This window comes from Vibrio sp. Scap24, from assembly GCF_013394185.1.
GTDB lineage: Bacteria > Pseudomonadota > Gammaproteobacteria > Enterobacterales > Vibrionaceae > Vibrio > Vibrio pomeroyi.
The window spans coordinates 1,902,732-1,951,823 of sequence record NZ_CP041333.1; the positions used below are offsets into that span (position 1 = coordinate 1,902,732).

A 49,092-nucleotide genomic window follows, 5' to 3' on the forward strand; every position below is an offset into this window, starting at 1 on the left:
ACGACGATGGCTAACAAGCACGCCACACGCCCCAAGTTACTCATCTTATAAACTTCTTGAGACTGCTCTTTGTTAGTCAATATTAGGATGACGGCAACCGCCAATATGGTCGCAGCAAATAATACGAAAGCCCATGTGTAGTAGTGCATCCCAAAGATAGGACTACCATAGCCGGGCGTACCTGGAATCACATGTAATGAGACCTGTCTTAGCGAAGTGGCAACACCGTATAAAGCGCCAATCAAAACAATGCCATAGCGCCGAGATTGAGGTCCGTAAACCACATTCAACATAAAACCAAACGCAACCATCACAAAGCCGATACGTTGCAATAAACACAGCGGACAAGGAAGCTCATTAAGCACAAACTGAAGGATAAAACCTATCAGCAGCACAGCTGTCATGCCGAGTAGACCAAGCGTATTTAGGAGCGTTAACTGATTTCGATTCATGTTAGCTCCTTACAATAAGATGGGTAATGAATCAGTCGCATGGTGATTAAACCAATACAACCCTAGGATCACGGAGCCCGCAAAAAAACCATAAGCTGCGGTCTTCTTTTCGAAAAAAGCGCATAACATCGCCACCAGTAATAATAGAAACAGTAAAGACATCATAAGAGGTATTCCCTCGCTATTTATCAAGTCCAGTCATATTGAACGTCAGAATGAATATCCACACCTACGCCCTAAAGCATTCAACATCGGCAAACCTATGGATTACGAGTTTAAAATCATCAACTTAATACTTGTTGGTAAGCTCTAAGCTGTCAAGTTACCGTAACTAACAGATCGCTACCCCTATTCAACGGAGCAAGTAACACGCCGTTTTACGTAGAATGAACACCGCTCGCATCTGGCATAACAGCAAGCAGAACATAGAGAATACGATTGACCACACTTAGAACGTTAGCTGACGCTCAAATAATAAATGACCACTCCATAAAACAAAAAACCTAGCGAATAGTCACTAGGTTTCAATAATAAAAACGAGATATTGTCGGCTTACTTTAGAGGGTCGTTATCGGGTAATGCATTGTGTATCCATAACGCTAGTCGCTTCTTGATATTGGCCCCATCAAGCTTACTCTCCGGGAGAGGGGTGATCTGATTGACTTCAACAAGGAACAAGTACACCGCTTTAACCTTTATCGGTTGAGATGAATTCGGCAAATCAAAACCTTGTAGTTTTGCCATCTTAAAACCGACTTCAACTGCTTTTTTTACCAGCTTATCTTCATTAATGATCTTCGCGGTTTTCGACATGTCATCTCCATCATCTTTATCGAGTGAATATTGAGTATATCAAACAGAATCTTAGACAAGATTACAGTGATCCCAATTCAGAAAAATCGCTCCGATAAATAAAGTAAACCGAATTACGATTCAAATCAAATACCAACCTAACTGACATTGAAAGCATGAATGGTAATACGCAAAAAGTCTCTTAATAGAAGACTCAATAAATGAGATCCTCAGTCAAGAAACCAAAAATCGAACAATTTTTGACTTATCATTTTCAAAGATACGGAATAGTATGAATAATCATATAGATAATACCAACTCTATCAACGAGCGATAACTTCATGTTATTTAATCAGTTTTATAACATGGGGACTTAGATCATGTTTACAGTCACCTGTAGCGAAAAAGTTATTTACAAAACACTCACTAGAGAAATAGAATAAACCCACTAATTTTATACTGGTGTTAAAAATGCGTTACCTATGGGCTTCATTCTGTCATAAAAACCCAATTCCCGGACGAATCGTTCATATCCTTGTTATGTTGATAGCGTTAGCTTCTATCGTCGTGCCACTGATTTCCAAAGATGCCACAACCATCATCGCCTCACTGTGTGTCGCGCTTGTATGCTTTGTATTATTTATGTTTTTTGCAATGGCCGATAAGATGCGTTCAGGTATGCATTAATCATCCAGATATTCGCCGAGCATTCTCTTTTTTAATTTCATTATAAAATGCTGGCTACCAGATACGGAAAAGCCCAAAGTTATTAGCTTTGGGCTTTTCTTCTAGCGACTGTGGTTGATTACAACCGGGTGATACGACAACCGAGTCTTACAGCGTCATATGCAGAATTGGAAATGGTTTTCCCATGTCATCAAGTGGAGAGCGTGATTCAATTTTGAACCCCATGTGCAGATAGAAACCTACCGCTTGTGGGTTTTGCTCATTTACGTCAACTTTGGTGGCTGCTAGCTGCTCAATCGCATGCTGCAACAACACCGTACCTACTCCTTGCCCTCGAACTTCATTCAAAACGAAAAGCATCTCGACTTTTGCATCATGGACACCCACAAAGCCAACAATCGAACCACTTTCATTTTTAACGCATTTCAGAGAAACCGCAGGGAACGCATGTTCCATGATGATAGGTTTAAAAAACTCAATATCTTCTTCTGTAATAAAGTCATGAGTTGCTCGGACTGAATTTTCCCAAACCTTAAGCATTTCTGCGTAATCTTCAGGAAGCACATTTTCTATAGTCATAATTTTCTCTGGATTGAACTGAATATAAACATGTGCAGCCGCGAGGCTATAGTGTAACAAGCGTTAGTCATACAAAACAACACTCTTCACTATTCGCTTTCCTAGCTCCACCCACTCTATTAATCGGGCATAACAACAATGCCCATAGTTTCAAGCAGTTGCTCTTGCTGCCAAGCCACAATTTTAATGCCAGATGTATCGACCTTACGAGGGTCTAAACCGTCTAATTCAGCATGGCACAAGTTTGCGCCTTGCATGCTGAACTGCCCCCACACATCTTCCGAGAATACACCGCGGCTGAGATCCGACTCTTTCAGTGATGCACCGACAAGATAGGTGCCTATCCAGCGATTTTCAAACAACTCACACTTTTCTAAGCAGGCCTGTTCAAAGTTGGCGTAAGACAGGTTACAACCCGTAATATACGCTGAGCAAAAATACATGCGATTGCTCACCTGATTAGCAAAGTTTGTTCGCGTAAAGTTGGCGCCTTTCAAATCACATTCGCGTAACTCAATACCGTAGCAATTGGCGTTACTGAAATTGGCCATGGCGAGCTGACAATTCTGAAAACTTGCATCACGCAAATCTGCAACATCGAAGTGACAGCCCTCGATATCACCTTGCTCGATGAACTTACAATTGATAAACGTTGCATCGCGTAAGTTTGAGCGCCTAAAGTCGCATCGAATAAAAGTGCATGCGGTAAATGTCATTTCAGACAGATCTTGATGAGCAAAACTGTGTTGATGATAAGTGCTGTTATTGGTGTCCATTTAGCCCCCTAAAGAAATTAAGCTAAGACTACCATTGTGATCTTCAGAAAACATCAAATTAAAAACCAATAAAAACAGCAAGTTAAAGCACCCCAATTTAGCCATTTTAAGACCCCAAACTGGCAGTTTAAGCAGGGTATTTCCTGTTATTAGAACGCGCCTGTTTTGAAAAAAGTTTTGTTGCTTAGAGGGCTAAATAGAAGATAAAGCCATTTTGACGAAACGGGCAATTATAGGCTAAACCCTAACGCTCTAGACTGGACGGTTGGTATGCATCTCGCTACACTAATCATCATTCTCGGCATAAAGAGTAAGACCAATGAAAGACATGCGACAAGCTATGCTCGATGCAGGGTTTAGCCTTATTAATGAACACGGATTTGCTGGCGTTGGTCTGATGAAAATCATCAACCAAGCCGAAGGGACCAAAGGTTCTTTTTACCACTACTTCAAATCCAAAGAGCACTTTGGCGAGATCCTTCTAGCCAACTACTTTGATGATCACCTAATTAAGCTTGATGACTTTTTGAGTGATGAGACTCTATCTCGTCGGGACCGCGTTAAAACGTACTTCGAATTCTGGTGTGCATCGAAATTAACTCAAGACTTCAATATCCAATGTCTTGTGGTCAAGCTAGCTGGTGAAGTGTCTGGGTCTGCTAATCCGTTACAATCGACCATGGCTGAGGGTGCAGAGAAGATCATTCTACGTATGGCTCAGCTATTCGAAGAAGGCAATGAAGCGGGTGATTTCAATATCGCAGAACCTGAAACACTATCTCGCACGCTTTATGGCTTATGGCTAGGCTCTACGCTAATGGCAGCGATGCAGCGCAACCGTTCGATTCTGAACAATGCCATGGAAGAGACATTGCTTGCGATGAGTTCAAAAGATTAACCAGTTCTTACAAACTAAGAGGCTCGCTTTATATGGCGAGCCTTTTGCTTTTCAGGCTCATTCGTTTTCTACCTAGGCTTTTACTTATCACGTGATCGATTCGCTTATCCCATCCGTGGCGCGATGTTATTGGCTTTTAGCAAAGCATTGAGCACAGGATCGATATGTTGAAAGAATTTGAGCCACCCTCCACATAGGTAATTTAGTCCGGCTTCGCCATCACGACTGTTGATAATTCGATTCTTGGGGCACTCACCATGACAAGCAAATTTAAACTCACAAGTTTGGCACTGTTTAGGTAGTGACTTTTGCTTCGCGAATCCAAAGGTTTGCTGAGCGGGTGAAAACGCCAGCATCGATAGCGGCTTCTCATGAATATTGCCCAACTGAAACTCAGGAAAGACGTAGTGATCGCATGAATACACATCACCATTAGGTTCAACCGCTAACCCCTTTCCGCAGATCTCACTCAAGGTGCACATGGTACTGTCTCTTCCCATCCAAACACCAACGAAGTTTTCAAAGTAAGGCACAAGTACTCGGCCAAAATCGTGTTCGAACCACTCGTCAAAAACCGTCGTAAGAAACTCTCCCCATTGCGTAGAACCCACGCTCCAAGGCTCAACTTCACCAGAAACAGGAATTATCGCTTGTTGGTTGCTCAACCATTGATTATTGGTATGAGCCTCGCGCTTATCCACCACAGGAATAAACTGCAACTGCTTTGAACCCACTTCGTCACGCAGAAAACGATAAACCTCTAACGGGTATTTTCCTGTCACATCATTCACACAGGTTAAGGTCGCAAACTCAACGTTATGTTTTTTTAAATAACCGATTCCGCGAATGGTTTGAGAAAAAGTGCCCTTGCCTGCGCGGTTGGTTCGATAATGATTGTGTAAGTATTCTGGGCCATCAATGCTCACACCGATGATAAAATCATTCTTCTTGAAGAACTCACACCAATCATCATTCAACAAGGTGCCATTGGTTTGAAGGTCATTGCTGATCTTGCTGTGGCTTGGGCAATATTTTTTCTGTAACGCCACGACCCTTTCAAAATACTCAATGCCGAGCAGAGTTGGCTCTCCACCATGCCAAGAAAAGATAATCTCTGGCGTATTCTGCCCCTCAATATACTGCTTGATATACAGCTCTAACAGCGCTTCATCCATCACGTACTGAGATCCTTTTGGGTATTCAAGCAACTGCTGTTTCTCTAAGTAATAACAGTAAGTACAACTGATATTGCACACGGCACCAATGGGTTTTGCCAACGCTTGAAGCTTGCTGTGCGCCTTGCCGTTAAATTGCGGAACCGAACTCAGGTTTGATAGTGATAAGGTCGTCATGAAGAATTCCTCGATGTAAAAGTTATTGTATTCGCCAAAACAATTCGTAATTCCTTTACACGGTGTTCATCGGCCAACTAAGCTTGATAGCACTAGGTTGGCCGAGTGGTTTGTTTCCTCTATTTCACGTTCTCAAACGGGTTCCACGCTTCATCAACTGGCACAATGTTTTGCGCTTTTTCGTACTCTTGATACTCAGCAACCATCTCTAGGAACAAGTCTGGCATTTGGTTTCTTAAGTCATGCTGCTCAGCCGGATCCTGTTTAGTGTTGTAAAGATGCCATTCACTGTCACCGCCCATGCCTGTAGAGATTCGGATGATCTTGTAATCCCCTTTGAGCAAAATGCCGCTACCAAACAACTCAAATGGAATCGTATTATCGGCATTGTGAACCTCTGTAGTTTCGCCCTTAAAGTAAGGCAGCAAGCTCACACCACTCATCGGTGCTACTTCTCGGCCTTGGTATTCCGTTCCTGGATGTTCTACATCGGCGATTTCAAGAATGGTGGCTGCGATGTCTTTTACTTGTGACAAGTCATCGGTTTGGGTTCCAGGTTGCAGTGCTTGATCGCCCTCTAAGAGCGCTTTCGCAGGCTTAACGATAAACGGCACTCGAATACCGCCTTCAGCCGTGTACGCTTTATACCAAGACAAACCGCCAGTTGATGCACTTGCCCACTCAGGGCCCAATGAAACGCTGGAGTTAGCTTTCCCTAAGTTTTCCGTCGAGTTGTCGAAATGATGCGCTGTCCACGTTCGGATCAAATCACTGATATTTTCACCGGTAATGTCCGCGGCTTCAGGGCCGTTGTCTGCCAGATACATGATGTAGGTATTGTCGTATTCCCCAATCTCTTTTAGGTAATCGACAACCTGACCGACTTGTTGGTCTTGCATCTCCATCATGCCCATCGCGACTGCCATCTTCTTGCCATACCACTCTTGTTCTTTATCAGACAAAGAGTCCCAAGGGCGACTTAGTGCATTACGACTTGAGATATCGGCGTCTTTAGGAATGACGCCCATCTCCTTCATGCGTTCAAAGCGGTCTTCGCGAATCGAATCCCAACCATGCTCGACGTAGTAGTCGACCTTATCTTGATACGCCGACTCTGGCGCTTGCAACGGAAGGTGTATGGCAGTGAAAGGAAGATAAGCGAAGAAAGGCTTACCGTCGTCTTTCTTACCATCGATCATCTTGATGAGTTCGTTGGTGTAAGCTTGGTCGGAGTACTCGCCTTTGTATTTGTCCTCAACCACTTCACCGTTTCTGTAGGTCGGCTCAACTTCAACGCCGGGAATGTCGCCTTTTTGAAGCGCTTCAGCGGTAGCCGCGTTTTTGGCTGGGAACATCATGTCGCGGTTAAAGTGATTTGAACCGCCCGCTAAAATACCGTAACTCTCCGAAAAACCTCGGTCATCAGGCAGGAACCCATCATCATGACCTAAATGCCATTTACCCGATAAATACGTGTTGTAGCCATTTTCTTTGAGCAATGTAGCCACGGTTACGCCCTTCTTGGTCAGGTAACCTTCATAACCCGGCTTACCAATCGCACCCGGATAGACAGCATAATCAAAGGTACCTAGCCCAACCTCGTGGCTGTTCGCTCCAGTTAACATCATTGACCGAGTGACTGATGAGGTCGGTGATGCATGAAAGTTGGTGAATTTCACCCCCTCTTCAGCCAACGCCATCAAGTTCGGTGTTTCGACTTCTGAACCATAAGGCTGGGTATCAGCAAAGCCAACATCATCACCGACAATAACAACGATGTTCGGCTTGTCTGATTCGGCGGCGAAGGCGGCGCTACTTGCGGCTGCCATCGCGGTGAATACTAGGGATTTCTTGAATGTCTGCATAAGACGTCTCCAATAGCTGTGAATAATTTTTCTATGATTAACTTTTTCTGTGACTAATCTGAGTTAGTGCGCGGCTTGGGACATCCAATGTAATAAGTCGAGCGCAGGGTCATAATCTTGAGCGGCTGCCAAACCGATCCAGGTGACAGCTTCCGCTTGGCTAACCTGGACGCCACTTCCAGAGAAGTACATTAGGCCAAGTTGTGTTTGAGCTTCAGGGCTACCGGCACTGGCTGCGGTTTCAAACCACTCCGCCGCTTTCTGGTCATTCTGCTCAACACCATCACCGCTCAAATACCGATAAGCGAGAGCAAGTTGTGCTTCAGAGTGTCCTTCATAGGCTTCATCCAACACCTGAACGACATCTCGGTGCTGTTCAGACAAAGCCGTGGAGCTTTCGCTTCCAACACTTGTCTTGGCAAAAAACACAGCAGCCAAAACACCAGTCAGAATCGCGGTAGTTAAACGTTTATTGAACATTTATTTCCTCCTCAGGAATAAAGGTCACAACGTCCCTGTCGCTTGAATTAGGTGAAAAGTAGGAATGGCGCGATGATGCACAAGCTCGATAGCAATACGTTTTCAATCTTCATAATTAGTCCTCGATTTACAGTGAGTTTTTGGATGCTTAATCAGACGACTAAATTGATTTTTCTATAATCTGTTCAATCGTTTGTTTTGAGATTGGGTAGAACTGGAAGCAGATATCTTTCTCAATCGCTTGAGCAATATTGCGCTTCTCCTGGTCATCAAATTCCCAGCTACTGAAACGCTTCATCGCACCAACTTGGGTTTGGAAGTTGTGTAAGAAATCCAACACTCGTTGGTAAATCATCTCGTCCGTTCCAGTGCTCTCTAGCGAGAATGCTTGAGCCAATTTAATTGCGTTCGGCATATAGAATTCCGGCAGGGCTTCAATCACAACCGGCATCAGTACCGTGTTGGCATCGCCATGCGGGATATGGCTAATCGCACCAAAGGCATGGGCGCAGTTATGGATAGGGATGCCACCTAGCGATGAATAAAATGCAGAAATCGCCATGGTGCTCGCCTGAAGAAGATTGCCACGTGCCGTTAGGTTTTCTGGTTCTCTAAGTGCCACGGGTAAGTTTTCAACAATCAGTTTTGCAGCCTGAATGCCATAAGCATCGGTAAAGGCATTGCTCATTGGAGAAACAATGGCCTCAACAGCGTGCGTTAATGCATCCATTGCGGTTGAGCGAGTAAGGTGAGCAGGCAGCTTGGTGGTGACAGTCGGATCAAGAATCGCAATGTCAGCCTCTAAACCAGACGCCACTAAGCTTGCCTTGATGTTTTCATGCTCGTTGTAAAAAACGGCAATCGGAGAAGCTTCAGCGCCCGTACCCGCTGTTGTTGGTACGGCAATATGAGGCACTCGAATGTCTTCATTGTTTGGCCACACTTCCATAAAGCCACCACCAGCAATCACAGTACGGATATCATCAATCTGCTTATGGAGTGCGTATTTCACGCCCTTAGAAGCATCAATCACACTGCCTCCACCGACAGACAAAATAGCGTCTGCATTCAAATTGTTAGCAAACTCAATCGCAGCGTTGATGTTGTCGCAAGTCGCGTCTGGCGCAATATCTGTGTACACACCAACGAGCTGAGTCGTTTGTTGATTTGCTTCTGGATTCACCGTCTGGTTTGCAAACAACGCTGAGAATTGCTCAACAAAGCCTAAAGACTCCAAACCTTTGTCAGAAAAAAGCACGACTCTTTTTGCACCTAAGCGAGCAAACAGAGAAGGGATATTTTCGATGCCGTTCTCTTGAGCGTGAACAATGGTTTTCAGTTGAAAGTTAAAGTTATTGGTAGTCATGGTGTTTACCTCGTTTATGTTTGATGACTAAACAATAACCAATACAAACCGGTCGGTCTAGACTGTAAATGTCAAAGATATGTCAATTAAGATCGTTGAGGATCATTTGTCGAAAACGAAAAAGCCCGCAAATGCGGGCTTAGGAATATTAGATTCAGCGAGCTGAACGACAGAGGTTAACGCAAGTGAGCGGGTACCTTTGTTTTGTCTCGGTTGAGATAGTAGTAGAGATAAACCAAAGAGTAGACGGTCACAAACGCATCGAGCGCAAACACACCACTCCAACCATAGAACCACTCATAGTCATTAATGCAAACGTTGTATAAGAAGATGCCAACAAACATCGACTTCTCAAATGCGCTGTAAATCATGGTCGAAGTGCGCAGCGATTTGTACTTGGCCGAAAACATCAGCAACACACCAATACAGCCAACCATCACACCCCAGTGCTGGTAAGTACCCAACAGATACTCTTTATTTTCCATCATCGTATCGTTGTAAGAAAACAGAGTCTGCATACTCCAATCCGGTGCCAAGAAGGTGGAAAAAGCAGTGGCGGTTAAGAATCCAGTAATCATCAAATACGATTTCATGGTTCGTTCAAAAAAGCGTTCCAACATAAAATAACCTCTAAAAATAACTTCTTAATAATGAATAACGTAATGACAGAAATGATTTACTTACCAAGCATGCTCATCACTGCTGTTTTTAATTCGTTGTCTTCTTTTGCAAACAGATGCTTAACGCGGTGATCTAAGCCTGTTTCCAAGACGGTTTTAGCGTGAGAGAAGGTGACAAATCCTTCTTTGCCGTGATAATTGCCCTGACCTGACTCGCCTATACCACCAAATGGCGCGTCATCAACGGCTAAATGGAAAACACAGTCATTGATACACATTCCACCGGAATGAACTTGGTGCTTAACCTGAGACTGTAAACTCAAATCAAAACTCATCAGATACAGCGCCAAAGGCCTTGGTTTGCTATTGATGATTTGGAACGCCTCTTCAATATTGCGATACGTAATCAACGGTAATAGCGGGCCGAAAATCTCTTCGTTCATCACCTTGGATGACAGGCTTGGCTCTACAATCAGATGCGTCACCAGTCGTTGGCAATCTAAGTCCATCGCGTCGTCATGGCAGGCCACGGTTCGCGTTCCTGCTTGTTGTTCTTCATTCAACAAACCCACGATACGGTCGCATTGGCGAGGGTTAATTAGGGACGTCAAATTCTCGGAATAGACCCCTTCATCAAACAGCAGTTGGTACTGTTTTTTATATTCCTTAATAAAACCTTCGAGCTTATCTTCAGGCAGCAATACGTAGTCAGGCGCAACGCATACTTGACCGTTATTGAGGCTTTTTCCGTAAATGATTCGCTCGACCGCAATATCGATCGGCATGTCTTCTGCCACGATAACTGGCGACTTGCCACCAAGTTCAAGAGTGACGGGAGTTAACGTGTCAGCCGCTGATTTCATCACTTGACGACCCACTTGGGTTGAACCCGTAAACAGAAGGTGATCAAACGGCAACGCGGAAAACGCAGCAGCAATTTCAACCTCACCTTCAACCAAGCACACCTCATCGACATTGAAAACTTCATCCAATAACTGTCTTAAAACGTCATTGGTTGCTGGCGTAAATTCACTCATTTTGATCATGGCTCGATTACCTGCCGCCAAGGCTGAAATGAGCGGGCCAACCGACAACATGATAGGGAAATTCCACGGGGCAATGATCCCCACTACGCCTTTAGGCTGATAAACCACTTCAACACGCGAAGTTGAAAGCAAAGGGCCTGAGTGGCGAATGGAAGATGTCGACCAATGCGGCAAACACTCGATGGTGTGATCAATATTTCCTAAGCAAGGAAGTATGTCGGCCATCAAAGTATCTTGTCGACTGCGGTGACCATAGTCCTCACTTACCGCGACACACAAACGGTCTGTGTAATCGATAAGAGCAGATTTCAGCGCAAGCAACTGTTCTATTCTCACCGGCACAGTGGGCATCGGATCATCTGCAAAAGCTTCCTGCATACTCTTCAACGTCACTGTCATTTGTGTAGCCGTCAATTCATGTTTCATACATCACCTCGTGGTTAAGAGAGACACACAATAATACAAAACAAACCGGTCGGTCTAGTGTTATTTTGTCAGAGAATCGTCAATGCTGTCTGAAAGAAGTGGCTAGATATTGAATAAATAACAGGTAGTAAATTTGAAAAAGTGGGAAGAAGAAAAAGATAAAGAAAAGACAAATCAGGCTGATATAACCAGATAAATGGGGGGTAGCAGGATCAAAAATGGCCGCTTAAAGCGACCATTAAATGTTATCTTAATGCATTGTTTTTAAACAATTAATCCAACTAGTTAACTAGCTCTTAGCAACGTTGGCAATGCCTTCAAGCTGTAGAACTGGTGCAGCGTCGATGTCTTCTGCATTCATCATCGACGACACGCGTTGCATCGAAGAAAGCAGTAGGCTTTGCTCCCACGGCTCTAGGTTTTGGAATTTTTTAACGAAGTTATCTTGCAGCGGCGGTGGCGCATTGTTTAGCAGCTCTTGGCCTTTTTCCGTCAAGTTCGCATGCACTTTACGACGGTCAGCAACACTACGGATACGTTGTACGTAACCATTCAACTCTAGGCGATCGATGATCGTCGTGGTTGTGGCTTGGCTTACATTGGTGTGATTCGACAATTCTTTGATCGTCACATTACCCATTTCTTGGATTGCTCTCATTAGAATTAATTGAGGGCCAGTCAAACCATACTCTTTACTCAGCTTCTTCGAGTGTAAATCGATAGCGCGAATAATTTGTCGAATAGCGACCAGGATTTCGTCATGTTTGTCCAAGATGCAGACCTTTGTACTAATATACTGTGAGTGGTTTTACAGCGTCGAAGCGAAGAGCTTTCATGAAATCGGAGTCAGGACCGCTCGAATTACACTGTAAATTGATAAATTACGTCATTAATTTTTCCGCATTGTACTGATGTTCATACTATTCTCAATCTTTTCTATGCCTCTGAATTTGCGCAGGGCAACACTTTTGCTCAATGAGTCACGATTTTCGCTCTTATATCGGCTAACAAGATAACAAAAAGCCAGAAGTCGTTAACAAATAAAAAAGCAGAGCAGTCAAATAGGTAGAGAGATTGTGATGGCCTCACTACCTATTTAATGTTTCGACATCTGACTATTTTAGTTCAAAAGATTAAGCAGCATTGTTTAGTTGAAAATTACCTGTCAGCGCGTTGTAGAACTCGCTGTTATCCAAGATCCCAACCAATTGATTGTCTTCAACCAGCAAAATCGGATGGTTACTGATCTGCTTGAGCTTAATCGCATCACGCATACCGATTTCGGGGCTTGTGACCACGACACTCGATGCGTTGATAGCCGTTAAGTCATCAGACTCACTCCACTCAACCAGTGCCAACGTCGACTCACCTTTTACCGATAAAGCACCTTCACTCTGTTCAATCCAGAGATCTTTAGAATCGCAAATCTTCCAGCTTTCATTCTCTTGCGTCAGTGAATCAAGAGGCTGCATCAAAGAACGACCTTTAAGTACATTCAACGGGTTGGTGTGAGCAACAAAGTCTTTTACATATTCCGTTTTCGGCGTCAGTACGATCTCTTCCGGCTTACCGTGTTGGATCAGTTTGCCAGACTCCATGATCGCGATGTTATTACCAATCTTCAGCGCTTCATCAAGGTCGTGGCTCACGAACAGAATGGTTTTGTTTAGCTTGCTTTGCAGTGTAATCAGCTCATCTTGAAGCTGAGCACGAATCAATGGGTCAAGCGCCGAGAACGGCTCGTCCATTAGTAGAATGTCAGTATCCATGGCAAAGGCACGCGCCAAACCGACACGTTGCTGCATACCACCAGAAAGCTCATGTGGGAATTTCGTTTCCCACTCAGCGAGGCCAACCATTTCAAGCTGTTCACGCGCCTTTGCACGACGAACATCTTTGGCGACACCTTGCATTTCTAGACCAAACGCCACGTTATCTAACACGGTTAACCAAGGCATTAAGGCGAACTTTTGGAACACCATAGAAACACGGTGAGTACGTAGATGACGCAGTGTCGCTTCGTCGCACTGCTCACCTAGATCCACCAGCTTATCGCCATCTTTGATTGCCAATGAACCACGGCTGATCTCGTTTAAACCATTCACGGCACGAAGCAATGAAGATTTACCCGAGCCCGATAAGCCCATCAACACGCAGATCTCGCCTTCTTCAACCGTTAAAGAGACATTATCTACGCCAACAACTTGGCCAGTTTCATCAATGATCTCTTGGCGAGTTTTACCTTGGTCGAGTAGCTCAAGCGCTTGCTTCGACTTATCACCAAAAACGACATCAAGGTTTTTAATGGTAATCGCGTCCATTGTCTTTTTTTCCTGAGAGCTAGACATGATTAAGCCTCCTTCTGGTTTGGTGTTTTGCACAAGCGATCAAGAATGATAGCGACTAATACAATCGCCAGTCCTGCTTCAAAACCTTGTGAGATGTTCACTGTGTTCAATGCACGAACAACAGGTTTACCAAGTCCGTCAGCACCGACAAGAGCGGCGATAACCACCATCGAAAGCGACAACATGATGCACTGAGTAACACCTGCCATAATGCTTGGTAGAGCCGCCGGCAGTTCCACTTTGAGTAGCAACTTCATGCGGCTAGCACCAAAGGCTTTACCTGCTTCAATCAACTCTTCAGGTACTTTAGTCACACCCAGATAGGTCAAGCGTATTGGCGCGGCGATAGCAAAAATAATGGTCGAGATTAGGCCCGGAACGATGCCTAAGCCAAATAGAACCAAGGTCGGGATAAGGTACACAAACGTTGGTACCGTCTGCATTAAATCGAGGATTGGGCGCAGTAACGTGTACAGCCAAGGGCGGTGTGCTGCCATGATGCCAACCGGAACGCCAATTAATACGGAAATCGTTGTCGCCGCAAAGACGAGAACAAAGGTTTCCAGCATTTCTTGCCAATAGCCAAGGTTGAGGATGGTCAGAAGCGCCGCGACAACGAAGATCACCAGCGACAATTTACGGTGTAAATACCAAGCAATCGCTGCGGTAATCACGATTGGCAACGCAGGCGGCATCCATTTAAATACATCGACTAAAAACAGAATAACGGTTTCTAAAAAGATAGAAATAGCATCAAAAAAGCCTGCTGCGTTGATTGTTAACCAGTCAACACCAGCTTCCATCCATTGTCCGACAGGGATTTTGTTTTCCGTAATAAAATTCACAATATTGCCTTTTATTATGGGTGGGCTACTTCAAACCAATCGATACATTGGCAAGCCCACCTTTATTATTTATGTAGCTGTTGAGATAGGTAGAACTAAGCTTTAACTTGTTTTAGGTATTCAGTAACTGCTTGAGTCGCTGATTCGCCTTTATGCGTTTTTACGTTGTCTAACCAAGCTTCCACTTGTTGTGGATTGTTGTTCAGCCATTGTTGCGCCGCTTTTTCAGGCTTCACATTCTGGTTCAGAATCTCTTCCATCAGCTGGTTTTCCATCTCTAGAGTGAACTCTAAGTTCTGTAGAAGCTGACCGACGTTTGAACACTCAGACAGGTAGTTTGAACGAACATTGGTGTAAACATTTGCGCCACCGTAGTTCGGGCCGAAGAAGTCGTCACCACCAGATAGGTATTCCATCTCAACATTGCTATTCATTGGGTGCGGTGCCCAACCAAGGTAAACGATCCATTGGCTGCGACGCGCTGCACGTGATACTTGCGACACCATGCCTGCTTCGCTTGATTCAACTAGGCTGAAATCTTTTAGACCGAAGGCGTCAGAGTCGATCATCGATTGGATTAGGCGGTTACCATCGTTACCAGGCTCAATGCCGTAGATGCGGTCTTTAAATTTGTCGGCATGTGTTGCTAGATCTGCGAAGCTTTTCACACCGGCGTCGTACACGTACTTAGGTACAGCGAGCGTGTATTTCGCACCTTCAAGGTTGGCACGAACGGTTTCAACGGTGCCCGCTTCACGATATTTAGCAATATCGCCTTCCATGGTTGGCATCCAGTTACCTAGGAATACATCAATGTCGCCATTGGCCATAGAAGAGTAAGTTACGGGTACTGAAAGCAGGTCTGTTTTGGTTTTGTAGCCAAGACCTTTCAGTAACTCAGAAGTGACTGCCGTCGTTGCTGTGATGTCTGTCCAACCGACATCGGCAAAGCGCACGTTTTCACATTGCTGTGGCTCAACAGAAGCGTTAGCCGCAAATGCAAATGAGCTGATAGCGAGTGTTGTTAACGTTTTTGTCGCCACGTTCTGAATATTTAGAGTCGTCATAATGGTTCCTTTTGATCTTTCCTTTTGCTGCTCTATCTCAATGGATAGCGGCAGTACTGCTGACTTTTGACTTATGATTGGTGTTACTATTTTTATTGTTTTTAAGCAGTAACAGAGGCTTAAGCTTCTCTCACTGGCTTATTGATTCTTTGTTTTTCTTCCCATTCCGGTGCAATCCACACTGGCACGTCCTGCTCTTTAAGCATGGGTTTACCCAAAATCAAATCGGAAGCGCGCTCAGCCACCATGATGGTTGGCGCGTTTAAGTTTCCGTTTGGAATGGTTGGGAAAACAGATGAGTCGACGACACGCAGATTATCAATGCCACGAACACGACACTCTTCATCAAGCACTGCCATTGGGTCGTTATCTGAACCCATTTTGCAGCCACAAGAAGGGTGATAAGCACTTTCAACGTTCTGCTTAACCCACTCATCAATCGCTTCATCGGAAGTAATGTTTAGACCCGGCTGAATCTCTTCACCACGGTAAAAATCCATCGCAGGTTGCGACAGAATTTCGCGAGTCAGACGAATACAATCGCGCCAATCTTGGCGGTCTTGCTCAGTCGAGATGTAGTTGAAAGTGATCTCTGGCTTGGCATGCGGATCATCAGAAGTGATCGCCACCGTACCGCGGCTCTCTGGCTTGTTAGGTCCAACGTGTACTTGGAAACCGTGGCCATCAAAGGCCGCTTGGCCGTCATAACGCATGGCCGCAGGTAGGAAGTGGTATTGAATATTTGGCCACTTCAATCCTTTGCGAGAACGAATAAACGCACACGATTCAAAATGATTGGTTGCACCCAAGCCTTTACGAGTCAGAATCCATTCCGCACCAATCATGCCCTTGCTCACCAAGCCAAGCTTGCTGTTGAGCGTGATAGGTTCGTTACAGTGATATTGGAAGTAAACTTCTAGGTGGTCTTGAAGGTTTTCACCCACACCATTCAGCTCGTGTTTCAACTCAACGCCTGCCTTCTCAAGTACCGTTTTCGGGCCGATACCAGAAAGTTGTAGCAGTTGAACAGAACCGATAGAGCCCGCAGAGGAGATCACTTCTTTGTTCGCTACCGCGACTTGGGTATTGCCTGACTTTTCAAACTCGACACCAACGGCTTTCAAGCCTGATTGGCCTGTTGAGTTTTGTGCTTCAAGTAAGAAACGGCGCGCCACGATGCCCTTCATCAAGGTAAGGTTTGAACGCTTCAATGCACGGCGTAGATAAGCGTTAGAAGTTGAGGCTCTAACACCCTTGTCTACCGTCATATGCATGGTGCCGAAGCCTTCTTGCTGGTAGCCGTTGTAATCTTGAGTTTCTGGATAACCGGCATCTTTACCTGCATCGATAAAGGCTTGGTAAAGCGGGTTAAGCTTCATATCGTTGCCGTTACATGTACCTACAGGGCCGTTGTCACCACGGTATTCATCACCACCTTTATTCCACGATTCAGCACGGCGGAAGTAAGGCAAACACGCTTGGTAATTCCAACCCGCTGCCCCCTCTTCTTCCCACTGATCGAAGTCACAAGCGTGGCCACGCACATAAACCATGCCGTTGATCGATGAGCTTCCACCTAACACCTTGCCACGTGGACAGTGCAGTTCTCGTCCATCAAGACCTGGCTCTTTCTCTGTTTCAAATTGCCAAGCGTACTTTTCAGTATTCATTGGGTAAGAAAGCGCGGTCGGCATCTGGATAAAAATGCTCTTATCCGTACCACCAGCTTCCAGTAATAAAACGCTATGTTCACCGCTTTCTGTTAGCCTATCCGCTAACACACAGCCGGCCGAACCCGCGCCGACGATAATATAATCGTAGCGTTGTTCCATGTTATCTATTCCCTGAGGTGAGTCAGTGGAGCTAGCTACTTTAAGCTAGCCCATTAAATTGAGTGTTACGCGTTAGGCATAAGGGCTGGCGTAATCGCCAAGTTCGATAAGAATGCTCTTAGTCTGCGTATAGTGAAGTAGAGTCTCTGGTCCATTTTCACGACCAATACCCGAAAGTTTGTAGCCACCAACAGGCATTTCTGCCGGCGAGTCACCCCACGTGTTAACCCAGCAAATACCCGCTTGCATTTGGTGAATAACGCGGTGAGCGCGAGAAAGGTTTTGCGTGAATACGCCAGCAGCAAGGCCGTATTGAGTATCGTTAGCACGGCGAATCACATCGTCTTCATCAGTGAACTTCAACACCGACATAACAGGACCGAAAATTTCTTGCTGAACGTGAGGCATGTCGTCATGGCAATCGGTGAATACCGTAGGAATAACAAAGTTGCCGTTTGCTAAGCCGTTATCCGTCACTTGATAGCCGCCCGTCAGCAGGGTGGCACCCGACTGTTTAGCTAGCTCAATCGCTTCAAGGACTTTTGAAAGATGTTCTTTAGAAATCAACGCGCCAATCTGAGTTTCCATGTCCATTGGGTTACCAATGATCAGCTTCTCAGTGCGTGTTTTAAGTTGGTCGATGAAGTCGTTGTAGATATTTTCATGTACATAAACACGAGTACCATTGGTGCACACTTCGCCTTGAGTGTAGAAGTTTGCGACCATCGAAGCAGAAACTGCATCATCCAATTTCGCATCATCAAACACGATCATTGGTGACTTGCCACCTAGCTCCATAGTGACTGATTTCAGCGTTTTAGCGCTGTCAGCCATCACGGCTTTACCGGTACCGGTTTCACCCGTGAAAGAGACTTTCGCGATGTCTGGGTGCGCCGTTAGCATTTGACCCACACGGTAGTCACCCTGAACCACGTTGAACACGCCATCAGGAAGACCAGCTTCGGTAAAGATCTCCGCAAGTTTGAGCGCGGTTAGCGGCGTTTCTTCTGAAGGTTTGAAAATCATCGAGTTACCCGCAGCAAGCGCCGGAGCTGATTTCCACATCGCGATTTGAATTGGGTAGTTCCACGCGCCAATGCCAGCACAGATGCCCAGCGGTTCGCGGCGAGTGTAGAAAAATTGAGATTCGCTCAGCGGTTGTTGGTCGCCTTGTAGGGTTGGAGCAAGGCCAGCAAAGTACTCAATAACATCAGCGCCAGAGGCCACATCCACTTCAATTGCTTCTTGCAGCGGCTTGCCCGTATCAACAACCTCAAGGTTCGCAAGGTCATTGTTTCGAGCCCTAAGGATTTCAACGGCCTTCAAAAGAATACGACTGCGCTCTACCGCTGTCATTGCTGACCATACCGCAAAGCCACGCTTCGCGGATTCAATCGCGCTATCCACATCCGCTGCAGAGGCTTGGCCTAGCGTGGCGATCGGTTCGCCGTTTGCCGGATTGATGCTATCAAAGGTTTCACCAGACGTAGCTTTGACTGCTGCGCCATCAATGTATAACGAGTTCATTTCCATTTGAGATTCTGACTTAATTATTGTTATTAGACTCTACTGGTCTAGTTTGAATGTTGGGTGTAAGCATTGGTTGTTCTAGTTCTAACACTGCGTTCTATTTGGTACTGCACGAGTAGAACGTCAGTTGTTTATCAAGGTAATCGTTGATGATGGCGCGCGCCTTCTGAGCATCGATACCATCTGGGTTTAGTGTGCCTCTCAGCCACAAACCATCAATCAGAGACGCGATCCCGTGAGCAACGAGATCTGCCTGTTCATGATTCAAAATACCTTTCAATTCAAGGCGTAAATGCGAGAGCAAACGTCTTTCATTCACGCGCTGGAGTCTTTTTAGCTTTTGGTCATGCATCGAATACGACCAGAATGCCAACCACGTCTTAGCCACCTTATTTTCTGCTTGGTAACCTTCAAAGTTACCGTCGATGATGGCATTAATCCTCTGCTGGTGAGCGTCAGCAGGGAGCGCTTTGAGCGCGGTGGTAATGGTATTGGACAGTTGGCGAAGGATTTCACGCATGGTCTCTTCGAGCAGGCCGTGTTTGCCACCAAAATAGTGATTAATGATGCCGGTAGAGACTCCCGCTTCTTTGCTGATCAACGCAATACTCGCGGCATGCAAACCGACTCGATCAATCACCGTCATGGTCGCTTGAACAAGCTGTGGTTTACGTATGTCAGGCATCCCAACCTTCGGCATTTCTTAGTCCTTTTATTTTTTATTGAACGTTCAGTTAAATATAAAATGACAGAAATTTAGTTAGGGTTCAAATGATTATTTAAAACAAAATCGTAACAATACAGCATTCAAAAATCAAAAAACCAATTAAAAACAATCGGTTAAATATCATTTAGGGCACTAATGAAATCAATTAAAGATTTGAGGTGTGATAGTTAATGGTCAAATGTTTTGCTTAAAAAGTTCAATAATCAACCAGTGAGAGTCCGTGTAGAAACTTTTTTGGGAGAGAGTGGAAAAAGGTAGTATCAAGGAACTTTTATACTGAAATTTAAGGGCAGGAAATCCACAATCAACACAGGTAACGAATCAAAAAATGAACAAAAAAGATTGGTGACAACAACGTCATCACCAACCTTATCAAGTCGTTTCTTATGTTATTACAAGCCTAAGCTACTCAATGCGTGTAATAAAACCATATTTATCCGAGTCGGCTTTCGTCATCCAATGTTCACCAGAAGCGGGGGCAGAATCTAAAGTGAAGATGTAGAAGTCTATTCCTTTGTCTCCCATCACCTTTTTAAAATAAGTCGCTTGTTGGCGATGACTCTCATTGGTGTATGGGAATTCTTTAGCCGTTTTATCCCCGTCAGCCCAGCTATGCACACCCACCTGCTTATTCAACTCAATAGCTTTGGTGGTATCAGCGCGTTGCAGAACTCGTGGGTTACCGGCAGCGAACAGATCCGTGCCTCCCGAGAACACCGACCCCGTAGCAGTAACGATTGTGGTCATCTTGTTGTGGTGGATCATGCGTCCGGTGTACATGTTGATCTCGTCATCAGCGCTGCCACCGATATGATTGGTGAATTTCAACGTCATCTCGCTGCTTGGGTACAATTTTACGATATCAAAAAGCTGAGAATAGGTGGATGCACCCAAAGTCGATTGAATTCGCTCAACAGCGCCAGTCTCTTTGAGCACATCGCGATAAAAGGCATTGAAAGCAAACGAAGTGGTGATGGTGACCTTGTTACCCTTTTTGGTTTTACTCAGAATCGTCGAACCCAAGCTCGTCACGTATTGCGACAACTCATTTTGGAATTCGAGCTCAACCGCTTTTGTACTGTTCGTTGTTGTTTGAATTAACGTGGTCTCATTAGAAACAGAACGTAGCGCCGCGCCGCAATCAAACACGTCCAAACCCTTGCTCTCTGTGTAGATACCGCAGCTATCAAACCCTGCATCAGGAAAATACAAGTCAACACTTTGACCTAAGCGGCTCGCAAGCCTTACTACTTTTTGCTTCTCACTGATGTCTTCAGCAAATTGAATTTGGTCATACTGCACACCGCCATAGGTCAGTTTCATTGACTCTTGAAGCTCTTCTCGTTCTTGATACAACTTGCCTAATTTCACTGACGAAAATACGTAATCCGCCTTAGGTTTCACTTGAGCTTTAGTCGTCGCTTTACCTGAACTAGAACTTGAATTACACCCAGCTAAAATAATCAAAGGCAGTGCCAGTAACGTTTTTCTATAGTTATTCATGCGTCATTCCCAAAATGTTTGATAGGAAAATTCTATTGTTTGGCGCTGAATTTATCTGTATTGGGAATGTATGAGAATGTCGAATCTATTTGAACAATGTTTTTTATTTTCCTATAAATGCCAATTCATCATTGAACTAACTTATAAAGTGTTTAATCATTCGCTTTAGGTATTTGGCGAAGCATGTGAACTTATATGCAACAGCGCATAATCGTAATGGTTCATCACGACGAAGACTCGCTCACCTAATCTCAATAAGTGAAACGCACGACAAGGCTGATAATGGAATGACAAAACCTAAAATGATCATCGTGGAAGACGATTTGAAACTTCAGAAAATGTTGCAGGACTACTTCGTCGCGCAAGATTTTGATGTCACGGTGTTGGACGATGGCAGTGATGCCGCACAAACCATCCTCGCGGAGCAACCTGACATCGTACTGCTGGATTTGATGCTTCCTGTAACTGATGGACTTACAATCTGCCGACAGACGCGTACGCACTATAAAGGTAAAATCTTGATGCTCACTGCTAGCGATGACGACTTTGATCACGTCGCTGGTTTAGAGACAGGGGCTGATGACTATGTCACCAAGCCAATCAAACCAAGAGTTCTGCTGGCCAGAGTCCGTTCGTTATTACGCCGCCAAGACACCAATACCGCTTCAGTCGATGACTCAGACACCCTTCAGTTCGATCAACTCGTTCTGAAAAACACTTATAAGAAGTGTGAGCTTTCAGGTGCGGTTTTATCACTCACTGACAGCGAGTTTGACCTACTTTGGTTATTGGCAAGCAACCCAGACACGCCGTTATCTCGTGACTACTTGACGCAAACATTGCGCGGGATTGAGTACGACGGAATAGACCGGACGATTGACAACAAGGTTGTACGTCTAAGGAAGATTTTGGGCGACGACCACACACCAGCAGAGAAAATTCAGACCATTCGCGGTAAAGGCTACTTGTTTGTTTCAACCGCCTGGCATTAACTTCGCTCAGTACGAGCGTAATGAAAGAGAGCGATTATGCGACGTATCTTTTTGGAGTCCCTATTAGGGCTGTTAGTTTGCTTCATGAGCGGCATTGTCGCTTACGAAATCTGTGTCTATCAGCTCAATACTGACTACGAATATGTTCTGCAAGATTATGAAGCCACAGCCCACCAGCAACTCATAGAAAATATCGCGAAAAATCAGGGGCTTGAAGCGGCTCAAAAAGCCATGAATCAGTTTGTCGAAACCACTCGAAATAAACTGATTACGTTCAATCCAAAAGATGAAATACCAAGCCCTGTATCAGAGTTCTTCTCGACCAACCCAAATACCTTTATCTTTCACGATGATGAGCGTGACCTTTGGTTTCGCTTAGCAAGCAGTGACAATACCTATCATTACCTACCCAACAGTGAAGCGTTCGTTAGACAAAAGATTGAGTTGGAAGATGACCTCATTTGGTTGTTCTTCCTAGCCAGCTTTATCTTGTACGGCGTATGCCACCTATTTATTATCTTCCGCCGAGTTAAGAAGCTTGAATCGGCGACGCTAGCCTTTGCTGAAGGAGATCTCTCCTCGCGAGCCGAGACCTCAAGCGGCATTGCAATCGGCTCACTCAATAAGTCTTTCAACCTAATGGCAGACCGTATTCACCGCTTGATTGAGAGTAATCGTTCACTCACCAATGCGGTCGCCCATGAGCTGCGAACGCCAATATTCCGTATCCAATGGCAAGCTGAAATGCTGAAAGACACACCGCTCAACGAGTCTCAACAAGAGACTGTAGAGAGCATTGTGGAAGATACCGAAGAGATGGAGAAGATGGTCGACGAGCTATTGTGTTACGCCAAGCTAGATAGCTGCGACCTCGAAAATTTACAGCAACCTGTCGAGATAAATGACTTTCTTGGTCATGCAATGACGCGTTGGAACAAAGATACTGAGCTCGACATCAACCTATCACTGCCAGAGCAACCTTACGAGATTCTTGCGGATGAAATACTGTTGAACCGCGCTCTGGATAACCTCGTACGCAACGCCATGAAATTCGCACGCTCTCAAGTGTTAATTGAAGCCAGCGCGCATCAAGAACAACTGAAAATTGCAGTACATGATGATGGCGATGGTGTGACGCAAGAGCATCAGGCTCGCTTGTTTGAACCGTTTTACGTTGGTGATAAAGCGCGTAACAAAGCCAAGAGTGGCCATGGTTTAGGGTTGTCTATCGTCGAGAAGATCTGTGCTCAACACAACGCAACCGTGGAAGTGGGTCAGAGCCAAGCCTTAAAAGGTGCAGTATTCACCATAACCATTCAGCTATGTAATGATTCAGCTGACAAACCCATACAGTAACTACAAAACACCTCTGGAATAATGTTCAACATCGGTCGGGAGATGCTGTCTCCCATGAACTTATTAAATCTAGATAATCATGCCACTGCCTTTGTGCCTTGCCATCTAGGTTCCAATCATTCTTAGGGTATTTTTATGAAAAAGTTATTAGTTGTTTTAGGCATTGTTTCTCTAGCAGGTTGTTCAGGTATCAGCCACAACGAAGAAGTTTACACAGCGCACGCTGAGAGCTTCAACATCGTAGGTTTCCAAGTTCCTGGTAACACACAAGATCGTGCAATGGAATTGGTGCCTGAAGGCGCTACGGTTGAGACTATTCGTTCTACAAACTCTGACACAAGCTCTGTTCTGGGTATCATCAACCGTATTATTGGTATCGACTACGTTCAAGTTGGCGGTAAGAAGCAGTAATTCGCCATCGTTGCATGCTTAAGTTCGTAGCCTGTACAAACTAACTTCATCTAAGCCAGTGACCTCGTCGCTGGCTTTTTTCATCCAGTCAGTTTTGTGCTCTGTGCCAAAGAACTTCTTAATTACCCTGCCCTGTTATAACTAACAATTCGAAAAATAAGCCAGAAAATCTTCGATTTATCATCAAAATATCTCTTAAATTCACTTAATAGCCTCTCGCTCAAACTGACACTGCCAAATCGTTGTTCCTTCTATCAACCCAAAACTGGTTAATTGAGGCACAGATCAATTTGCACAAAAATCTTAATTTCCAAGAATAATTAACACTTAATAAAAGTGTCATGATTTTATAAATAAAACCTATTAGTGCGTTCAAAAATAAACAGAAACGATAACTATCTGTAAATACGAGAAGTATAAGTTTCATGAATAAAAGAGATCATTGCCATGCTACTAATTAATCAGATCGAATGATGTAAATTCGCTGTGAGAATTTTGTTACGTTTTCTTTGATTTTACATGGAAAGAGAAAATAACAATGAAAATAAGAAAGCGTTTAGTTGCCGTTGCTATAGCCTGTGCTATGTCTTTGTCAGTGCATGCAAATGAATCAGTTCAGATTGATCAACCGATCAACTTTACTAACTTTTCTGGGTTAAACACCCAGCTAGGTGTAAGTAATGCTTCTAGCTTCAAGATGGTTAAAGAAGTAAACCTCAAAAAGCGTGGCATCTACAAAGTGAAGATCCAGCAAAACATCTGGGGAACGCCAGTATGGGGGCACTACCTAAATGCAACCCAAAGTGTTCAAGGTGGTGCGCTTAAGTCCGTTCAAGGTCGCTACCTTAAGACAACAACCCTAGAGCGTTCTTTTGTTAAACCCGCCATCAACAGCGCTCAAGCGATTGAATTGGCAAGTAAAGATCTTAAGACTCAAGGCTTAACCAGCAAATCTCTAGACAATGTCCAGCATGACTTGTTTATTTATCAGGGCCCATCCAACCAAGGATCAGGTAAACAAAGCATAGGCACACAAGGCGCGGACAAAACACGCCTTGTGTACGTTGTCTCTTACCTTGTCGAAGGCAGCGAGCACCCGACTCGACCATTCACAATGCTCGATGCGCATACGGGCGAAGTGATCGACCGCTGGGAAGGTATTGCACACGCTCAGATCGGCACAGGCCCAGGTGGTAACGAAAAAACAGGCATGTACGAGTACGGTACCGACTACCACTACCTTGATGTTCAAGAAAATGGCACTGAGTGTGTTATGGAGTCGGAAAATGTTGTCACTGTTAACCTAAATGGCGCGACAGACGGCGACACCGTTTACAGCTATGAATGTCCTCGTAACGAATACAAGTCTGTGAACGGCGCATTCTCGCCACTGAACGACGCACACTACTTCGGTAACATTGTGTTCGACATGTATAAAAACTGGTTCGACACAGCACCACTCTCTTTCAAACTCATGATGCGTGTTCACTACGGTGAAAACTACGAGAACGCATTCTGGGATGGCAAGGCAATGACCTTTGGCGATGGTGAAAGCTTCTTCTACCCACTTGTAAGCCTAGATGTATCAGCGCACGAAGTGAGCCACGGTTTCACTGAGCAAAACTCAGGTTTGATCTACGCAAACCAATCGGGCGGCATGAACGAGGCTTTCTCTGATATGGCTGGTGAAGCCGCTGAATACTACATGAAAGGCAGCAACGACTGGATGGTCGGACGCAATATCTTCAAAGGCGAAGGCGCTCTGCGTTACATGGACGATCCATCACGCGATGGCTCTTCAATCAACAACGCATCTGAATACTACGATGGCTTGAACGTGCACTACAGCTCGGGTGTATTCAACAAAGCGTTCTACCATCTAGCAACCACGCAAGGTTGGGACACCAAGAAAGCGTTCGAACTTTTCGTATTAGCCAACCAAATCTACTGGTCTGAAAACAGTGATTTCTGGCAAGGCGCTTGTGGCGTGAAGAACTCAGCAACCGATCTTGGCTACAGTGCCGATGACGTGGTTTCTGCGTTCAACTTAGTGGGCGTATCTCCTTGTGGCGAGCCACCACTTCCGCCAGAACCGGAATATCAACGTCTTGAAAATGGTGTTGAAGCCGCAGTTGCTGGTGAAACAGGCTCAAAAACTTACTTCGATATCGAAGTACCAGAAGGCCAAGACAAGCTGACGATTGATCTTGCTGTTTCTACGGGTGACCCAGATATGTATGTCGGCCTAGATTACGCACCAAGCCCTCAAGACAATATCTGTAAGAGTGAAAGCGTGACTGACGAAGTGTGTGTGATTGAGAACCCAACCTCAGGTCGCTACACAGTGAACATTCTAGGCTACTCAGATTACGCAGGTGCAAACCTAAAAGCATCGTACGAATCAGGCGACGCTAACGTACCGCCAGTTTCTTCTTTCGAACACACGGTTGTAGGCAAAGAAGTAGAGCTGCGCAGCACAAGTTCGGACAGCGATGGCCAGATCGTTTCTTACCAATGGAACCTAGGCGATGGCAACACGCAAACAGGTGAAGTCACTCGTTATACCTATGCTGAAGCTGGCGACTACGTGGTTACCCTAACCGTGACTGACGATACAGGTGTTGCAACATCAGCAAGCAAGTCGATCACGATTGAAGGTGATTCAGCGAAAGGCTTCCCACTAAAACTGAAGTTTGGTAACAAAAACCCGAACGGCAAGGCTCGCGTTAAGCTGGCATGGGATTACGACACCAACGACTACTTCGTGATTAAGCGTAACGGCAAGAATGTTGGTGCGACAGACTTCAACTCATACGTCGACAAGTTCCGTCACAACGGCACAGTGGATGTGGAGTACCAAGTGTGTACCTCAACAAGTGATATCTGTTCAGAAACCAAGCACTACCGTTTCATTAAAGCACAGTAATCAATAGCAAATTCAGGGCTCCGAAAGGGGCCCTTTTCTCTATTGTCTGTTTAGCGCATGAAACATCTACACCAAAACATCCGCACCTTACATAAAAATCACACCCATCAAGATAACAATACTCACCATAAAAAGGACGACAAATGGCTATTCAAAAAAGCATGCTAGCTTTGGCTGTACTCGGAGGTTCTCTAGCCTTGATCAACAGTACTTCGGCTCACGCATCCCTAGGCATCACACCACCAGCGAACGAAGAGGTTTGGATCACCACCGATGCTGACGCACAGCATATAATGACTCAGCATGGCGCAACAGTTTACCCAAGCGTGACGGGAAACAAGCATTCCATCGTCGCGAAAATCAACCAGAAAGAGCTGGCGAAACTATCCAGCCACATGCACGAAGAAACTCACCGTTGTGGTGGCTACATGGTGCACGAAGACAAAGCAAGCGCACTCAAGGCCGCAGCGATGCCATTGACAATGAACACCTTCGAAAAGCCGGTGATCAGCCATCAAGACACAGTGAACGATCTACTCGCTCAGGTCGAGCCGAACAACATGGTCACGACCATCGAAAATCTAACCAACTTCACCAACCGTTTTTATACTACTTCTACTGGTGTCGCTGCTTCAGATTGGCTTTTAGAGCGTTGGGAAACCGAGATTAAAGATGTACCGTACGCATCTGCACGACAAATCACACACGCCGAATATCCACAAAAATCCGTTGAAGTGACACTGCTTGGCGCTAAATATCCTGAAGAGATCGTCGTTGTTGGTGGTCACCTTGATTCGACAGTTGGATCTTGGACAAGCGAAGGCACCATTTCACCGGGAGCCGATGATGATGCTTCGGGCATTGCAACGGTAACAGAGTCGCTTCGCCTGATGATAGCGAGCGGTATTCAGCCAGACAAAACCATCAAGTTCTATGGCTATGCTGCAGAGGAAGTGGGACTGCGTGGTTCACAAGATGTCGCCAACGCGTTACGAGACGAGCAAGCAAACGTTGTGTCGGTACTGCAATTAGACATGACCAACTACAACGGTTCGGCGCACGATATCACCTTCATCACAGACTATACCGACAGTAACTTAACCGCCTATTTGAGCGAGCTGATCGACACTTACGCAAGCGACATCAGTTACGGTTTCGATAATTGTGGCTATGCCTGTTCTGACCACGCTTCTTGGCACAATGTTGGTTACCCAGCCGCCATGCCATTCGAGAGTATGTTCAACGACTACAACCCACACATTCATACCCAGCACGATACTTTGGAAAATTCCGATCCAACCGCAACACACGCGACTAAATTCGCCAAATTAGCCATTTCTTACCTTGTAGAAACCAGCCTTGATTCACCAGTTGCAGGTCCTAAAGAGCTACAAAATGACGTCCCCCTTGAAGGACTTACTGCAGGATATGGTGAAGAGCAATTCTTCACATTTACCACGGAAAGTGCAGGTCAGTTAACGGTAACATTAACAGGCCCTCGAAGTGGCGATGCCGACCTTTATGTGAAACACAATGGCACCGTATCGAAAGCAAGCTACGACTGTCGCCCATACCAGAACAGCAGCAACGAACAGTGTGTATTGAACAAGCCAGCGGGTGAATTCAGCATCATGGTGCGCGGCTATCGCAACTTTAACGATGTCACCATCGTCGCTAACTTTGTGCCTGATTGGCTGTAAGGTTAGTTGACTGACTAACGTTAATCCGCACAAACACGGCGAAAACTAAAAATCCGCGAGTTCGGTCCTATATAGAATTGCGCTCGCGGATTTTTTATTCTCTTTGGAGAAAAGTTCGATCAATAATTTTCAGTTATCATCACGCCGTCTTTTTCATCACCTTAGTACAAATATACTCACCAATAGGCATTGCTGAGGTCGCCGCTGGCGATGGTGCATTGCACACGTGCAAGCTTCTTGGGCTTTCAGCAAACAAAAAGTCATGAACCAAGGTGCCATCTTTGAGTACCGCTTGGGCACGAATGCCTGCTGGGTAAGGTTTGAAATCTGACACCGTAATGCTTGGGCAGTACTTATTAACCAACTTTAGATAGCCCGGCTTCCACCACGAATTCTTAAACTCGACCAAACCGGTTTTCAGATTATTCGCAGTCACTTTCCAGAATCCGGCAAAGCTCAGCATCTGCCAAGTGTCCTTGAAGCTAAAGTTCAGTTTGCCATAACCTTCTCGCTTCCAACCTTGAACTGCATTCGGCCCTACCGTTACCGAGCCATCAATCATGCGCGTTAGATGCACACCCAAGAAAGGCAACTCAGGGTCTGGAATCGGGTAGATAAGGTGATTCACCACATGGTTATGTTTGGCGTCCAGCTGATAGTATTCACCACGATAAGGCACGATCTGGAAGTCAGTTTCAATGCCAAGCATGTTGGTCATTCTGTCGGCCATCAAACCAGAACATGTGATCAAGAATCGGCTGTTCAGTTGTAGAGTCTGACCATCTACTTTGCAGGTTAACTGAACCTCATCGTCTTGCTCATCCGCCATGATCACTTCAGTGCCAAGGCTGAGCTTACCACCAGCCTCAACAAACTCTTGAGCCATTACTTCGGTGACTTTTTTGTAGTCGACGATACTGGTGGTTTTGACATAAATCGCGCCCAAGCCCGTGATGTTCGGCTCGGCAAGTTTGAGCTGTGCTTGATCCAACAGATCGACATCAATGTCGTTATCATGACAACGTTGATAGAGCGCGTTCATGCGCTCCACTTCCTGCTCATTGGTCGCGACCAACAACTTACCGCAGTTTTCAACGGGGATATCGTGTTGGCTACAAAAGGCGATGGTGCGCTCGACGCCACGCTTACAAAAATCCGCCTTTAAACTGCCCGGAGCGTAGTAAACGCCAGCGTGAATCACACCACTGTTGTGACCGGTTTGGTGCTGCGCCAAGCCACGCTCCTTCTCGACTAAAAGGATACTTTTATCAGGATGAGCTTGTTGAAGTTGCCATGCCGTCGACACGCCAACAATGCCACCACCAACGATAATATAGTCGTATATTGAATTCATAATGTTCCTACATTCAGTCCTTTAAATTATAGGGAAGACGCGACAGTGTCAGGCTCGGTTTGAGGCAACGAATCTTGCTCATCGTCCGATTCTTTTTTCACTTGATTGATATCGTACTTACGACCGCTGTAGATGAAGATAGCGATAAACAGAGCCACACACACCAAGCGAATCACGATTGACACATCAGGCCAAACCAAAGCCACACCCAGTGCAATCAACACGGCACGAAGCGCGAGATTAATTTCACTCTCTAAGTAACCCTCAATCGCGGCAACAAACGCGTAAGTACCAATGATAGCAAAGCCTCCTGTGACCAAAACCGAGGTCACATCCCAACTTACTAAGTTGGTGTAAGCGATAAGCAGTGGCACCAAGTACAAGCCTTTGGCGATCTTCCACGCCATTAAACCAGTTCTCATCGGCGGTGTTTTAGCAATGGTTGCGGCTGCAAATGCGGTTAAACAAACAGGTGGGGTTACGTTGCTGTCTTGCGATAACCAGAAGATGATCAAGTGTGCAGAAAGCAGCGCAAGGCTGATTGCTTCCAAGCCTAAGCTTTGCTCAAGTAGCGTTTCGACAAAGTCAGCAGGGACTAACGCGATCATCTCTTTGGCTGTTTCGAGAGCCATTGGCGCATTCAGTAAGTCTAACTTGTCTGGTGCCGCCAACATGAAGATGGCTTTGGCCTGTTCAGGTAACTGACCCGAAACCAACAAGTCGAGCAACTGGCTTTCAGCAATCAGTTTGTACAAGGCTGGCGCAGACAGAGTGCCCAACACGATATAAGCGGCGGTTACTGGTAAGCCCATACCCAGAATCAAAGACGCGAGCGCGATCAAGGCAATCATCACCAACAAGTCGCCATTCGCCCAGCTGTTGATCATCAATGAGAAGGTGTTACCAATGCCAGTCGTGCTGATGACGTTGATAACGAGGCCAATGCCCACCAACAATACCGCCGTGGTCGCCATGTTTTTTGCGCCTTGAGAAAGTGCTTCGACGATCGCTTTTGGACCCATTTTGTGATTTTTAGAGAACCATGAAGCCACTACGACAGACAGAATTGAAATACCTGCAGCGTAAGTCGGCGTGAAGCCCTTCACCAACAGAGTCACCAACACCGCTAATGGGATCAGGTTGTGCCAACCCGACAGCAATACCTTCAATAGAGGTTCACAGCCAGAAGTGACTTTTTGCACGCCACTGCGTTTTGCTTCAATACGCACAAAAAACGCTACCGACAAGAAGTAGATAAGCGCAGGTAAGAAGGAAACCGCGATAATATCGACATAAGGGATCTGTGTGTAAGACGCCATGATAAACGCACCTGCGCCCATCACTGGTGGCATCAACTGCCCGCCCGTTGATGCAGCCGCTTCAACACCTGCCGCGAAACGCGAAGGGAAACCAGCTTTTTGCATCAGAGGAATACTGATAACGCCCGTAGATACGGTATTTGCTACGCTCGAACCAGACACTGAACCCATCAAGCCTGAGCCAATTACCGCGATAAAGCCCGGGCCACCAATCACTTTACCTGCCGCCGCGCGAGACACATCAATGATGTAATCACCAACACCCGAGCGTACTAAGAATGCGCCAAATAGGATGAACATGAACACGAAGGTCCAACTGATTCTCGAGATCGAACCAAACATCCCTTCCGATGAGTAAAAGCTTCGGTAAAGCAGTGTTTCAAGGCTCAGACCCGGAAAGTGGAAGATGCCACTAGTCCATTGTCCCCAGAGCACCACGTAGCTCAAGCACACCAAGATAAGCACTGGAATAAACCAGCCCATGGTGCGGCGAATCAACTCAATGACGATGGCAATCGCCAAAATAGAGAAGAACCAATCACTGGCGATGAACTTCACGCCTCGCTCATAAAGGGCGTCTTCTGCAAAGGGAATGTAGATAAGACAAGCCAGAGCTGCCAAGGCAATTCCGATATCGACCGCTAGCGCTATCTTGCTCCTTTTCAGCGAGATATGAGCGGGATACCAGAGCGCACAAATGATCGCAAAACCAGCAAAGTGAGTCGCCGAGATCCAAAGCTCTGGCAAGGTCGATAAGGTATTAAACCAAATATGTAATAGGGAGAGAATCACTCCCATGGTGGTTATCGCTTTGCCCACCCACGGAAAATCCGTTCGGGTCGGCAATTCAAATTTTTTCAGTTCCTGCTGCAGCGAATCGCTCATAGAAAACTCCTGCTCTCCACAGCGAAATGCGCAGAGAAAATCCATAAAGTAAGCAGGTGCACGAACACATTCACGATCGAACGTGCACCAAGCAATTAAGTCACTAAGGGGGTTTTGTTTAACGGAAGTAAACCGTCAGTCGGCGAAAACCGTTAGTTAACGATCAACTCAGAAGGAAGCTCGATGCCCACTTCTTGATAGTAACGTGCAGCGCCCGGGTGAAGTGGAACAGGCAAACCTGCGATCCCTTTCTCAAGTGCCATTGCTTTGGTTGCTTTGTGGATACCTTGTAGGAAAGGTAGGTTTTCATAGATAGCTTTGGTCAGCTGATAAACATCTTCTTCAGAGATGTCTTCACGAACCGCTAGGAAGTTAGGTTGGGCGATAGTGGTGATTGGCTTATCAACACCTGGGTAAGTGTTAGCTGGGATCTCGTACTTGGTCCAGATGTTGTAATCGCCATTTGCTTGTTTGATCTGCGCATCGGTAAAAGACAGAATTTGAATGTCTTCACCCAAGGCTGCAAAGGCTTGTGTTACCGCACCAACAGGCACGCCAGCAGGTGTGTTCATGCCATCAATCGTGCCGTTTTGTAGTGCACTGGCACTGCCACCGTAACCCATAAAGGCGAGTTTAAATTGTTCTGGGTTAACCGATAGGCCCTGCATGATCTGGCGTCCTGAATTCTCTGTCCCTGAGTTCTTTTTACCGATAGAGAATTTCTTGCCGTTTAGATTTTCTAAGTCGCTCATGGTGCCCGTTTCTGTCAGGTCAGAGCGCACAATAAAATGCTCAACGTTTTGCCACAGCATAGACACTGAGCGCAGCTGAGTTTGGCTGCCCGACTTCTCGTATGGCCCTAAACCTTGCCAAGCCCAAGCACCGTACAAGCCCTGTAAAATAGCAAACTGTGCTTCGTTTTCATTGAGCAGTTTTACGTTCTCACCCGATCCCGCAGAGCTAATAGCCGCCAAAGAAAAGTGCTGCTTTGGCGCAAGCTTAACTTTACTCAATGTCGCCAACGCTACACCCACAGGGTAGTAAGTGCCGCCGGTTGAAGCCGTCGCTAAAATGTAGCTACGCTCTTCTTGAGCTGAGGCGTTGCTGATAAGGCCGATAGAAGCCATTGCGATTGCTAAAGTTTTAACTAGCTTGTTGTATTTCATTGTTACTCTCCATGTAGAGTTATTTACGTTATATTTTTGTTAACAACAATCGCTAGATAGCAAGCACAATGCCAATTTTTAAATCACTGTTTTAATTGAATTTTATTCCAACACTCACTTAAAGTGAGCTATTTCTTGCTTATTTGACCACGAATGAATGAGCCATTTTTTGCTTATCCAAAGCAGCCATTAACATCTGTTTAAAGCTAGTGAGGTCACACTGCATCATATTTATGTGATCAATATTTATAAAATGACAAATATGAGGTGAGCCATTTTTTGCTCATTGATTCAGAGCGCACTTCAAATCTTGTCATCATTTACGAATCGACATAATCGCTTCGGTTTAAAGCATAACGCACCATCTTTTGATTCAATGTTCGACGAGGTAAATCCAAGTCTTGCATCACATCATTGATTCGCCCTTGATAACGGACTAGCGCATCATGAATCACTTTTCGCTCGAAGCTCTGAACCTGAACCGCCAACGGGATCCCCGCCGTTGTAGACTCTGTTACTGAGTTAGGACGACACGCCAAAATATCGCCAACAGTCAGGCTTTCATCCAATGCAAAACGAATCGCGACATTGCGCAATTCACGCACATTGCCCGGCCATGCATAAGACAACAAGGCATAGCGATCCGCCTCGCTAGCGATTCGGGTTTCACTGTTCGCTTCTTGGGTAAAATGTTCGAAGAGAATCAACGCATCGTCTTCTCGCTCACTCAGCGGAGGCAAATGCAGTTGCGCGACGTTCAAACGATAAAAAAGATCTTGGCGAAAATCAGGATGATTGAGCAGATCGCTTTTCGAGGCGGAGACCACTCGCAGATCAACGTTCTGTTGCTGATTACCCCCCACCCGTTCTACAACGTTATCTTGTAAGGTGCGCAGCACTTTGACCTGCATCGACAGCGGCATACTCTCAATTTCATCAAGGAACACGGTGCCTTTGTCGGCAAACTCAAGCTTACCGATGCGTCTCTTAGCCGCCCCCGTAAAAGCGCCCGCTTCATGACCAAACAGCTCGCTTTCAAACAGATTTTCGGGAATCGCGCCACAGTTAAGCGGCACAAAAGGATGGGTTTTACGCTGGCTGAATTCATGCAAGCAAGAGGCAACCAACTCCTTACCACAGCCCGTTTCACCATAAATGATCACGTTGGTATCTATCGAAGCGACTTTCTGGATTTGCTCTCGCAGTTCACACATCACCTTACTTCGACCAATCAGCACCTGTTCAATGCCCTTCAAGTTATCCAGATAGTTCTGACGACTGTTTCTGTCTTGACCGCTTTGATGTTTGTCGACCGCTTCCGATACCGTTTGAGACAGGCGCTCTGGGTCGAATGGCTTTTCAATGAAATCATACGCACCCTGCTGTAACGCCTTTACCGCCATGTCGACATCACCATGACCCGTGATCAAGATAACAGGCACATCTGGCACAAGACTTTTAAAGCGCCCTAATAGTTCAACACCATCAATATCAGGTAAGCGAACATCGGTGATAATGGTCTGAAAATCACCCAACTCGACAGCATCTAACGCATCTTGCCCCACTTCAAACGCGGTGACATCAAAGCCCGCCAACTGTAACCATTGGCTGGTTGCTTGACGCACAATCGCGTCATCTTCAATTAAAGCAATACGCTGCATAGTTTGGTTCCGCCGCTTACACCTGAATAATGTCGCCCACGGTATGTAAAAAAGGCGCAGACGAAAAGGAGCTAGCTCCCACTTTGAATAACACTCCTTTAACAGTTTAATAATGTTTGTTAGCTTCGATCTGTCCCACTCTCCACCTTCCAATCAAGAAATCAGTGAAGCTTCGCATCTCATTAATTTGGATAGGCAACTCGCTAATTTTAAAAGGATTTAATCAAGCATGATTAACAACAATCGATATTGGTTATTCCTATGTGCCTGTTTATTGATTGGTTTGGTTCAGGTCACCACCAAGAATGGCATCAGCCAGTGGAAGCTTGAGCAAGCCCAACGCTATGCCGAACAGCGCTTCCTTGGTTACATTGCCGAAGCCAGGAGAACCCTTAAGCGCTTCTATTATCTGCCCTACCTAGTCACCAATGATGAAACCACAGTGCGTTTTATCGATGGTGAAGACCGCCTTGAAAAACGCATCAAGAAACAACTGATTCAATTGGATAAAGCCGCTAATACCAAGGGTTGGTATCTGCTTTCTGGCGAAGGTGACTTGTTGGTATCAAGTGTCGAAAGAAGCAAACTGAGCAATAAGAACGCCAGCACAATTGTTTCGAAGATCCACCAACAAGGTGGTGCGATTTCAGTGGTGACAAAAAACAAAGGCGTGACACCCGATTACTTCATTGCCGCACCCGTTTATCGAGCCTCTGATGTGGTCGGCATTGTCGCAGTACAAATCGATTTGTCATTGTTAACCGATCAATGGTTTGCCGATGGTGAAGCGATACTGTTCCAAAACCCTCGTGATCAATTCTTCCTCTCCAGTGATAACCGATTGAGTGCTGACTGGTTTAATGACACCTTCAACTCTCAGCCGACAGCGACAAAGCGCGAGCTGTATGACCAAACCCACATTCGCGTGTGGCGACTGCAAGGTAAAGACTATCTGATTCAGTCGATCAAGTTAGACGACCTCAACTGGCGATTAACCTACCTGACGCCATTAACCAGCCTCAACCAAACTACGAGTTGGATAAGTTGGAGCGTAGCGGTGGCTTGTCTTTTCGTCATGCTATTGCTAGTGATTCTTTATCAAAGACGCCAGAAAAAACTCAGTAATCTGCGAATCCAAAAGCTAATCGAAGAGTCGGAAAAGCGCCTATCAGGAATGATAAACAAGACCCACGTTGGACTTGTACTGATCGATAAACACGGCCACATCCACGACATTAACTTGATGGCGAAGAATTACTTCTGTTTGTCCGATTCCATGATCAACAACATTGAAGCATGGCAGTTATTTCAAGCGGGTAATCCGAATTCAACCACGCTACAGCTGCTAAAAAATCTAGATCAACACCAAGAACTGGCCGAGATCACCAGCGTCGAAACTATGGCACGACGCAGTGATGGCAGCTACTTCCCCGTATTGTTCTCTATAAGCGCCTTTCCTTGGCACGCCACGACCTATTACCTGTGTACCGTGATTGATATTAGTAAACGTAAGAAAGCAGAGATCGCGGTTCAGGAAGCCAATAAAACACTTCAACTGCGGGTAGAAGAGCGAACACAAGATCTAAAAGATGCGCAGCAAGAGTTGGTTGAATCAAGCAAACTTGCCGCATTAGGCCGCATGTCGAGTGCCATTACTCATGAACTCAATCAGCCGCTGACTGGCCTAAAAACTCTGCTTTCAAGTAACCAGTTACTGATGGAAAGAGGCGAAACCAAGATGTTGAAAGCGAACATGGACTTAGTCATGAGCCTAATCGACAGAATGGCTAACATGACCAGCCAATTGAAGTCGTTCGCCTTCCAAAGATTGGAAAAGCCTTACCCAGTTTCACTGACAGACGCATTGCAAGAAACCCTGCGCATTCATCAAGCCGAATTGGAAAACGTCGATATTCGAGTGCGTGTCGCTTCCAATATTTCGATGGTAATGGGAGAAGAGGCGCGACTTAGACAAGTACTTGGTAACCTGCTTAGAAATGCTATCGATGCCACGCAAAATCAGACGCCAGCGACCATTATTATCAGCGCTCATACCGAGCAACAGCGCGTGATCATCAAGGTTCAAGATAATGGTTGTGGTGTGTCTGAAGATCAACTCGAAACGATTTTCGAACCGTTTCATACCAACAAAAAGATGGGCGAAGGCTTGGGGCTCGGGTTGGCTATAACGGCGAACAACGTGCGCGATATACAAGGCACATTAATAGCAAAGAACAACTCAGACCAAGGCATGACATTTACGTTAACACTGAAAAACATCGATAGTGAGTAATCACTTACATAGAGACTAACGCAAACTCCCTTGAGTCGCTAAAACTTAAAAACCGCCCACAGAGGGCGGTTTTGATTCACTGATTGGCGTGTGACTTATTCGCTAATCCGTTAACGACTTACTCAGCTAACTGCTTCAACAATAGCTCTGTTGGGCGCACAATCGCGATGATCGATTCATCGTAGATCTTCGCAGCATCAGACAATATTGCTTGGTAGGCCTTCACGTCTGCTGCTCGAACTTTTTCGCCTGCTTGTGCTTTAGCAATCAAGGTTAACGCCAAGTCTGCAACTTCAACGGTTTTCTCAGCAACCACCACCGTCTCTACCGAAGACACGTTACCAGCGAAGACAGTTTCTGTAGCCTGTGCAGCCGATTTGGCTTGTTGATAATGATCAGCTAGTTGTTCAAGCGCCTGCTGATTACCCGTCGCGACTTCATTGACTAAATCTTGCATCTCATACACTGCGTAGCTTTCCACTGGCAACGCATCCACGAAGCGGTTTAGGCGCTCGTATTGGCTGTACAAGGTGCCCTTAGGTTCTGTTGAGTTCCACTTCTCCCAGTTACGAGCATAGTACTGTGCTGGCTCGGTGTATTTAGCTAACACGCGCAAGTCGTGAATATCTTGGCCTTTTGCAATGCGCTTCAACAACATGTCAGCATCGGCGTGGTGACGTAACCCAACCGACACTTCCGACCATGTATCCATCGCTTTCATGCGCTTATACATGCTTCGTTCGTCTGTCAGTTCTGCATCCGACCAGAAACGTTCTGCAATTGCATAGCTACGTGGCCATAGGTAGTTTTCGACCGTGAGGCTGTCTTTGTTCTCTAGCCACATAGTGATCTCACCGCCTAAAATCAACTCTTTTTCTTTATCGGTCAGCTCCGCAGGGTAGCCACCATTTGGCTCAGGGATCACGCTACCTTCAACATCACTGCTCGCAATCACTTCACCTGTGGTTGGCCAGCGCACGTTACCAATTAACTGATAGCTGCCTTCCGCAAACCCATTTGGATTCAAGTTCAAGTTGAACTCGGTGTACGACATGAAGTTATCGAAGTGACCGACAAAGGTTTTGCCCGGCACATAATTAAGGATGTAGATCTCTTCACGAGACTTGCCGTTGTAATCACTGAACGCACGGAAAGTGCCATCTTTTGCTTCAATGATAGTCAGTGTTCCCTTACGTGGGCTGCCTTTAGAGCGAGGTTTTTGCCATTGGTAAGTCACAAACTTCTCACCGCTGTGAAGCTTGTCGTCAACCGTGATGCCAGTTGGCATTGGATCATTACGATAGTGGTAACTGGTTGGCTGAGGTTGGTCTAGGTAATAACCCGTAGACAGAATACCTGGGTAGCCCTCTTTCGCCGCACGACCAATGCTGTCGTGTCCTTGCCAGCTCTGAATCACGATAGAAGTTGGCAGATCTTTATGCCAAATCTCATCCCAACCCGTCATCTTCTTGCCGCGTTCTTCCAGCATCTTTTCAACTTTTACGTTGAGGTAAGACTGCAGGCCGCGCTCACCATCAATATTGTTCTCTTCAATGAATTCTTGGTGCTTTTCGCTGTTTTTCCACTGCGCATAGTTCGGCTCATCGCCCCCAATATGGAAGTACTCATCTGGGAACAGTTCTGTCACTTCGTCGAACACGTCGCCCAGCATTTCATAAAGCTCTGGGTTAAGTGGGTCCATCAATGGCTCAAACACACCCCAGCCACGTTCTTGTTCATAGCTTTGACCTTCACCACCCGACATCAAGCGTGGGTAAGCATGCGCCACAGCAGAAGAGTGGCCCGGCAGCGAGACTTCCGGAATCACACGAATACCAAGGTTACGAGCATACTCGACTAGGTAACGAACTTGATCTTTGGTGTAGTAATTACCATCGGCAGTTTCAGACCACAAACGCGGCCAAGATTCCGTTTGAATACGGATACCTTGGTCGTCCCAGAAGTGCCAATGGAACACATTCATTTTCGCAGACGCCATCGCATCTAACTGACGAATCAGCACATCAAACTCAATGAAGTGACGTGAGGTATCGTAAGAGACACCTCGCCAGCGGAAGCGAGGTTCATCGACAATCGTAACGGCAGGAATGTGGTAGCCAGTCGCCGTGGTTTCAACGAGCTGTAAAAGGGTTTCGATGCCGTGGATAGCGCCATAAGGGCTTGGTGCACTCAGCGTGATTTGCTCACCCTGAGTGGTAATCTTGTAGGACTCTACAGAGTCGATGTTCTGTACTTCAGACTTTGGTGCCGCGTCGATATCAATGATCAGGTTCGCTTCGTCTGCACTATCAACCTGCCAGTTTAAAATCGGCACGCCAGTTTGGCGCTCTAGGCGGTCGATAAAGCGTTTCGCGGTGTATTCAACGCGGTCAGAGTTAAAGCCTTTGATGTAAACCTTGAAGTTACCGTCGACCTTAACTTGTCCAGCTTGAAGCTCAACTTTCTGTGGATACGGCATTAAATTTAGATCGGTATTCGGAGCCATTGCTAACGCCATTGGGGACACTACTGAACCTGAAATCAATAGAGACAATATAGTTTTTTTCATTATTAGTTTTCCTATATAACGGACGTTCTGTTTTGTTTATCGGAGGCGATTCACAAAACAGAACCTTTCAGCCACTGCTGTTGTTTATCGTGAGCTCAAAGCCTATCGTCTGTGAAAAACGAATAAGCTCACAAACTTATGACTAGCTAACCAACTCTACCGCTTCACGAACCAACACCGCGATCTCGTCCCATTGTTCGTTCTCGATCATTTTTGGCGATACCATCCAAGTGCCACCGCAGCAAACCACGCGATCAACCGCTAGGTAATCATTGACGTTGTGTTTGCCGATACCGCCCGTTGGCATTAGCGACACATCAACGTAAGGCGCTAGCAAAGATTTCACCATGTTGATGCCACCAGACGCTTCTGCAGGAAAGAACTTCAAGAAGTTAAGGCCTAGCTCCAACGCTTGCTCTACTTGGCTTGGGTTGTTTACGCCAGGAACGATTGGCATACCGATCTCTTGGCAGCGCTTAACCGTGTTTGGATTCAAGCCTGGCGCCACGATGAATTCGCTGCCCGCCTCTTTCGCAAGGTCGATTTGCGCTGGTGTTAATACAGTACCCGCGCCGATACACATCTCTGGGTAAGCATCACGCATCGCACGAATCGAATCTGCTGCCGCTTCAGTGCGGAACGTCACTTCTGCTACTGGCATGCCATTTTCTACTAACACTTTTGCTAGTGGAATCGCATGTTCCACTTTGTTGATTTGGATAACAGGGATAACTTTGAATTGCTTAAGTGTGTTGATCATTTCTTGAGACATAATAAATTCGCTTTATTTTTCTATTTTTTAATTAAGTGATTCATAGCGCTTACCGGGATGATCGCGCCTGAGTATTGAATAACGGTAGAAGCCAGTTGGTGACCTAGTTCAGCTGCATCGGTGGTGCTCTCACCAGTAAGGCGCGCCGCTAAATAGCCAGCTGCGAAGGAGTCACCCGCTGCACAGGTGTCGACCACGTTAGAAACACGAGTCGCTGATACATAGATCTCAACAACATCGCCCTGTTCAACTTGAACAATCTTGCATGGCTCACAGCCACGTTTGATGACGATCTCTTGGCAACCCAAACGAAGACAACGCTCTTGAACGCTCTCGGCGTTGCCCCAAACCAGCAAGTCGTCGTCTTCGGTAATCAAGGCGATGTCTACCAATGGCAGTAACTTGGCGTACCAGTGCTGAGCTTGCTCGGTGCTCCAAAGCTGAGGGCGATAGTTGTTATCAAAAATCACCTTGCCGCCTTGATTTGAGAACACGCTGATTGCTTTGAATAGGCGAGCACGAGAGGCGTCATCTAAAATCGCAATGCTGATACCGCTGATGTAAACCGCATCGACTTGTTTCTCGGTCAGGGCGATTTCAAGCTTATTCAAGTCATTAGCACGGAAGTAAGATTTTACTGCCGCGTCATTGCGCCAGTAATGAAAGTGTCGCTCACCTGTCTCGTCGGTTTCGACCATGTAGAGTCCAGGAAGCTTGTTCGCAATGCGTTCTACGAAATTGGTTTGAATACCTTCTAGCTGCCAGCTATCAATCATATTTTGAGACAGCTCATCACAGCCAAGACCTGTTGCATAGTGCACAGAGAGGTTTTGATGTTGAGTTAAGCGAGAAAGGTAAAGCGCGGTGTTAAGCGTGTCACCGCCAAACTTTTTGGTTAATGGAGAGCCGCTGATTTCGACCATACATTCGCCAAAAAAAGCAATATTGAAATGAGAAGATGCAGACATAGCCGATCCTAAAATATAGAGATAGATGGGGAAGAAGGCCCTGCCGCTAAGCAGAGCCTGAGCTAGCTAATTCACTCCACAACGTGTTGTACTAACTTTTTGTACTGACTCGCTGTGGAGCGTTGAGATTAGCTTGTTTGATTTGCAGGGCGTTGAGGTGCCGCCTCTTCTTCAAGTACGCCAGTCTCAGACATTTCCATCTCCATCAGAGCACGCTCGTCATCAAGAATCGCTTTTGCCATTTCAGGTGTTACTTGGTTAGCTGGAGTCACTAGGCTCACAACCACACCTGCCGTTAGAGCAAACAGACATGATGGGATAACTGGGTTGCCCCAGAAGGCTGTGTAGTCAGCGTTTAGCATTACTACGAATGAAGCTACAGAAGCACCCGCTAGTGTTGCAAGCGCACCTTGCCAGTTGTAGCGTTTCCAGAATTTACCCAACATACCGCACACAAACATGCCCGACATAACCGTTGAAATCATCTTAGTGATGTAGCCAATGATGTCGTTTGACGTCAATGCGAACAGCAGTGCAAAACCAATTACCACAACCAAAGCTAGACGAGAGTAGTTCAACATTGATTCTTTGTTTGGTACACGGCCTGTGAACATCACGTACACATCACGCAGTAGGATAGATACACCGGCAATCGCATCTGAGCTTGCGCTCGACATGGTTGCAGATAGACCTGCGATAAGAACAATCATGCCTACGCCGACGGGAAGAACCGTTGCAGCTACGTAAGGGAACGAGTAGTTCGGGTTATCCAATGATGGGTCGATTGCGTGCGCAGCCATACCAATGATTGCTGGAATAATTGAGAAGAAAAGGTACAACACACCAGAAGCGACGAATGAGCGACGGATAGTTGAAACATCTTTACCAGAGTAGATACGCTGACGGAATGAAGGTGTTGCCAGTACGCCCACACCGATAACCACAGCCAGAGAAACAGCAGGCAGAATGCCCAGTTTATCGATTGCTAAAAAGCTTGTAGCAGCAGGGTCCATCGCAGCGTAAAGGTTGTCCATGCCACCAATGTGATCAACAGACATTACCGCCATTAGGATGAAGCCAGCAAAAAGGATGATTGCTTGAATCGTATCAGTCCACACAACCGCTGTGTAACCACCGATAACAACGTAGATAGTGAATGCAGCAGCAATAATGATTTTCGCAAGGTTGAGGTCGATGTCTGCAATCCACGCTAGGTACATGCCGCCACCTAGAATGTGCGCACCTAACCAACCGATTGACGCGATAAAGATAAGTAGGCCAACCACGTTTTTTACGATTCGGTTAGCGCCAACGTAATAAGCCAGCTCTTCACTCATGGTCATGAAGTTCAGTTTACGAACCGGAGCAAACCAAAGTGCAAGCAATAGGATGCCCACAGCACCACCAATTCCGTACAGAGCACCTGCCCAGCCATTTGCGTAGCCAAAGCCAACCGCGCCCATACTTGAACCCGTGCCGACCATAGTCGCAACTGTTGTACCAAGTACTAAGAATAATGGCAGGCCACGGCCGCCTAATAAGAAATCTTCGCCAGATTTTTGATTACGCGAGACAAACCAGCCTAACCAAATTAAAAAACATACGTACACGCCGAAGCCTGTAAGAAAAAGTGTGCTGTTCATTTAACACCTCTCAGTGAAATATTAAGTTCATTCTTGAACTTTATTTATGATTCATTCATTTTTATATTTCATATAATTACTTCATTGATTTTATCTATTTTAATTAAAGTAATTTTTATAAATGTAGGGTGAGAGTATTAAAGGATAATAACAGGGATGACTAACCCCTAATACTCTCTAAGTAGGTATTTGTGATTAGGTTATTACTAAACGCGATCCGCGCGGTAGCAAGTCACATCTACTTCAACCTTCACGTCTACAACTAGGTCGCAAACCATGCAGATACGGGCCGGTGGGTTAGCACCGAAGAACTCTTTGAATACCTTATTAAAAGATTGGAAGTAACGAGAATCCGTTAGCACAACCTTTACGTGCATTACGTCTTCTAGGCCGTAGCCCGCTTCAGTCATGATATCGACACAGTTTTGGATCGCTAGGCGAGACTGGTCAACAATGCCACCCTCTACCACTTCACCATCTGTCATCGGTGTCTGGCCAGAAACGTATAGGAAACCACCCGCTTCAGTTGCGCGTGCAAATGGTAAATGTTGTCCGCCTGTACCTGTACCGCCTTCAACACCGTAACGTTTAATAGTCATTTTTTAACTCCACTTCTTTATAGATAATATTGGTTCTTTACCAATATATTTAAATTAATTCGTCGTTTTCTTATTACTGTATATTTAATAAAATAATTAAATTCTAATTACGGTAAATAAAAACGCCTGAACGATTATTTTTTACTTTTCCTTTTTGGTAAGTTAACTCACCATTTACAAATACACTTTCAATTCCCTCAGCAACTGAAATAGGATTTTCAAATGTTGCTGTGTCTTTAATATTCTTTGGATCAAAGAGAACTAAGTCGGCAAATGCGTCTTGGCGAATCTCACCTCTTCCCGCGAGGTTGTAGCGCTTCGCAGACATTCCGGTCATTTTGTGAATCGCTTCTGGCAGCGCGAAAAGTTTTTCATCTCGGCAGTAATGGCCTAAGACTTTCGGGAAGGTGCCCCACAATCTTGGATGTGGATGCGGGTCATTGGGTAAACCATCAGAACCAACCATGGTCAGTTTGTATTTCAATACGCGCTTTACGTCGTTCTCATCCATACAGTGATAAACCGCACCTGCTGGTTGAAGCGCTTTTGCTGCGTCCATCAACGGTAGGTTCATCTCGTCAGCAATCTGCTTAAGCGTTTTGCCTGCATGTTCTGGCTTTGCTTTAGACCAAGTGATGAAGATGTCGAAATCGTCTGTCACCTGTTTCAGATCTAATGTCGAAGAGCTCGCTGAGTATGGGTAGCAGTCGCAAGACACATCTTGGTGCTCTGACACCTTGTCCATCAAATCAAGTACTTCAACGGTTCTGCCCCAGTTACCTGCACCTGCACATTTAAGGTGAGAGATAACAACGGGCACTTTCGCGTATTGCCCAGTCTCAAACGCTTCTTCCATCGCGCTTAAGATCTCTTCGAATTCGGTACGCATATGCGTGGTATAGATGCCGCCATGGCTAGACAGCACTTTCGCTAACTGCATTACTTCATTGGCGTTGGCTTGTTTCGCGCTGGCGTAAGCCAAACCCGAACTCAAACCCAATGCACCCTGCTCCATCGCTAAATCAAGGTTGGTTTGCATTGCTGCTATTTCTTCTTCGCTTGCGGTGCGCTGTAGGTCGTCCATCACTTGATTACGTAGTGTGGTGTGGCCAACTAACGCTGCTACGTTCACCGCTGGTTGCGCTTGCTCTACGGCTTGTGCATATGCGGCAAAGGTTGGGTATTTAAAATCAGCCTGTGCGCCTAATAGGTTCATTGGGTCAGGTGGATCGCCCGCCAAAACCGTTGGTGATGCGCTGATGCCACAGTTGCCAACAATCACGGTTGTCACACCTTGGCTAATCTTAGGTAGGCAGTCTGGGTAACGAATTACATTGGTATCGTCGTGTGTGTGTACATCGATGAATCCAGGAGCCAATGCTAAGCCAGCTCCCTCAACCAACTGGCTACAATCTTCATGATCGATTTTGTCAATTTCGGCGATTTTTCCATCTCGGATTGCTACATCGGCACAAAACGATTGTTCGCCGGTGCCATCAAACACCTCTACATTTTTAATTATCGTATCGAACAACATTTCTCACTCTCTCAATCCACTTTGTTGATGGAACTATATTAGAAATCCAGCCGATTATTTTCAGTGACAAAACACACATAATATTTTAATTTGTGTGATAGTTTCTACCACAAAATACATTACAGATATATTTAAAAATTAAATAACAACAACTTAAATCATGTTAGGAATCAGCAATGAAACATAACCCTGCACAAAAAGATGTTATAAAGTATCAAAAAGATAGTTTCATCTTGACTGAAAAAGGCCAAAAAGGAAGAGCAGTATCACAATCTGAGAACGGTGTTTATCGACTGGTTGATGAAGACATTTCGCTTCCGGTAGCAATTATCAAACAATCAGCGTTGACCAATAACCTGAATTGGATGCAATCATTCGCCAATCATCATCAGGTTAAATTGTCGCCACACGGCAAAACATCGATGACACCTGACTTCTTCCGTCAACAGCTAGAAAATGGCGCTTGGGGAATTACGGTTGCGACACCTGCACAAGCAGAAATTGCAGCAATGGCAGGCGCAAAAAGAATCATCATGGCTAACCAATTGGTAGGAAAAACCAATATGGCGATCATCGAACAGCTTATTAATGAGTTCGAGGTTGATTTCTATTGCTGTGTGGATTCGTCAGTCAACGTGCAGCAACTCAACCAATATTTCGCCAACAAAAAGCAGACGCTAAAAGTGCTAATCGAGTTTGGTGTTCCGGGAGGGCGTTGTGGTTGTCGTTCACCTCAAGAGGTTCTAGAGCTGGCGCAAACTATCCAAGATACGCCTGCGCTTTCGCTAGCGGGTATTGAGGTATACGAGGGTGTGATTCATGGCGACAATGCCGAGCAAGATATTCGTACCTTCTTAAACCAAGCGCTCACTTCGGTCGAAAGCCTTGCATCAGATGGCTTAATTACAGGCCAGCCTATCATCACAGGCGCAGGCTCGGCTTGGTATGACGTGGTGGCAGAATGCTTGGCAAACCTAACGGATTATTTAGCGATTATCCGCCCAGGCTGCTATGCCATTCACGATACTGGGATCTACCTCGATGCCCAAAGCAAGGTGTTGCAACGTGCCCAAGTAAACCAAGGTTACGCTTGTGAACTGGGTGGTGATTTAGAATCAGCACTTGAAGTGTGGGCGTATGTAATCTCTCGTCCGGAGCCAACCAAACTGGTGATCGGGCTAGGTAAGCGTGATGTGGCCTTCGATGCGGGTTTACCTATTGCCGAGCGCGGCTATCGCAATGGCGAAGCTATCTCAGTGAAAGGGCTAACAGCTACCGCGGTAATGGATCAGCACACCTTTGTTGAAACGGACGGTTCTGCTGAGATTGAAGTGGGCGACATGATTGCGTTCTCAACCTCACACCCATGTTTAACCTTCGATAAATGGCGCTACATTGCCATCAGCGATGACGACTATCAGGTCACAAACTGGGTAGAGACCTGCTTCTAGCTCTATTTTTCAATAAGCTAGAATCAGCGAAGCATTCAGATATACTAACGGGGCTAAGGCTTAGCCCCATCAACAAAGGATCAGGATTCTTGAGTTTAGAAGTAGATATCATTTCACAGATAACGGAGCGTTTTCCCGCTCTTCGTGATGCAGAGAAAAAAGTCGCCAAGCTGATCATGGACGACATTGATTTTGCAGCCAATGCCAGTATCACAGAGCTTGCTGAAGGTGCTCAAGTCAGTGAAGCCACGATTACCCGTTTTGCAAAGGCGATCGGCTGTAACAACGTGCGTGATATGAAAATCAAGCTTGCTCAAACCTTAACGGTTGGCCAACGCTTTATTCTCGAACCGGTAAACCAAACTGGCTATCAAGGTATCTACGAATCGATCAAGCAGAGCCTAGACATCAACCGCACTCTATTCAAAGAGCAAGACGTTGAAACTGCGGTGAGTTGGCTGCACAACGCCAGACAGATCATTGCTATCGGCATGGGAGGCGGCTCGACCATCGCTTCTCAAGAGCTACAACATCGACTGTTTCGCTTGGGTTATCCGGTTGTGTCATACAACGATGGTTTAATGTCACGCATGGTTGCAGCCACGGCAGATGCCAACGATGTGATGGTGATGATTTCCGCGACAGGTTTTACGCCAGTGATCACCGAAACCGCCGAACTAGCAAAGCAGTATGGCCTTAAGATCATCGCGATTACCCCGCAAGACACGCCACTGGCAAAGATTGCCAATATTGTTTTGCCAATCAAGCACATGGAAACCGACTTCATCTACAAGCCATCAGCGTCTCGCTACGCAATGCTGGCGTTAGTAGATGTGCTTTCGATGGGCATGGCGGTCAATCACAAGAACCGCTCACGCGATAAACTTCGCCGCTTGAAGGTTGCTTTAGACTCCTACCGAGGCGGCGGCGACCGACAGCCTCTCGGTGATTAAGGTTTAAAACGACTAAGTCATCAACTAGACGATTTCAATAAAAAGCCCCGCAGTATTCACTCAATCGAGTCGATACTGCGGGGCTTAATTATATGGTCCGCCTCACTCTCAAGCCCTTAAGCTTAGAGTAGGCTCTCAGAATGAGGTGAACCATATGTCTTCTATTCATATTTTAGGTATCGACCTAGGTAAACATTGCTTCCATGCTATCGCACATAACCGTTGTGGTGTGGAGGTGCTTCGTCGTAAATTTAATCGTAACCAACTCTTAATCTTTCTTAGTAAAATAGAACCAACAACTATTGCTTTCGAAGCCTGTGGCGGTGCTCATTGGCTTGCTCGAAAATGTAGTGAGTTTGGGCATCAACCCCGACTTATTCCCCTCAGTATGTTAAGCCTTATGTCAAAGGCAATAAAAACGATTTCATCGATGCTTCAGCGATCGCAGAGGCTGCGGGTCGACCGACCATGAGGTTTGTAGCTGTAAAAAGTGAAGAGGCTCAAGTCATCGCAGCGATTCATCGAGTCAGAGATAGTTATATCAAGGAGAGAACTGCCACTATGTCGCGGATCGGAGCGATCTTACTTGAGTTCGGCCTTAGCTTTCCCAAAGGGCATGCAAAGATGAAGTCTTTGTTTCAATGGTTAGCAGAACAAACCGTCTCATTACCAAAAAGCTTGCTATGTGAATTGATATCTATCCACGAGCATTACAAGTACCTTAATGAACAAATCAAAACTCAAGATAACAAGCTTCAAACTATTGTTAATAACAACGAAAGTGCTCAATTATTAAAAACTATCCCTGGAATTGGTGATCTTACCTCCACATTGTGTATTGCCGATGTAAGCTCTCCGAGTAACTTTACCAATGGCCGTGAGATGGCGGCTTGGTTGGGGCTTGTGCCAAGGCAATTCTCAACGGGAGGAAAGACCAAGCTACTTGGTATGAGTAAACGAGGGAATAAACACCTCAGAACTCTGTTTGTCCATGGGGCAAGGGCTGTACTCTCTAGACTAGAGACGACAGGGAAAGTGTTTGGAGAGTGGCTTGTGAATCTACGAGCCACCAAACCATTTAATGTAGTGGTAGTCGCATTAGCCAACAAGCTAGTGAGGATAGCTTGGGCGGTGTTATACCACCGCCAAGCTTTTAAGGCTGTTTAGCTATAACCAAGTTTGCAACGTCAATGAACGTGATGACAAAAACGGTCAATCGGCCAGATTAAGAACCTGACACAAAAAATAGCAATCAATGCTTTGGGCTTTTTAAGGATAATCTGGCGCGGATATCATCGTGGAGCTGGGAAGCTAGTGCTCCCAACAAGGACTCCGAATACATTAGC

General features: G+C 45.8%; 39 protein-coding genes and 1 pseudogene (1 of these 40 cut by a window edge). 11 read left to right on the forward strand and 29 right to left on the reverse strand.

Translation table 11 applies throughout. The features are described from left to right. The 3 genes from FLM53_RS23760 to FLM53_RS23765 form a co-directional block, all read right to left on the reverse strand. Positions 1-452, reverse strand: the 5' portion of a protein-coding gene (locus FLM53_RS23760) for a disulfide bond formation protein B (RefSeq protein WP_176679129.1). 88 nt of this gene lie to the left of the window's left edge; only the first 452 of its 540 coding nucleotides appear in the window; the start codon lies at positions 450-452; the stop codon falls past the left edge of the window. Positions 453-461: 9 nt separating this feature from the next. After that, entirely contained in the window at positions 462-617 is a 156-nt protein-coding gene (locus tag FLM53_RS24115) for a DUF5993 family protein (protein WP_162884309.1), read from the reverse strand. A gap of 387 nt (positions 618-1,004) precedes the next feature. Continuing rightward, the gene (locus tag FLM53_RS23765; protein ID WP_176679128.1) at positions 1,005-1,265 is read right to left on the reverse strand and encodes a DUF5062 family protein; all 261 of its coding nucleotides are present in this window, start codon (positions 1,263-1,265) and stop codon (positions 1,005-1,007) included. Positions 1,266-1,715: 450 nt separating this feature from the next. Between FLM53_RS23765 and FLM53_RS23770 the strand changes: the two genes are divergently transcribed. Continuing rightward, on the forward strand, positions 1,716-1,931 hold the full coding sequence (locus tag FLM53_RS23770) for a hypothetical protein (protein ID WP_176679127.1): 216 nt from the start codon (positions 1,716-1,718) through the stop codon (positions 1,929-1,931). Between the two features lie 147 nt (positions 1,932-2,078). Here FLM53_RS23770 and FLM53_RS23775 read toward each other — a convergent pair whose 3' ends face one another. Further along, entirely contained in the window at positions 2,079-2,510 is a 432-nt protein-coding gene (locus FLM53_RS23775) for a GNAT family N-acetyltransferase (RefSeq protein WP_176679126.1), read from the reverse strand. Between the two features lie 119 nt (positions 2,511-2,629). Next, positions 2,630-3,286 (reverse strand): QnrS family quinolone resistance pentapeptide repeat protein, encoded by a 657-nt coding sequence (locus tag FLM53_RS23780; protein ID WP_176679125.1) that lies wholly within the window; start codon positions 3,284-3,286, stop codon positions 2,630-2,632. A gap of 319 nt (positions 3,287-3,605) precedes the next feature. Between FLM53_RS23780 and FLM53_RS23785 the strand changes: the two genes are divergently transcribed. Beyond that, positions 3,606-4,184, forward strand: a complete 579-nt coding sequence (locus FLM53_RS23785) for a TetR/AcrR family transcriptional regulator (RefSeq protein WP_176679124.1) — start codon at positions 3,606-3,608, stop codon at positions 4,182-4,184. A gap of 104 nt (positions 4,185-4,288) precedes the next feature. Here the strand turns inward: FLM53_RS23785 and FLM53_RS23790 are convergent, their stop codons facing one another. From FLM53_RS23790 to FLM53_RS23855, 14 genes are all read right to left on the reverse strand, one after another. Further along, complete coding sequence (locus tag FLM53_RS23790) at positions 4,289-5,536, reverse strand: anaerobic sulfatase maturase (protein ID WP_176679123.1); 1,248 nt, start codon at positions 5,534-5,536, stop codon at positions 4,289-4,291. Positions 5,537-5,655: 119 nt separating this feature from the next. After that, positions 5,656-7,401, reverse strand: coding sequence for an arylsulfatase (locus FLM53_RS23795; protein ID WP_176679122.1), 1,746 nt, complete (start codon positions 7,399-7,401; stop codon positions 5,656-5,658). A gap of 63 nt (positions 7,402-7,464) precedes the next feature. Beyond that, positions 7,465-7,881 (reverse strand): tetratricopeptide repeat protein, encoded by a 417-nt coding sequence (locus FLM53_RS23800; RefSeq protein WP_176679121.1) that lies wholly within the window; start codon positions 7,879-7,881, stop codon positions 7,465-7,467. A gap of 160 nt (positions 7,882-8,041) precedes the next feature. Continuing rightward, positions 8,042-9,247, reverse strand: a complete 1,206-nt coding sequence (locus FLM53_RS23805; protein ID WP_176679120.1) for an iron-containing alcohol dehydrogenase — start codon at positions 9,245-9,247, stop codon at positions 8,042-8,044. Between the two features lie 176 nt (positions 9,248-9,423). Further along, positions 9,424-9,867, reverse strand: coding sequence for a hypothetical protein (locus tag FLM53_RS23810; protein ID WP_048664473.1), 444 nt, complete (start codon positions 9,865-9,867; stop codon positions 9,424-9,426). A gap of 56 nt (positions 9,868-9,923) precedes the next feature. Next, positions 9,924-11,339, reverse strand: a complete 1,416-nt coding sequence (locus FLM53_RS23815) for a coniferyl aldehyde dehydrogenase (RefSeq protein WP_176679119.1) — start codon at positions 11,337-11,339, stop codon at positions 9,924-9,926. Between the two features lie 289 nt (positions 11,340-11,628). Beyond that, positions 11,629-12,111: a MarR family winged helix-turn-helix transcriptional regulator gene (locus tag FLM53_RS23820; RefSeq protein WP_017632044.1), complete on the reverse strand. Its 483-nt coding sequence runs from the start codon at positions 12,109-12,111 to the stop codon at positions 11,629-11,631. A 361-nt stretch (positions 12,112-12,472) separates the two neighbouring features. After that, positions 12,473-13,687 (reverse strand): choline ABC transporter ATP-binding protein, encoded by a 1,215-nt coding sequence (gene choV, locus FLM53_RS23825; protein ID WP_176679118.1) that lies wholly within the window; start codon positions 13,685-13,687, stop codon positions 12,473-12,475. 2 nt (positions 13,688-13,689) lie between these two features. Continuing rightward, positions 13,690-14,532 (reverse strand): choline ABC transporter permease subunit, encoded by an 843-nt coding sequence (gene choW / locus FLM53_RS23830; protein ID WP_004736863.1) that lies wholly within the window; start codon positions 14,530-14,532, stop codon positions 13,690-13,692. 95 nt (positions 14,533-14,627) lie between these two features. Continuing rightward, the gene (locus FLM53_RS23835) at positions 14,628-15,599 is read right to left on the reverse strand and encodes a choline ABC transporter substrate-binding protein (RefSeq protein ID WP_176679117.1); all 972 of its coding nucleotides are present in this window, start codon (positions 15,597-15,599) and stop codon (positions 14,628-14,630) included. Between the two features lie 119 nt (positions 15,600-15,718). Continuing rightward, positions 15,719-17,431, reverse strand: a complete 1,713-nt coding sequence (gene betA / locus FLM53_RS23840; protein WP_176679116.1) for a choline dehydrogenase — start codon at positions 17,429-17,431, stop codon at positions 15,719-15,721. A 72-nt stretch (positions 17,432-17,503) separates the two neighbouring features. Continuing rightward, the gene (betB, locus tag FLM53_RS23845; protein WP_176679115.1) at positions 17,504-18,964 is read right to left on the reverse strand and encodes a betaine-aldehyde dehydrogenase; all 1,461 of its coding nucleotides are present in this window, start codon (positions 18,962-18,964) and stop codon (positions 17,504-17,506) included. A 94-nt stretch (positions 18,965-19,058) separates the two neighbouring features. Then, positions 19,059-19,661, reverse strand: a complete 603-nt coding sequence (gene betI, locus FLM53_RS23850; protein WP_176679114.1) for a transcriptional regulator BetI — start codon at positions 19,659-19,661, stop codon at positions 19,059-19,061. Positions 19,662-20,093: 432 nt separating this feature from the next. Next, positions 20,094-21,191, reverse strand: a complete 1,098-nt coding sequence (locus FLM53_RS23855) for an alpha/beta hydrolase (RefSeq protein ID WP_176679113.1) — start codon at positions 21,189-21,191, stop codon at positions 20,094-20,096. Between the two features lie 287 nt (positions 21,192-21,478). On the opposite strand from FLM53_RS23855, the gene FLM53_RS23860 reads away from it, so the two are divergent. The 5 genes from FLM53_RS23860 to FLM53_RS23880 all read left to right on the forward strand — a co-directional run bounded on the left by FLM53_RS23860 (position 21,479) and on the right by FLM53_RS23880 (position 28,576). Next, positions 21,479-22,183 (forward strand): response regulator, encoded by a 705-nt coding sequence (locus FLM53_RS23860; protein ID WP_176679112.1) that lies wholly within the window; start codon positions 21,479-21,481, stop codon positions 22,181-22,183. A gap of 36 nt (positions 22,184-22,219) precedes the next feature. Next, the gene (locus FLM53_RS23865; protein ID WP_176679111.1) at positions 22,220-23,539 is read left to right on the forward strand and encodes a cell wall metabolism sensor histidine kinase WalK; all 1,320 of its coding nucleotides are present in this window, start codon (positions 22,220-22,222) and stop codon (positions 23,537-23,539) included. A gap of 135 nt (positions 23,540-23,674) precedes the next feature. Further along, complete coding sequence (locus tag FLM53_RS23870) at positions 23,675-23,950, forward strand: hypothetical protein (protein ID WP_017632032.1); 276 nt, start codon at positions 23,675-23,677, stop codon at positions 23,948-23,950. Positions 23,951-24,488: 538 nt separating this feature from the next. Continuing rightward, positions 24,489-26,876: a M4 family metallopeptidase gene (locus FLM53_RS23875; RefSeq protein WP_176679110.1), complete on the forward strand. Its 2,388-nt coding sequence runs from the start codon at positions 24,489-24,491 to the stop codon at positions 26,874-26,876. Between the two features lie 143 nt (positions 26,877-27,019). Then, positions 27,020-28,576: a M28 family metallopeptidase gene (locus FLM53_RS23880; protein ID WP_176679109.1), complete on the forward strand. Its 1,557-nt coding sequence runs from the start codon at positions 27,020-27,022 to the stop codon at positions 28,574-28,576. A gap of 139 nt (positions 28,577-28,715) precedes the next feature. Here the strand turns inward: FLM53_RS23880 and lhgO are convergent, their stop codons facing one another. The 4 genes from lhgO to FLM53_RS23900 form a co-directional block, all read right to left on the reverse strand. After that, positions 28,716-29,930 carry an L-2-hydroxyglutarate oxidase gene (gene lhgO, locus FLM53_RS23885; protein ID WP_176679108.1) on the reverse strand — a complete coding sequence of 405 codons (1,215 nt, stop codon included), beginning with the start codon at positions 29,928-29,930 and terminating at the stop codon, positions 28,716-28,718. A gap of 26 nt (positions 29,931-29,956) precedes the next feature. Continuing rightward, positions 29,957-32,134 carry a TRAP transporter permease gene (locus tag FLM53_RS23890; RefSeq protein WP_176679107.1) on the reverse strand — a complete coding sequence of 726 codons (2,178 nt, stop codon included), beginning with the start codon at positions 32,132-32,134 and terminating at the stop codon, positions 29,957-29,959. A 152-nt stretch (positions 32,135-32,286) separates the two neighbouring features. Beyond that, entirely contained in the window at positions 32,287-33,300 is a 1,014-nt protein-coding gene (locus tag FLM53_RS23895; RefSeq protein ID WP_176679106.1) for a TAXI family TRAP transporter solute-binding subunit, read from the reverse strand. A gap of 320 nt (positions 33,301-33,620) precedes the next feature. Further along, a complete protein-coding gene (locus FLM53_RS23900) occupies positions 33,621-34,961 on the reverse strand; it encodes a sigma-54 dependent transcriptional regulator (RefSeq protein WP_176679105.1) in 1,341 nt (446 codons plus the stop codon). 229 nt (positions 34,962-35,190) lie between these two features. Here FLM53_RS23900 and FLM53_RS23905 point away from each other — a divergent pair, with 229 nt between their 5' ends. Then, on the forward strand, positions 35,191-37,254 hold the full coding sequence (locus tag FLM53_RS23905) for an ATP-binding protein (protein WP_176679104.1): 2,064 nt from the start codon (positions 35,191-35,193) through the stop codon (positions 37,252-37,254). Between the two features lie 118 nt (positions 37,255-37,372). Here FLM53_RS23905 and FLM53_RS23910 read toward each other — a convergent pair whose 3' ends face one another. The 6 genes from FLM53_RS23910 to FLM53_RS23935 all read right to left on the reverse strand — a co-directional run bounded on the left by FLM53_RS23910 (position 37,373) and on the right by FLM53_RS23935 (position 45,342). After that, positions 37,373-39,823: a family 20 glycosylhydrolase gene (locus FLM53_RS23910; protein ID WP_176679103.1), complete on the reverse strand. Its 2,451-nt coding sequence runs from the start codon at positions 39,821-39,823 to the stop codon at positions 37,373-37,375. 142 nt (positions 39,824-39,965) lie between these two features. Continuing rightward, positions 39,966-40,595, reverse strand: coding sequence for a bifunctional 4-hydroxy-2-oxoglutarate aldolase/2-dehydro-3-deoxy-phosphogluconate aldolase (locus FLM53_RS23915; protein WP_176679102.1), 630 nt, complete (start codon positions 40,593-40,595; stop codon positions 39,966-39,968). 20 nt (positions 40,596-40,615) lie between these two features. Further along, entirely contained in the window at positions 40,616-41,563 is a 948-nt protein-coding gene (locus tag FLM53_RS23920; protein ID WP_176679101.1) for a sugar kinase, read from the reverse strand. Positions 41,564-41,691: 128 nt separating this feature from the next. Next, a complete protein-coding gene (locus FLM53_RS23925) occupies positions 41,692-43,206 on the reverse strand; it encodes a sodium:solute symporter family protein (protein ID WP_048660497.1) in 1,515 nt (504 codons plus the stop codon). A 206-nt stretch (positions 43,207-43,412) separates the two neighbouring features. Continuing rightward, complete coding sequence (locus FLM53_RS23930) at positions 43,413-43,805, reverse strand: RidA family protein (protein ID WP_017065166.1); 393 nt, start codon at positions 43,803-43,805, stop codon at positions 43,413-43,415. 103 nt (positions 43,806-43,908) lie between these two features. Then, on the reverse strand, positions 43,909-45,342 hold the full coding sequence (locus FLM53_RS23935) for an amidohydrolase family protein (protein ID WP_176679100.1): 1,434 nt from the start codon (positions 45,340-45,342) through the stop codon (positions 43,909-43,911). Between the two features lie 176 nt (positions 45,343-45,518). Between FLM53_RS23935 and FLM53_RS23940 the strand changes: the two genes are divergently transcribed. The 3 genes and pseudogenes from FLM53_RS23940 to FLM53_RS23950 all read left to right on the forward strand — a co-directional run bounded on the left by FLM53_RS23940 (position 45,519) and on the right by FLM53_RS23950 (position 48,913). Next, positions 45,519-46,793 carry an amino acid deaminase gene (locus FLM53_RS23940; protein WP_176679099.1) on the forward strand — a complete coding sequence of 425 codons (1,275 nt, stop codon included), beginning with the start codon at positions 45,519-45,521 and terminating at the stop codon, positions 46,791-46,793. 89 nt (positions 46,794-46,882) lie between these two features. After that, a complete protein-coding gene (locus FLM53_RS23945) occupies positions 46,883-47,746 on the forward strand; it encodes a MurR/RpiR family transcriptional regulator (protein ID WP_017632021.1) in 864 nt (287 codons plus the stop codon). 154 nt (positions 47,747-47,900) lie between these two features. Beyond that, positions 47,901-48,913, forward strand: a pseudogene (locus FLM53_RS23950) (IS110 family transposase). Positions 48,914-49,092 lie beyond the last annotated feature (179 nt).

Coding starts and splice junctions, on each gene's coding strand:
- FLM53_RS24115 (WP_162884309.1), bottom strand. CDS start 617: ATGATGTCTTTACTGTTTCTATTATTACTGGTGGCGATGTTATGCGCT.
- FLM53_RS23790 (WP_176679123.1), bottom strand. CDS start 5,536: ATGACGACCTTATCACTATCAAACCTGAGTTCGGTTCCGCAATTTAAC.
- FLM53_RS23910 (WP_176679103.1), bottom strand. CDS start 39,823: ATGAAAAAAACTATATTGTCTCTATTGATTTCAGGTTCAGTAGTGTCC.
- FLM53_RS23865 (WP_176679111.1), top strand. CDS start 22,220: ATGCGACGTATCTTTTTGGAGTCCCTATTAGGGCTGTTAGTTTGCTTC.
- FLM53_RS23935 (WP_176679100.1), bottom strand. CDS start 45,342: ATGTTGTTCGATACGATAATTAAAAATGTAGAGGTGTTTGATGGCACC.
- FLM53_RS23925 (WP_048660497.1), bottom strand. CDS start 43,206: ATGAACAGCACACTTTTTCTTACAGGCTTCGGCGTGTACGTATGTTTT.
- FLM53_RS23780 (WP_176679125.1), bottom strand. CDS start 3,286: ATGGACACCAATAACAGCACTTATCATCAACACAGTTTTGCTCATCAA.
- FLM53_RS23880 (WP_176679109.1), top strand. CDS start 27,020: ATGGCTATTCAAAAAAGCATGCTAGCTTTGGCTGTACTCGGAGGTTCT.
- FLM53_RS23870 (WP_017632032.1), top strand. CDS start 23,675: ATGAAAAAGTTATTAGTTGTTTTAGGCATTGTTTCTCTAGCAGGTTGT.
- betA (WP_176679116.1), bottom strand. CDS start 17,431: ATGGAACAACGCTACGATTATATTATCGTCGGCGCGGGTTCGGCCGGC.
- FLM53_RS23795 (WP_176679122.1), bottom strand. CDS start 7,401: ATGCAGACATTCAAGAAATCCCTAGTATTCACCGCGATGGCAGCCGCA.
- FLM53_RS23930 (WP_017065166.1), bottom strand. CDS start 43,805: ATGACTATTAAACGTTACGGTGTTGAAGGCGGTACAGGTACAGGCGGA.
- FLM53_RS23775 (WP_176679126.1), bottom strand. CDS start 2,510: ATGACTATAGAAAATGTGCTTCCTGAAGATTACGCAGAAATGCTTAAG.
- FLM53_RS23805 (WP_176679120.1), bottom strand. CDS start 9,247: ATGACTACCAATAACTTTAACTTTCAACTGAAAACCATTGTTCACGCT.
- FLM53_RS23895 (WP_176679106.1), bottom strand. CDS start 33,300: ATGAAATACAACAAGCTAGTTAAAACTTTAGCAATCGCAATGGCTTCT.
- FLM53_RS23765 (WP_176679128.1), bottom strand. CDS start 1,265: ATGTCGAAAACCGCGAAGATCATTAATGAAGATAAGCTGGTAAAAAAA.
- FLM53_RS23785 (WP_176679124.1), top strand. CDS start 3,606: ATGAAAGACATGCGACAAGCTATGCTCGATGCAGGGTTTAGCCTTATT.
- FLM53_RS23920 (WP_176679101.1), bottom strand. CDS start 41,563: ATGTCTGCATCTTCTCATTTCAATATTGCTTTTTTTGGCGAATGTATG.
- FLM53_RS23770 (WP_176679127.1), top strand. CDS start 1,716: ATGCGTTACCTATGGGCTTCATTCTGTCATAAAAACCCAATTCCCGGA.
- betB (WP_176679115.1), bottom strand. CDS start 18,964: ATGGAAATGAACTCGTTATACATTGATGGCGCAGCAGTCAAAGCTACG.
- lhgO (WP_176679108.1), bottom strand. CDS start 29,930: ATGAATTCAATATACGACTATATTATCGTTGGTGGTGGCATTGTTGGC.
- FLM53_RS23860 (WP_176679112.1), top strand. CDS start 21,479: ATGACAAAACCTAAAATGATCATCGTGGAAGACGATTTGAAACTTCAG.
- FLM53_RS23900 (WP_176679105.1), bottom strand. CDS start 34,961: ATGCAGCGTATTGCTTTAATTGAAGATGACGCGATTGTGCGTCAAGCA.
- betI (WP_176679114.1), bottom strand. CDS start 19,661: ATGCCGAAGGTTGGGATGCCTGACATACGTAAACCACAGCTTGTTCAA.
- FLM53_RS23835 (WP_176679117.1), bottom strand. CDS start 15,599: ATGACGACTCTAAATATTCAGAACGTGGCGACAAAAACGTTAACAACA.
- FLM53_RS23890 (WP_176679107.1), bottom strand. CDS start 32,134: ATGAGCGATTCGCTGCAGCAGGAACTGAAAAAATTTGAATTGCCGACC.
- FLM53_RS23940 (WP_176679099.1), top strand. CDS start 45,519: ATGAAACATAACCCTGCACAAAAAGATGTTATAAAGTATCAAAAAGAT.
- FLM53_RS23815 (WP_176679119.1), bottom strand. CDS start 11,339: ATGAAACATGAATTGACGGCTACACAAATGACAGTGACGTTGAAGAGT.
- FLM53_RS23810 (WP_048664473.1), bottom strand. CDS start 9,867: ATGTTGGAACGCTTTTTTGAACGAACCATGAAATCGTATTTGATGATT.
- FLM53_RS23915 (WP_176679102.1), bottom strand. CDS start 40,595: ATGTCTCAAGAAATGATCAACACACTTAAGCAATTCAAAGTTATCCCT.
- FLM53_RS23855 (WP_176679113.1), bottom strand. CDS start 21,191: ATGAATAACTATAGAAAAACGTTACTGGCACTGCCTTTGATTATTTTA.
- FLM53_RS23875 (WP_176679110.1), top strand. CDS start 24,489: ATGAAAATAAGAAAGCGTTTAGTTGCCGTTGCTATAGCCTGTGCTATG.
- choV (WP_176679118.1), bottom strand. CDS start 13,687: ATGTCTAGCTCTCAGGAAAAAAAGACAATGGACGCGATTACCATTAAA.
- FLM53_RS23905 (WP_176679104.1), top strand. CDS start 35,191: ATGATTAACAACAATCGATATTGGTTATTCCTATGTGCCTGTTTATTG.
- FLM53_RS23800 (WP_176679121.1), bottom strand. CDS start 7,881: ATGTTCAATAAACGTTTAACTACCGCGATTCTGACTGGTGTTTTGGCT.